Here is a 57081-nt window from a genome sequence, read left to right as displayed (position 1 = left end):
GCCGTCGAGGCGCTGAACCCCGAGCGGGTGCTCATCATGCCCGAGGGCACCGAGGACCACTGGACCGCGGACTACCTCGACCTGATCACCCTGGCCTGATCGCGGTCCATCCCCGTCGAGCGCGGCGGCTCAGTGGTGGGCGTCGAGGAGCTCGTCCTCGATCTCGGAGTCGCTGCGACCGCGCTTCAGGCGGCGCTGCTCCCGCCGCTCCTCCGCCGCGATGACCTCGGGATCGTCGGCGTTGAGCAGCCGGAACTCGTGCCGCACGGCCCAGCCCAGTCCTCCGAAGCCCATCAGCGCGAACAGCACCCACTGGATCGCGTAGCTGATGTGCAGGCCCTCGTCGGCCACCGGCTTCAGCGCCGCGAGAGGAGGAGCGTCGACAGGTGCGGGGGATTCCGAGACCAGCAGGCCGTAGGCGCTCGTGCGCACCGGCTCTCCCAGCTGCGCACGCAGGTCGTCGAGCTGGATGGTCGCGATCTGACCGGCGGGAGCGGAGCGCCCCTCGATGCGGCCCTCGCTCGGCTTGATCCTGGCCGTCACCGTGACCTCTCCCTCCGGAGGGGCGGGCACGGCATCGGGGGAGTCCTGCTCGGATCCGACCGGGACCCAACCGCGGTCCACGATGAACAGGCTGCCGTCCGCGAGTCGGAGCGGTGTGAGCACCTCGAATCCGGGATTGCCGTTGTAGGGCCGGTTGCGGACGAGCGTCTCGTCCTGCGTCTCGTAGACGCCCGTGACCTCGACCGGCCGGAACTCGAGCGCGTCGTCCCACGCGCCGTCCTCGCCGATCAGGTCGTCGAGAGTGACGGGGTCGGCCGTCCAGTTGGCCGTGACGAGCCGGTTCGTCGAGGCGGCCTCGTCCAGGCGCGCCACCTGCCAGCGCGACAACAGCACGCAGGCGACGGCGAAGACCACCGCGAGGGCGAGGTAGCCGAACCAGCGGCGCGAGAGCACGAAGCGCCAGGAGGGACGCGGCGTGGAGTCGGTCAACGCGAGGTCCCCCGGTCGATGGTCTGAAGCGGTCTCACCTCGAGCGGGAACTCCCGTGCGGCGAGGAACTCGCGGAGGAACTCGAGGTGCTCACCGCAGGCGAGCCAGGTCTTGCGCCGGTCCTCCGCGTGGATCCGCGGATTCCGCCACTCTACGGCCCAGGTCGCGATACTCGTGCAGCCCGCTCTCGAGCAGGTGTGCTTCTCGGGCGCGGTGCCGAGCGGGATCACGGTCGATCCGTCGTCGCTCCGCCGCCCTCGGCCCGGTCGTCGGTCGAGGAGCCGGACTCGGGGGCAGGTGCGGGCGGCGGCACGGGGCGGGACAGGACGATCGCACCGGGGCGCTGCACGTTCCCGCTCTCGCCGACTCCGCCGACGTTCGCGAGCACCACGGCGAAGTACGGGAGGACGATGGCGCCGATGGCGAAGAACGCGAGCCACCACCCCTGCGCGAAGATCAGGCAGATCACGCAGATCATGCGGATGCCCATCGCGATGGAGTACTTGATCGCGCGGGAGCGACGCTCCGCGGTCGGCGACGGCGGGAGGGAGGTGAGCGATTCGCGGGGTTTCACAGCTGTACAAGCCTACGTCGCGGGGGAGTCGCGGAGGCTGGGCGGACGGGATCTCCCGATGTGTTGCGCCGCGCGCCCGTAGGATGTACGGGTCGTCCGGCGCCGTCCGCGCGTCGGCAGGAGGGACACCATGACCACGCCCCGCACCGTCCTCGTCACCGGAGGCAACCGAGGCATCGGCTTCGCCATCGCCGAGGAGTTCGTGGCCGCGGGGCACCGGGTCGCGGTCACGGCTCGGTCCGGATCGGGTCCGGCCGGATCGCTCACCGTCGTGGCCGACGTCACCGACTCCGAGTCGATCGATGCCGCCTTCACCCAGGTGGAGGCCGAGCTCGGTCCCGTCGAGGTCGTCGTGGCGAACGCGGGGATCACCCGCGACACCCTCCTCCTGCGCATGACCGAGGACGACTTCACGTCGGTCATCGACACCAACCTGACCGGGGCGTTCCGTGTGGTGAAGCGCGCCTCGAAAGGCATGCTCAAGCAGAAGTTCGGGCGCGTCATCCTGATCTCGAGCGTCGTGGGCCTCTACGGCGGACCGGGTCAGATCAACTACTCGTCGTCGAAGGCCGCCCTCGTCGGCTTCGCCCGCTCGCTCACCCGCGAGCTCGGGGCGCGCAACATCACCGCGAACGTCGTCGCTCCGGGCTTCATCGAGACCGACATGACGGCGGAGCTGCCGGCGGAGCAGCAGGCGGAGTACCGCAAGAGCATCCCGCTCGGCCGGTACGGGACCGCCGCCGAGGTGGCGAAGGTCACCCGCTGGCTCGCCGGCGACGAGGCCGCCTACATCTCGGGTGCGGTGGTCCCGGTCGACGGCGGCCTCGGGATGGGGCACTGATCGCTTCAGCTGTGGGCTTATATCCGCCGGATATCAGCTGTAAGCTTATCGGATGAGGGAAGCGCCGGTCGTCGCCGTTCTGATCGATCTGGTCGGTTCGCGCAGACTCGAGCGCCGCGATGTGGCGCAGCACGAGATCGAGACCGGCTTCGCCTCCGTCGACGGAGTGGCCTCTGCGATCGAGCCGCTGCACCCGACGGTGGGCGACGAGTTCCAGGGCGTCTACCCGTCGCTCCCCGCCGCCCTCACGGCCACCCTGCACGCGCGCCTGTCCCTGCCCGCCGGGGTCGACTGCCGAGTCGGTCTCGGCCGGGGGGAGATCAGGGTGATCGGTTCGGGAGTCGCGGGCGGCCTGCAGGACGGATCGGCGTGGTGGCGCGCCCGCACCGCGATCGACCGCGCCCACGAGCTCGAGGACGGCGCCGTCCCGAGTGCGCGGGCCTGGTTCGTGGGCTCCGACGAGCCGGGGGCCGAGGAGGCCGCGGTGAACGCCTACCTCCTCGCCCGGGACGCGCTGATCGGCCCCTTGAGCGCGCGGGACCGCCGACTCGTGCTCGGGGCGGCGCGGGGAACGGCGCAGAAGACGCTGGCGGAGCAGGAGTCGATCTCGCAGTCCGCGGTGTCGCAGGCGCTGCGTCGCGCGAGCGCGGGCGCGCTCCTCACCGGCGCGAGGCTCTTCGAGGACGCGTGCTGACCGCACTGCTGCTCGGCCTCGTCGGCGCCGCCGACGTGCTGCGCACCCACCTGGGCCTCCGGTCGGCGGCGATCGCGATCCTCGTCCTCGACGTCGTCGTCGCAGTCGCCACCGCCGTGGGGCTCGGCGCACCGGTCATCGGAGTCGTCGTCGTCGTGATCCTCTCGGCACTCTGGCTCCCGGTCACGACGACGGAAGCGGGACGCCGACCGCCGGGAGGACTGCGCGCCGTCGTCGGTCTGGCGGCCGCGGTCCTCGTGCTCACCCTGGTCGACCGGGCGGGCGCCGCATCCGAGGGACCCCTGGTGGACGGGTGGTCGCGACTCGACGGCACCGCCTCGGGCTGGCCGCTGGAGCAGATGCTCCTCGCCGTCGGAGCAGGACTGCTCCTGCTGGAGACCGGCAACGTGATCGTCCGCGCGGCCCTGCACCGGGAGCTCGCGCCGCATCCGGAGCCCCGCCGTTCCCCGTCGCTGCGCGCTCGATTCCTCCGCCCGCCCGCGGAGACCGCGCCGCTGCCGGACCTGCGCGGCGGACGCGCGATCGGCCCGCTGGAGCGCGTGCTGGTCGCGGGGCTCACCCTGACCGGCGCGGTCGGCCTCGCGGGAGCGGTGTTCGCGGCGAAGGGGATCGTGCGCTTCCCCGAGATCTCGCGCGACGGCGACAGCGGGACGAAGGCCGAGTACTTCCTCGTCGGCTCCCTCGTCAGCTGGACGCTCGCCCTCGCCTGCGCAGGGTTGGTCGCGCTCTCGGGGGACTGACCGGGGTCAGCCGCGCAGACCGAGCACCGGGAGGAGCTGGCTGAGATCGATGCCGTCGACGACGAGATCGGCGCGCTCCCGCACGAGGGGCTTCGCGTTGAAGGCGACCGCCAGTGCGGCGACCGCCATCATCTCGAGGTCGTTCGCTCCGTCTCCGATCGCGATCGTGCGCTGCGCGGGGACACCGGCGTCGGCGGCCCACTCGAGGAGCGCCGCGGCCTTCGCGTGCGCGTCGATGACCGGGCCGCTGACCGCGCCGGTCAGCACACCGGAGTGCGAGGCCAGGCGGTTCGCCCGCGCGTAGTCGAGACCCAGCTCGCGCGCGACGGGATCGAGCACTTCGTGGAATCCGCCGGACACCACTCCGATGCGTCCGCCCGCGGCATGCACGCCCGCGATGAGCTCCTGCACGCCGGGAGTGACGCGCAGCCCTGCCCGGACGCTCTCGCAGACGGAGTCGGGGACGCCCGCGAGGGTCGCCACCCGCTCCCGCAGGCTCTCGCCGAAGTCGATCTCGCCGCGCATCGCGCGCTCGGTCACCGCGGCGACGAGGTCCTCGGAGCCCGCGTGGGCCGCGAGGAGCTCGATCACCTCGTCCTGGAGAAGGGTCGAATCGGCGTCCAGGACGACGAGGAAGCGGGCAGGCGTCGCAGGACGCTCACTCATGACGGTCCGATCGGTCGGGCCGCACGCCGGTGACGCCGGACGCGCGGAAGCGCAGTGCTCTCGGCCCGTTGGGGTGCTACGGGCGGACGACGACGCCCTTGCCGACCACGGTGATCCCCGAGTCGGTGACGGTGAACCCGCGCTCGCGGTCGTGATCGTGATCCACGCCGACCCGCGCGCCGGGCTCGACGACGACGTCCTTGTCGAGGATAGCGCGGACGACCAGCGCGTCCGGGCCGATGCGGACCTTGTCGAAGACCACCGAGTCGGTCACGGTCGCGTTCGACTCGATGACGGTCCACGGTCCCACGACGCTGCGCTCGATGTGCGCGCCCGAGATGACGGTGCCGAGCGAGACGACCGAGTCGACGGTCGAGCCCATGTTGCCCTTGCCGTCCCGCACGATCTTCGCGGGGGGCGAGTTGAGCTGCGACGAGAAGATCGGCCACTGCTGGTTGTAGAGGTTGAAGACGGGCAGCGCCGAGATGAGGTCCTGGTGCGCCTCGAAGAAGGAGTCGATGGTGCCGACGTCGCGCCAGTAGTAGCGGTCGCGATCGGTCGATCCGGGGACCTCGTTGAGCTTGAGGTCGTACACGCCCGCCTCGCCGCGCGCGACGAAGTCGGGGATGATGTCGCCGCCCATGTCGTGGTCGGAGGTCGACAGTTCTCCGTCGCGGATGACCGCGTCGATCAGCGCGTCGGCGTCGAAGACGTAGTTGCCCATCGAGGCGAGCACCTCGTGGGGCGAGTCGGCCAGGCCGACCGCGTCCTTGGGCTTCTCGAGGAACTCGGCGATCTTGGTGGGGACGACGCCGTCGCCCGCCTCGTCGCCCGCGAGCTGGATGACTCCGAACTGGTCGGCCAGCTCGATCGGCTGGCGGATCGCCGCGACCGTGGCCTTCGCACCCGACTTGATGTGGGCGTCGATCATCTGCGAGAAGTCCATGCGGTACACGTGATCGGCGCCGACCACGACGACGATGTCGGGCTTCTCGTCGCGGATCAGGTTGAGGCTCTGCAGGATCGCGTCGGCGGAGCCGCTGAACCAGCGCTTGCCCAGACGCTGCTGCGCGGGCACGGAGGCGACGTAGGAGTTGAGCAGACCCGAGAGGCGCCAGGTCTGCGAGACGTGGCGGTCGAGCGAGTGCGACTTGTACTGCGTCAGCACGACGATCTGCGTGAGCCCCGAGTTGATCAGGTTCGACAGCGCGAAGTCGATCAGGCGGTACTGGCCGCCGAACGGGACCGCGGGCTTGGCGCGATCGGCCGTGAGGGGCATGAGCCGCTTGCCCTCGCCGCCGGCGAGGACGATGCCGAAGATCTTCTTTGACTGCATGGCTCAACAGTAGGGGGTGGGGCCCCGCCGAAGACCCCTGCTGTCGCCGGGGAATCGGCTGTACTACGGTTCGGGGTGTGCGAGTCGATCTGCTGACCAAGGAATACCCGCCCGAGGTGTACGGAGGAGCCGGCGTCCATGTCGCCGAGCTCACCAAGGCGCTGCGCCACGACATCGAGGTCGTGGTCCGCTGCTTCGGAGCTCCCCGGGACGAGCCGGGAGCGTTCGCGTACCCGGTCCCCGCCGAACTCGCCCAGGCCAATGGAGCACTCCAGACCCTCGGCGTCGACCTGCAGATCGCGCAGGACGCGGCGGGAGCCGACCTCGTGCACTCGCACACCTGGTACGCGAACGCGGCGGGCCGTCTCGCCCAGCTGCTCCACGGCGTCCCGCACGTGGTCTCGGCGCACAGCCTCGAGCCGCTGCGCCCCTGGAAGGCCGAGCAGCTCGGCGGCGGCTACCGCGTCTCGAGCTGGATCGAGCGCGAGGCGTACGAGACCGCGGACGCCGTGATCGCGGTCTCCGGCGGCATGCGCGCCGACATCCTCCGCTCCTACCCGGCGCTGGACCCGGCGAAGGTGCACGTGGTCTACAACGGCATCGATCTCGACGCGTGGCACCCCGTCGAGGACGAGGCGGTCCTCGAGAGCCTCGGCATCGACCCCTCCCGCCCGTCGGTGGTCTTCGTCGGCCGCATCACGCGGCAGAAGGGGCTCCCGTACCTCCTGCGCGCGGCGGCGACGCTCCCTCCCGAGGTGCAGCTCGTGCTGTGCGCGGGCGCTCCCGACACCCCCGAGATCATGGCGGAGGTCACCGCGCTGGTGCGCGGGCTGCAGGAGGAGCGGACCGGCGTCGTCTGGATCGACCGCCACCTCCCTCGTCACGAGCTCTCCGCGGTGCTGACCGCGGCGACGACGTTCGTCTGCCCGTCGATCTACGAGCCGCTCGGCATCGTGAACCTCGAGGCCATGGCGTGCGGGGCCGCGGTCGTCGGCACGGCCACCGGCGGCATCCCCGAGGTCGTCGTGGACGGAGTGACGGGCCGCCTGGTCCCGATCGAGCAGGTCACCGACGGCACCGGCACCCCGGTCGACCCCGACCGCTACGTCGCGGACCTCGCGGCGGCTCTCGCCGAGGTGGTCGCGGATCCCGAGGCGGCCAAGCGCATGGGAGCGGCGGGCCGCGAGCGGGCGCAGAGCGATTTCAGCTGGACGCAGATCGCGCGGGACACCCGGGCGATCTACGACTCGCTCGTCTGATCCCTCCGCCCTCGCCCTTTAGGATGGGACGCATGCCCAGCGTCGTCTCGTTCTCCGATGTCTCCTTCGTCCGGAACGGCAAGCGGATCCTCGATCACATCGAGTGGGCCGTCGCCGAGGAGGACCGCTGGGTCGTCCTCGGACCCAACGGCGCGGGCAAGACCTCGATCCTGCAGATCGCCGCGGCGCAGAACTACCCCTCGACCGGCACCGCCGGGATCCTCGACGAGACCCTCGGCCGAGTCGACGTCTTCGAGCTGCGCCCGCGCATCGGCTACGCCTCGACCGCGATGGCCCGCCGCCTGCCGGTGGACGAATCGGTCCTGGACGTCGTGATGACCGCCGCCTACTCGGTGACCGGTCGCTGGAACGAGTCGTACGACGCCGTCGACGAGCGCCGCGCCCGCCGCGTGCTCGCCGAGTGGAAGCTCGACCACCTCGCGGACCGCACGTTCGGCACGCTCTCGGACGGCGAGCAGAAGCGGGTGCAGATCGCGCGTGCGATCATGACCGACCCCGAGCTCCTCCTGCTCGACGAGCCGGCCGCGAGCCTCGACCTCGGCGCCCGCGAGGAGCTCGTCGCGCTCCTCAGCGGTTTCGCGAAGGACCCGGCGTCGCCCGCGATCGTGATGGTCACCCACCACGTCGAGGAGATCCCCGACGGCTTCACCCACGCGCTCCTGCTGCGCGACGGGAAGGCCGTCGCCGCCGGGCCGCTGGCCGAGGCCCTGACCGAGCAGACGCTCTCCGAGACGTTCGGACTCGACATCGCCCTCACCCGCGAGGACGGCCGGTACTCGGCTCGCGCCCGCCGCTGATCGACCGGGTCCGCCGCGCCGCGGATCCCCTCCTCGACGGCCGCACGATCTGCTATTCTCGGTATCTGGTTCGGGCCCGTTCGCGTTGCGCCCACCACCCTTCCACCCGTTCCCGTCGACGACAGGTGCGGTTCAGGACCACCAACGACAGGACACGCCATGAAGACCGACATCCACCCCGAGTACGCGCCGATCGTCTTCCGCGACCTCGCCTCCGGTGAGACCTTCCTCACCCGTTCGACGGCGAAGAGCAGCAAGACCATCGAGCTCGACGGCGTCACCTACCCGGTCATCGACGTCGAGATCTCGTCGGCCTCGCACCCGTTCTACACGGGCAAGCAGCGCATCATGGACTCGGCCGGCCGCGTCGAGAAGTTCAACAGCCGCTACAAGAACTTCGGCAAGTAGCCACTCCTCGAAGGGCCCTCGACCTCGCGGTCGGGGGCCCTTCGTCGTGTCCCGGGCGATGCCGGTGCGGTAGCGTCCGGGCATGGTGTCCTTCGCCGACAAGCCGATCCTCCCCGTCGTCACCGCGGAGGAGTGGGAGGCGTACCTGTCGGACTCCCCGGATCCCGGCGGGGTGCGTCTGAAGCTGCGCAAGAAGGCGGCGGTCGATCCCGGTCTGACCTACGCCGAGGCCCTCGACGTGGCGCTCTGCCACGGCTGGATCGACGGGCAGGCCGGCGCGTTCGACGAGCAGTTCACGCTGCAGGCCTTCACCCCGCGTCGCCGGGCCAGTCCGTGGTCGCAGGTGAACCGCGAGCACGTCGCCCGGTTGATCGAAGAGGGCCGGATGCGCCCCGCCGGACTCGCGGAGATCGAGCGCGCCAAGGCGGACGGCCGCTGGGACGCGGCGTACCGGCAGAAGGGCGCGGAGGTGCCTCCGGACCTGCTGGCGGCCCTGGAGGCCGACCCGGAGGCGGCGGCGTTCTTCGCGACCGTGGGCGGGCAGAAGCGCTTCGCGTTCCTCTTCCGCCTGCAGCAGTTGAAGCGGCCGGAGTCGCGCGAGCGCCGGATCCGCGAGTACGTGGGCCTGCTCCGGGAGGGTCGGACGCTCACTTAGGCGGCGTCAGTGGCGCACGGGCCAGGCGCCGTCGGCGACGAAGGCCTCGTCGCGGACGCGGCGCATGTACTCCTGGAACGACTCGGCCTGGTCGCGGCACCAGTCGATCTGCAGCGCGTGCAGGGCGTCGGCGCCCACTCCGAGCTCGTCGGCGAAGGCGCGGCCGAGCGCCTGGGCGACCCTGCCCGCCGCGACGGCGTCGGCTCCGGCGTCGTGGGCGTCGGTGAGGCTCACTCCGTAGTGCTCGGCGGCGAGGGTGAGGGTGCGCTTGCCCTTGCGGTAGCGGTCGACGGCCTTGTCGATGACGAGGGGATCGACGACCGGGCTCGGATCGATCAGGACCGGCACACCCCAGCGTCGCGCCTCGTGGGCGAGCAGCGAGAGATCGTAGGGGGCGTTGTAGACGACGACCGGGATGCCGCGGGCGAGCAGGGAGCGGAGCGCCTCGGACACCTCGGCGACGACCTCGCCCGCCGGGCGGCCGTGCTCGCGCGCGTGCTCGGTGCTGATGCCGTGCACGGCGCTGGCCCCCGCGGGGATCTCGACTCCCGGATCGGCGAGCCACGTGGTGCCCTCGATCGCCTCTCCGTCGGCTCCGATCACTCCGACGTGCGCGGTCACGATGCGGCTCGTGCGGACGTCGATGCCCGTGGTCTCGAGATCGAAGACGGCGAGGAGGTCGAACCAGGGCGCGCCCTCGGCGGGCGCGAGCTCGGCGGGTACCGGAGCGGCGCGAGCCTCGTCGGACGGGAGGGCCTCGAACGCGCCGTCGTCGAACAGGGTCGGCTCGGTCGTTGCGGTGATGCTCACGCGGACAGCCTAAACGGGGCCTCCGACATCGGTCGGAGGCCCCGCGGCGTGCTCACGAGTGGTTCATCGGTCGTGGTCCGCTTTCGCGACGTGCAGCCAGAAGAAGCCCTGCGTGCCGAGGGTCATCGTGAGGGTGCCGTCCGCCGAGAAGCCGGGGAAGCGTCCGCCGCCGAACAGGTCGCTCAGCGCGGAGCCGGGGTTCTCGGGGTCGGTGATGGTCACCGACACCGGGTTGTGGTTGAAGCTGAAGACGCACAGCACCTCCTCGGGCTGGTCGCCCATGGCGGAGCCGGACCCGGCGTAGTCGCGCACGAAGGCGAGCACCGACTCGTGGTCCGTCTCGAGCACCCGCATCGAGCCGAGGCCGAAGGCCGGGTGGCCGCGGCGCACGTGCAGCACGTTCCGCATCCAGTGCAGGAGCGAGCGGGACTGCGCGAGCTGAGCCTCCACATTCACCTGGTTGTAGTGGTAGACGAGCGACTGCACGATGGGCTGCACGAGCTTGCCGGGGTCGGCGGCCGAGAAGCCGGCGTTGCGGTCGGGTGTCCACTGCATCGGCGTGCGGGAGGCGTCGCGGTCGTTGAGCCAGATGTTGTCGCCCATCCCGATCTCGTCGCCGTAGTAGAGGAACGGGCTGCCCGCGAGCGAGAAGAGGAGGGCGTTGATCAGCTCGAGCTCGGCGCGGGAGTTGTCGAGCAGCGGTGCGAGGCGACGCCGGATGCCGATGTTGGAGCGCATCCGCGGGTCGTAGGCGTACCAGCCGTACATCGCCTGGCGGTACTCCTCCGAGACCATCTCGAGCGTGAGCTCGTCGTGGTTGCGCAGGAACACGCCCCACGCGGCTCCGGTGGGGATGTCGAAGGTCTCGGAGAGGACCTTCTTCAGCTCGTTCGCCGTCTGCGCGCGAAGGGAGTAGAAGATGCGCGGCATGACCGGGAAGTCGAAGGCCATGTGGCACTCCGGCTCCTCCTCGGTGCCGAAGAACGCGGCGACCTCGCGCGGCCACTGGTTCGCCTCCGCGATCAGGATGCGGCCCGGGTAGTCCCGGTCGACCATCTGGCGGAGGTTCTTGATGAAGTCGTGGGTGGGCGGCTCGCCCTCGCCGTTGCCCTCGTCGGACTCGTAGAGGTAGGGGATCGCGTCCAGCCGGATGCCGTCGACGCCGAGGTCGAGCCAGAACTTCACCACGTCGTGGATCGCCTCGCGGACGGCCGGGTTCTCGAAGTTGAGGTCAGGCTGGTGCGAGAAGAAGCGGTGGAAGTAGAACTGCCGGCGCTCGGAGTCGAACGCCCAGTTCGAGTCCTCGGTGTCGACGAAGATGATGCGGATGTCGGGGTAGCGGTCGTCGGTGTCGTTCCAGACGTAGAAGTCGCCGTACGGGCCCTCGGGGTCCGACCGCGACTGCTGGAACCACTCGTGCTGGTCGCTCGTGTGGTTGAGCGGGAAGTCCATGACGATGCGCATGTTGCGCTCGTGCGCCTTGCGGACCAGGTCGCGGAAGTCCTCCATCGTGCCGAACTCGGGGAGGATCGCCTTGAAGTCCGAGACGTCGTAGCCGCCGTCGCGCAGCGGCGACATGTAGAAGGGCGGCAGCCAGAGCGCGTCGATGCCGAGCCACTGCAGGTAGTCGAGCTTGGAGGCCAGTCCGTTGATGTCCCCGGCGCCGTCCCCGTTCGAGTCGTAGTACGACCGGATCATGACCTCGTAGAACACCGCACGGCGGTACCACTGGGGATCGAGGGCGAGTCCGGGGAGTTGGATCGGCGACGTGAAGCTCACGGTGCTCCTTCTGCTGCTGCCTGAGCGGATGACCGTCACGGAGGACGGGGCGATGCGTCGCGAAGCGAGCGCGTCCTCATGCTCCCGGCTCGGATCGCGGCCACGCAAGGCGTTGCGGCGAGAAGTTCGGGCGGTCTTGCCTACGATGGGGACCGAGATGACCGTCGCTTCGCCCTACGCCGCCGACCTCGGACGACTCCCGATCCGGGAGGCCGCCGCGGCCGTCCCGGGGGCGTCCACCGCCTACTGGAGCTACGGCTCGGACGACGCGGCGACGGTGATCGTGCTCGTGCACGGCTTCCGCGGCGAGCACCACGGTCTGGAGCCGGTGATCGCCCGTCTGCTCGGGGGAGGGGCGGACGTCCGCGTCATCGCTCCGGACCTGCCGGGATTCGGCGCGTCCCCGCCCATGACGGCGCACGCGCACGACGTGGAGGGCTACGCGGCCTGGCTGGGTGAGTTCCTGGACGTGCTCGGGCTCCGCGGCGAGGCCGTGGTGCTCGGTCACTCCTTCGGCTCGATCGTGGCCGCGGCGGCCGTCGCGTCGGGGCTGCCGACTCCGCTGCTCGTGCTCGTCAATCCGATCGCGGCTCCGGCCCTCGCCGGCCCTCGGGGAGTGCTGACGCGGCTCGCGGTGCTCTACTACCGGCTCGGAGCGGTGCTGCCGCGGACTCTCGGGTACCGGCTGCTGCGCGATCCGCGGATCGTGCGCGTGATGAGCCTGTCGATGGTGAAGACGAAGGACGCCGGTCTTCGGCGCTTCGTGCACGACCAGCACGACCGCTACTTCAGCGCCTTCGCGTCGCGCGACACGGTCCTGGAGGCGTTCCGCGCCTCGGTCTCGCACGACGTGAGCGAGTACGCCCAGCGCCTGGCGGTGCCGACGCTGCTGATCGCGGCGGCGCAGGACGACATCACGCCGCTCGCCGCGCAGCACCGCCTGCTCGCGGCGCTCCCGCACGCCCGGCTGCACGTGATCGACGGGGTCGGCCACCTCATCCACTACGAGACGCCGGACGAGGCCGCCGCGGTGCTCCGCCGCGCCCTCGAGGAGGGGATCGACCGATGAGGATCGTCGTCGACTGCCGCTACACCCGGCTCGAGCGCCACGACGGCATCAGCCGCTACACCTCCGAGCTCGTCCGCGAGCTCTCGGCTCTGCACGACGTGACGATGCTGATCAGCGACCGCCGCCAGCTCGCGCTGCTGCCCGACCTGCCGTGGGAGAAGGTGACGTCGCCGACCGGTCCGTTCGAGCCGTTCGTGGCGCTCCTCGTGAACCGGCTGAAGCCGGACGTGGTCTTCTCGCCGATGCAGACCATGGGGTCGCTCGGACGCCGCTACCGCCTGGTGCTGACCGTGCACGACCTCATCTACTACCGCCACCGCACGCCCCCGCGCGATCTGCCGCTGCCCGTCCGCGGGCTGTGGCGCCTCTACCACCTGTCCTGGTGGCCGCAGCGCCGACTGCTGCAGCGGGCCGACGCCGTGGTGACGGTGTCGGAGACCACCCGCGAGCTGATCCGGGAGCACCGCCTGACGACCCGTCCGGTCGTGGTGGTGCCGAATGCGGCGGGCGACCCCGACGAGGCGAGCGCCGCGCTGGCCGCGTCGCTGCCCGACCGCTCCGACGCCCGCTCGCTCGTGTACATGGGCTCCTACATGCCCTACAAGAACGTCGAGACGCTGGCCCGCGCGATGCGGCTCCTGCCCGACTACGAGCTCCACCTGATGAGCCGGGCGAGCGACGAGACGGTCGAGACGCTGCGCTCGCTCGCCCCGACGGCGAAGCTGGTGTTCCACCAGGGCGCGGACGACGCCACGTACCGGTCGGTGCTCGCGCGCGCGACCGCCCTCGTCAGCGCGAGCCGCGACGAGGGCTTCGGGATCCCGCTGGTCGAGGCGATGGCGCTCGGCACCCCCGTCGTCGTCAGCGACATCCCGATCTTCCGCGAGATCGGCGGGGACGCCGCGGTCCTGGTGGATCCGGGCAGTGCGAAGGACGTGGCGCGCGGAGTCCGCTCGCTCGAGGATGCGGCGGTATGGACGGAGCGTTCGGAGCGGTCGCGCGAGCGCGCGGCGGCGTACTCGTGGCGCGACTCCGCCCGGGTGCTCTACGAGCTGCTGACCTCGCTCGACAGGCCCTAGGGAGCGGCGGGGCTGAGGACGTCGTCGAGATCGGCGTCCACGACCACCACGTCACCGGAGTCGTCGAAGGCGACGATCCGCAGGGCGCCGTCGACGATCGCGAAGTCGTGCCGCGACCCGTTGCCGACGGTGATCCCCTGCGGCGGCAGCGCGTCCTCGCTGAGCGAGCGGAGGAGGCTGCCGATGACGGCGCCGTGCGTCGCCACGATCACCCGCTGGTCGGGGAAGCGCTCCGCGACCTCGAGCAGCGCCTCCGTCGCCCGTGCGACCACCTCGGCGCGGGTCTCGCAGCCGGGGATGCGCTCACCCTCGATGCCGCCGGGGAAGAGGGCGCGGAGGTCGTCCCCGGTCATGCCCTCGGCCTCGCCGTAGGCGCGCTCGGCCAGCCCGGGCACGACGAGCGGCTCGTCGAGGCCCAGACCCCGGGCGATGACGGCACCCGTCTGGTAGGCGCGCTGCAGCGGACTCGCGACGACCGCGTCCCACTCCCGCTCGCCGAGGATCCGCGCGGCCGCCCGCGCCTGCGAACGGCCGGTGTCGTTCAGCGGGATGTCGCTCGCTCCCTGGATGCGGCGCGCCGCGTTCCAGTCGGTCTGGCCGTGGCGGACGAGGGTGAGCTGGGTCACGGGAGCCTCTCGAGGTGCGGGGAGGGGAGGATGCCCGGGTCAGCGGGCGGGGAGGCGGTCGGCGAGGATCCGCAGGACCTCGCTCGTGCCGCCGTCGATCTTGATCGCGGCGCGGCCGTCGCCCTTGGTCGTGCCGCGGTTGACGATGACGATCGGCATCTTGCCGCGGCGGGCGATCTCGAGGAAGCGGATGCCGGAGTTGACGACGAGGGAGGAGCCGGCCACGAGGAGGGCGTCGGCGCCGGCGACGATGGCGCGCGCCTCCTGGAACCGCTCGGTGGGGATGAACTCGCCGAAGAACACGATGTCGGGCTTGAGGATCCCGCCGCAGACGGTGCAGTCGGGCACGGTCATCGCCGAGACGTCGTGCACCTCGGCGTCTCCGTCGGGGTTGAGGGAGGAGACGTCCGGGTCGTCGAGCCAGGGGTTCGCCTCGGCGATCCGGTCGGCCACGGCGTCGCGGGCGAAGTACTGCCCGCAGGTCATGCAGCGGACGCGGTCGGCGGAGCCGTGCAGGTCGACGACTCGGCGGGATCCGGCGCGGACGTGCAGCCCGTCGACGTTCTGGGTGACGACTCCGGTCAGGACGCCCCGCTCCTCGAGTCGGGCCAGGGCGCGGTGCCCGTCGTTGGGGAGCGTGCTCGTGAAGCGCCGCCAGCCGATCTGGCTGCCGGCCCAGTACCGCTTGCGGTAGTCGGGGTCGGCGACGAACTGCGAGTAGGTCATCGGGGTGCGCACCGGCGCGCCGGCTCCGCGGTAGTCCGGGATGCCGGAGTCGGTGCTGACGCCCGCGCCGGTGACGGCGGCGATGCGCCGCCCGGTGAGGAGTTCGACGGCCTGCTCGATCGCGTCGGCACGGGTGCCGTCCTCGACCGGTGTCGGACTCGACTCCATCCGCGCCTCCCGTCGGTGATCCCTCCGCGTGCGCGGCGGGCCCGTCTCGAAGTCTAGAGCGCCGCGGTGCCCGAGGGCTGTGAAGAGGGGATCGCCGTCGCGTGCGCGGCATCCCGTTCGACAGGCCCTAGGGTGCCGGGATGCCGATCGTGCACATCGCGGACCTCGACCACCCCCTCCTCGCCGACTACCACCGGCTGACGGACGTCGCCCTGCGGCGGGTGCTGGAGCCGGAGGGCGGGCTCTACATCGCGGAGTCGGCCAAGGTGATCGGCCGGGCCCTGGACGCCGGGCACCGCCCGCGCTCGGTCCTGGTGCAGGAGAAGCGGCTCGGGGACGCGGCGGACGTGCTCGAGCGCTTCCCCGAGGTCCCGGTGTTCGTGGCGCCCGACGAGACCATCGAGGAGCTGACCGGGTTCCACCTGCACCGCGGGGCGCTGGCCTCGATGCACCGGCCCGTGCTGCCCACCGTGACGGAGCTGCTCGCGGACGCCCGCCTCGTCGTGATCCTCGAGGACCTCGTCGACCACACGAACGTCGGCGCGGTGTTCCGCGCGGCCGCCGGGATGGGGGCGGACGCCGTCCTCGTGACGCCGCGGTGCGCGGATCCGCTCTACCGCCGCAGCGTGCGGGTCAGCATGGGCACGGTGCTGCAGGTGCCGTGGACCAGGACGCCGGAGTGGGGGCCGGCGCGGGACGAGCTGCTCGCCTCCGGGTTCTCGATCGCGGCACTCGCTCTGGCGCCGGACGCGGTGCCGCTGGACGTCTACGCCGCCCGGCGCCCCGAGCGCGTGGCGATCGTGCTCGGAGCAGAAGGGGACGGGTTGAGCCGGGCCGCTCTCGACGCGGCGGACACCGTGGTCACGATCCCGATGCTGCACGGGGTCGACTCGCTGAACGTGGCGTCCGCCGGAGCGGTGGCGCTCTGGGCGCTGACGCGCGCGGCCGCACCCTCCGAGGATCGGGCGGACACCGCGCCTACGATGACGGGGTGAGCTCCCCGACGCGACCCGACGACTCGCCGATCGACGTGCTCGGAGCGGTCCTGCCGGAGCAGCCTGCCGGCCCTCCGCCCCGTCGGCGCCGCGTCGGTGCGATCATCGGGGGCGCGCTCGCCGTCGTCCTGGTCGGCGCGGGCGGCGCCTACTCCGCGACCGCGGCGAGCGCCGAGCTGCCCGTCGCGACCGCCCTCGTGGCGCAGACGCCCGGGGCGACGACGGAGGCTCCGGTGCTCGCCTGGCCGGCGTACGGCTCCGGGGCGATCGGAGCAGTCGGATTCGACGACGCCGAGCAGGACGGCGTGCTCGCGAGCTACGGCTCGACCGAGCCCGTGCCCACCGGGAGCATCGCGAAGGTCGTGACGGCGCTGGTGATCCTCGCCGCGCGGCCGATCGCCGACGGGACCGACGGCGCGGACATCACCTTCACCAGTGCCGACGTCGGCCACTACACCGACTCGCTGGCCGAGAACGGCTCCGTCGCGCCCGTCTCCGCGGGCCTCGAGCTGACGCAGCGCGAGGCGCTGACGGTGCTGATGCTGCCGTCCGCGAACAACTACTCGAAGTCCCTCGCGATCTGGGCCTTCGGCTCGGAGGAGGCGTACCTCGCCGCCGCGCGCACCTGGCTCGACCAGCAGGGGCTGACGCGCACGGTCGTCACCGACACGAGCGGGCTCTCGCCCGACACCGTGAGCACCACCTCCGACATGGTGCGCCTGGGCGAGCTGCTCGTCGCTGATCCGGTGCTGGCGCCGATCGTCGCCCTGCCCCGCGCGGACGTCCCCGGGGTGGGCGTGGTGCAGAACACCAACACGCTCCTCGGGCGCGGGGGAGTGGACGGGATCAAGACGGGGACGACGGACGAGGCGGGATCGTGCCTCCTGTTCTCGGTGGACACCGTCGTCGAGGGCGAGCCGGTGACGCTCGTCGGCGTCGTCGTGGGCGCGCGGACGCATCCGCAGCTCGCCTCGGACATCCTGACCCTGCTGCCGAGCGTCGAGGCGGGGTTCCGCACGGTACCGCTGACGACCGAGGGGCAGGACTTCGGCTCGTACACGAGCCTCTGGGGCGAGTCGGCCGTGGCCGAGACCCCCGAGGCGCGGTCGGTGCTGACCTGGGGAGCGGTCACGACCTCGACGACGGTCGAGCTCGATCCGCTCGAGACGGTGGCCGACGGAGCGGGCGTCGGGACCGCGACCGTGAGCGTCAACGGCACGCCCTACGAGCTGCCCCTCGTCGCGGACGGATCGATCGAGGATCCGGGGTTCGGCTGGCGCGCCTCGCACCCGGCGGAGCTGCTCGGCTAGTCGGAGCCGGTGGGCTAGCGCTCAGTCGCCCTCGACGACGATGCGGACGCCGGCCGTCGCGATGTCGGCGGCGACCTCCTCGGGCGTCGCGTTGCCCGGCGCCGCGGTGCCCGGTGCGGAGGGGGCGGGCTGCGCGCGCTCGGCGTCGGCACGGTAGGGCTCCGCGGACGGGCGCTTGGCCGTGATGAAGTCGCCCGAGGACTGGTGGCGCACGCGCCGCAGCACCCACGGCACGAGGTACTCGCGCGCCCACTTCACGTCCTCGGTGCGCGCCGCGCGCCAGGTCGGCGTGGGCAGCGGCTCCGGAGCGAGCGGCCGGAGCGAGTTCTCGACGGCGAGCGCCTCGAGAACCATGCGGGCGACCTCGTGGTGCCCGTGCGGGTTGAGGTGCAGGCGGTCGGGCGCCCACATCCGCACGTCCTGGATCTCCTGCAGCGACCACTGGTCGGCGACGATGCAGTCGTAGCGCTTGGCGAGCGCGCGCAGGTTCTCGTTGTAGATCGCGACCTTGCCGCGGATGCGCCCGAAGACGGGGGAGAAGCCGACGTCGACGCCGGTGAAGAGCACGACCGTCGCGTCGTCCGCGCGCAGCCGCTCCAGGCCCGACTCGAAGCGCGCGGCGATGTCGTCCGGGTCGGTGCCCGGGCGGATCACGTCGTTGCCGCCCGCGGAGATCGTGATGAGGTCCGGGCGCAGCTCCAGCGCCGGCTCGACCTGCTCGTCGAGGATCTGCTGGAGCAGCTTCCCGCGGACGGCCAGGTTCGCGTAGGCGAAGTCGTCGACCTGGCTGCCCAGCACCTCGGCGACGCGGTCGGCCCATCCGCGGTGACCGCCGGGGCTGGCGGGCTCGGGATCGCCGATCCCCTCGGTGAACGAATCGCCCAGGGCGACGTAGCGGGACCACGGATGACGCTGCTCGACCATCCCTCCATTCTGCTCCGCGACGCGGTGAGCCGGATCCGTCGCGCGGACGATCGCGACACGCCCAGGCCACGCCCGGTGCGGCGCCCGATCGCGCGGACCCGGCCCCCGCGTCGGTGGCGTCGGCTACCGTTGGCGCACGTGAACAGTCCCTCGAGCTTCGGTCATCAGGTCGGCACCTCCGCTGCGGAGCACCTGTCCCCGTCGTTCCCGGGCCGAGCTCCGTGGGGCACGGCGAACAAGCTGCGGGCCTGGCAGGCGGAGGCGCTCGAGGCGTACTTCCAGACCGAGCCGCGCGACTTCCTCGCCGCTGCGACCCCCGGCGCGGGCAAGACGACCTTCGCCCTCCGGCTCGCGGCCGAGCTGCTGCACAACCGCACCGTCGACCGCATCACCGTGGTCGCTCCGACCGAGCACCTCAAGCGCCAGTGGGCCGAGGCCGCGCACCGCGTCGGCATCCGCCTGGACCCCACCTTCACGAACCGGATGGGGCGCCACGCCCGGCACTACCACGGCGTCGCCGTCACCTACGCGCAGATCGCGGTGCGCCCGGAGCTCCACCGCGAGCTCACCCTCTCGGGGCGCTCGCTCGTGATCCTCGACGAGGTGCACCACGGCGGCGACGCGCTCAGCTGGGGCGACGCGATCCGCGAGGCGTTCGAGCCCGCCGTGCGGCGCCTGTCGCTGACCGGGACGCCGTTCCGCTCGGACACGGCGCCGATCCCGTTCGTCAGCTACCTGCCCGACGAGGAGGGCATCCGCACCTCGCTGACCGATTACGCCTACGGGTACGGCCGCGCCCTGGCCGACGGCGTCGTCCGCCCGGTGCTCTTCATGGTGTACGCGGGTCAGATGCGCTGGAAGTCGAAGGCCGGCGACGAGATGGAGGCGCGGCTCGGCGAGGGCAACACGAAGGACATCACCTCTCAGGCGTGGCGCACGGCGCTGGACCCCAAGGGCGACTGGATCCCGTCGGTGCTGCGCGCCGCCAACACGCGCCTCAGCGAGGTGCGCCGCGCGATCCCCGACGCCGGCGGGCTGGTGATCGCGACCGACCACTACGCCGCCCGCGCCTATGCCGCGATGCTGCGCGAGATCAGCGGTGAGCCCGTCACCGTCGTCCTCTCGGACGAGAAGGAGGCGAGCGACCGGATCGAGGAGTTCTCGAAGGACACCAGCCGGTGGATGGTCGCCGTGCGGATGGTGTCGGAGGGCGTGGACGTGCCGCGGCTGGCCGTGGGCGTCTACGCGACGTCGGCGTCGACTCCGCTGTTCTTCGCGCAGGCGATCGGCCGCTTCGTGCGGGCCCGGCGCCGCGGCGAGACCGCGTCGATCTTCCTCCCGAACGTGCCGGGGCTGCTCGCGCTCGCGAGCTCGATGGAGCAGCAGCGCGACCACGCGCTCGACCGGAAGAGCTCGGACGACGAGGAGTACCCCGAGGCCGACCTGATGGCCGACGCCGAGCGGCAGGAGAAGGCGTCCTCCGATCTGCTCGAGGAGGGGCGGTTCGAGTCGCTCGGCTCCGCCGCGACCTTCGACCGGGTCGTCTACGAGGGCGCCGAGTTCGGCATGGAGGTCGAGGTCGAGAGCGAGGAGGAGCTCGACTTCATCGGCCTCCCCGGGCTCCTCGAGCCCGACCAGGTGCGCGAGCTCCTGCAGCACCGGCAGCAGCGGCAGGCGAAGCGCGCCGGCACCCGCCCGGGCGCCGCGGCAGCTCCGGAGGCGAAGGAGAGCGAGATCCCCGCGCCGCTCTACCGCACCCTCAAGGAGCAGCGGAGCCTCCTGAACTCGCTCGTCGGGCTGTGGGCGCGCAACACGGGGGAGACCCACGGCCAGGTGCACACCGAGCTGCGGCGGCTCTGCGGCGGGCCGGCCGTCGCCCAGGCCAGCGTCACCCAGCTGCAGGCGCGCATCGACCTGCTGCGGCGGAGGATCGGCTCGCACTGAGCGCGACGGGGCGATAGCCGATCGGCCCGGCGCGGCGCCAGCCCCTCCGGCGGGATCGGCGCCGCCCGTACTGTTCGAGACGTGACCTCGCCGCTCCTCCCGCTCGTCGCGATGCGCCCGCTCGTTGCACTCGAGGACGGCGCCCGGTGACCCCCGCCGACGAGCGGCTCCCGGGTGAGCGGGAGGAGCCCCTCGCTAAGGTGGGCAGTCGGTCCGTCGCGAAGGTGATGGACCATCACCCCCGACGTCGGGCATCCGCGGACCGAACGACGGCCTCATCCGGATCGCCCGAGACCACACCCCAGAGGAGTCTCGTGGAGACCTGGCCCGGAACCGCCTACCCCTTGGGCGCCACTTTCGACGGAAGCGGCACGAACTTCGCTCTCTTCAGCGAGGTCGCCGAGCGCGTCGAGCTCTGCCTGTTCGACGACGACGGCACCGAGACGCGCGTCGACGTGCTCGAATCGGACGCCTACGTCTGGCACTGCTACCTGCCGCAGGTGCAGCCCGGCCAGAAGTACGGCTACCGCATCCACGGCCCGTACGACCCGGCCGCAGGGCAGCGCTGCAACCCGAACAAGCTGCTGCTCGACCCCTACGCGAAGGCCGTCTCGGGCGAGATCGACTGGGACCAGTCGCTCTTCTCGTACACCTTCGGCGACCCGGACTCGACGAACGACGAGGACTCGGCGCCGCACATGATGATGGGCGTCGTCATCAACCCGTTCTTCGACTGGGCGGGGGACCGCCGTCCGCGCATCTCCTACGACCGCACGGTCATCTACGAGGCGCACGTGAAGGGGCTCACGAAGAGCCACCCCGACATCCCGGAGGAGCTGCGCGGCACGTACGCGGGCGTCGCGCACCCCGCGGTCATCGCGCACCTCAAGCACCTGGGCATCACGGCGATCGAGCTGATGCCGGTGCACCAGTTCGTCAACGACTCGACCCTGATCGAGAAGGGCCTCTCGAACTACTGGGGCTACAACACGATCGGCTTCTTCGCACCGCAGAACACCTACTCGTCCACGGGTGACCAGGGCCAGCAGGTCCAGGAGTTCAAGAGCATGGTGCGCGCGCTGCACGCGGCCGGCATCGAGGTCATCCTCGACGTGGTCTACAACCACACCGCCGAAGGGAACCACCTCGGCCCGTCGCTCTCGTTCCGCGGCATCGACAACGAGGCGTACTACCGGCTCGTCGACGACGACAAGCGCTACTACATGGACTACACCGGGACCGGGAACACCCTCAACGTCCGGCACCCCCACTCGCTGCAGCTGATCATGGACTCGCTGCGCTACTGGGTGACCGAGATGCGCGTCGACGGCTTCCGCTTCGACCTCGCCTCGGCGCTCGCCCGCGAGTTCTACGACGTCGACCGGCTCTCGACCTTCTTCGAGCTCGTGCAGCAGGATCCGGTGGTCTCGCAGGTCAAGCTCATCGCCGAGCCGTGGGATGTCGGACCCGGCGGCTACCAGGTCGGCAACTTCCCGCCGCAGTGGACGGAGTGGAACGGCAAGTACCGCGACACGGTCCGCGACTTCTGGCGCGGCGAGCCGTCGACGCTGGGCGAGTTCGCCTCACGGCTGACCGGATCGGCCGACCTGTACGCGCGCTCCGGTCGCCGCCCGGTCGCCTCGATCAACTTCGTGACGGCCCACGACGGGTTCACCCTGCGCGACCTCGTCTCGTACAACGAGAAGCACAACGACGCCAACGGCGAGGACAACAACGACGGGGAGTCGCACAACCGCTCCTGGAACCACGGAGTCGAGGGGCCGACGGACGACCCGAAGGTCCTGGGCCTCCGCGCCCGGCAGCAGCGCAACTTCCTGGCGACCATGCTCATCTCGCAGGGCGTGCCGATGATCCTGCACGGCGACGAGCTGGGCCGCTCGCAGAACGGCAACAACAACACCTACGCCCAGGACAGCGAGCTGACCTGGATCGACTGGTCGACCGCGGATCGCCCGCTGCTGGAGTTCACGGCCGCGCTGATCCGCCTGCGCGCCGAGCATCCCACGTTCCGCCGCGGCCGCTTCTTCGACGGCCGGCCCGTCGTCCGCGGCTCGGAGGAGCCCCTGCCCGACATCGTCTGGTTCAAGGCCGACGGCACGGAGATGTCGCCGGAGGACTGGGACTCGGGCCTGGGCCGCTCGGTCGGCATCTACCTCAACGGCAACGGGATCCGCGAGCGCGACGAGCGCGGACTGCCCGTGACGGACGACAGCTTCCTCCTCTACTTCAACGCCGACGACGTCGACGTGGAGTTCTCGGTGCCCAGCGACGAGTACGCCGCGCTGTGGAGCGTGCTCGTGGACACCGCGGGCGCCGAGGCGGACTCGATCCCGCGTCCGGCCGGCGCGATGCTGACGGTGCAGGCCAAGTCGCTCGTGATCCTCCAGGAGCACAGCGCCCCGGAGCCGGAGGTGGACCACTCGGTGGCCGCCTCGCTGGCCTCGCTGGCCGCGACCTCCGCGATCCCGATCATCGCCTCCACCAGCCCCCACTCGGAGTCGACCGACTCCGCGACCGCCTCTTCGACAGGAGCCTGACGTGCGACTGCCCGCTTCGACCTACCGACTCCAGATCCGCTCCGGCTTCGATCTCGACGAGGCGGCGCAGGTCGCCGATTACGTGCGCTCCCTGGGCGCCGACTGGCTCTACTTCTCGCCGTTGCTGACGGCGGAGCCGGGCTCCGACCACGGCTACGACGTCGTCGACCACTCGCAGGTCGACCCGGCCCGCGGCGGCGGCGAGGGACTGGCCCACGCCTCCGCTGCGGCGAAGGCCGAGGGCTTGGGCGTGCTCATCGACATCGTGCCGAACCACATGGGCGTCGCGACGCCGAGTGAGAACTCGTGGTGGTGGGACCTCCTGAAGAACGGGACGTCCTCGCGCTACGCGTCCGCGTTCGACGTCGACTGGGAGGCGGGCGGCGGGAAGCTGCGCGTGCCGATCCTGGGCGACGGCGCGAGCGAGGGCGACAGCGACAGCGAGCTCGACGCGCTCGAGGTCGTCGGCGACGAGTTGCACTACTACGAGAACCGCCTGCCGATCGCTCCGGGGACGGCGCATCCCGGCGACTCCGGACGCACGGTGCACGCGCGGCAGAGCTACGAGCTCGTCAACTGGCGGCGCGCGGACGCCGAGCTGAACTACCGCCGCTTCTTCGCGGTGAACACCCTCGCCGCCATCACGGTCGAGCGTCCCGAGGTGTTCGACGCCTCGCACGCCGAGATCGTGCGCTGGTTCACCGAGGGGCTCGCGGACGGCCTCCGGGTGGACCACCCCGACGGACTCGCCGACCCGGGCGGGTACCTCGACGACCTCGCCCGCGCCATCGGCGGGGCACCGGTCTGGGTCGAGAAGATCCTCGAGGGCGACGAGGCGCTGCCCGCGCACTGGGCGACCGTCGGGACCACCGGCTACGACGCCCTCGCGGACATCGACCGGATCCTCGTGGACCCGGAGGCGCGGAGCGTGCTCGAAGGACTGGACGCCGAGCTCGGCCACGGCGGACCGCCGGTCGTCTGGGCCGACCTCATCCACGACACGAAGCGCGGCATCGCCGACGGGATCCTGCGCTCCGAGGTGCTCCGCCTCGCGCGGCTGATCCCCTCGGTGGACGGGGCGGACGACGCTCTCGCCGAGCTGCTCGCGACCTTCCCGGTCTATCGCAGCTACCTGCCCTACGGCGCCGAGCACCTGGAGCACGCCCGCCTCGACGCGGTGCGGCGCCGACCCGAGATCGCCGACACGATCGACCGGGTCGCCGCGCTGCTCGGCGAGACCGGCACCGCCGTCTCCGTCCGGTTCCAGCAGACCTCCGGCATGGTGATGGCGAAGGGCGTCGAGGACACGGCGTTCTACCGCTACAGCCGGCTCACGTCGCTCAACGAGGTCGGGGCCGACCCGGACGAGTTCGCGATCGACCTCGAGGAGTTCCACCGCCGGCAGGGCGTGCGGCAGTCCTCGTTCCCCGCCTCGCTCACGACCCTCTCGACGCACGACACGAAGCGCGGGGAGGACACCCGCGCCAGGATCACCGCGCTGGCGGAGGAGCCCGAGGTCTGGGCCGAGACTCTGCGCTCGCTGCACTCGCTCGTCGGCTTCGGCGACGGTCCCGTCGAGCACCTCCTCTGGGAGGCGATCGTCGGATCCTGGCCCGCGTCGCGGGAGCGGCTGCACGCGTACGCCGAGAAGGCGTCGCGCGAAGCCGGCAGCTCGACGACGTGGACCGCGCCCGACGAGGCGTTCGAGGAGCGGATGCACGCCGCCGTGGACGCCGCCTTCGACGACTCCCGCGTGCGGAGCCTGATCGAGGGGACCGTCGCCCGGGTGAAGGGGATCGGCTGGTCGAACAGCCTCTCGGCGAAGCTCGTGCAGCTGACCGCCCCCGGGACCCCCGACGTCTACCAGGGGAGCGAGCTGTGGGAGACCTCGCTCGTGGACCCCGACAACCGCCGCCCGGTCGACTTCGCCGAGCGCCGCGCGCTGCTCGAGCGGATCGACGGCGGCTGGCTGCCGCCGATCGACGAGGAGGGGGCCGCCAAGCTGCTCGTCACCTCGCGCGCGCTGCGGCTGCGCCGCGACCGGCCGGAGCTGTTCACCCGCTACGCGCCGGTCTCGGCGATCGGCGAGGCGGCCGAGCACGCCGTCGCCTTCGACCGGGGCGGCGCCCTGACGGTCGCGACGCGGCTCCCGCACCGGCTGGTCGAGGCCGGCGGCTGGGGCGGCACCGTCGTCGTGCTGCCGGGCCACCCGGTCGAGGATCTGCTCACCGGACGGACCTTCGCCGGTGGGGTCACCCCCGTCGCGGAGATCCTCGGCGGCGGCCTCCCCGTCGCCCTGCTCGTCCCGGTCGTCTGACCGTCCGGCCGGGCCCCCGCGGCCCGGCCGGCTCCGTTCCCGCTCGCACGACACCGTCAGGAGATCTCCGTGATCAGCACGACTCCCTACCGCTACGCCCTCGCCACCGCCGGACCCGACCGCTTCGACGTCTGGGCGCCCACCGCCTCCGCCGTCGAGCTGGTGCTCGGCGGCGGGGACTCCGTCCCGATGACGCCCACCGGGTCGGAGGGGTGGTGGCGGGTCTCCGGCTCCGTCCCGTCGGGCGACGTCGACTACGGCTACCGCGTCGACGGCTCCGGGCCCTTCCCGGACCCGCGCTCGCGCCGTCAGCCCGAGGGTGTGCACGAGCTGTCGCGCACCTTCGATCCGAGCGCGTACGCCTGGCAGGACGTGGCCTGGACCGGGCGCCAGCTGGCCGGAGCGGTCATCTACGAGCTGCACATCGGCACCTTCACCCCGGAGGGCACGCTGGACGCCGCGGCCGGGAAGCTCGACCATCTGCGCTCGCTGGGGGTCGACTTCATCGAGATCCTGCCGGTGAACGCGGTGAACGGCACGCACAACTGGGGCTACGACGGAGTGCTGTGGTACGCCGTGCACGAGCCGTACGGCGGACCGGAGGCGTACCAGCGCTTCGTGGACGCCGCGCACCGCGCCGGCATGGGGATCGTGCAGGACGTGGTCTACAACCACCTCGGCCCGAGCGGGAACTACCTGCCGGAGTTCGGCCCGTACCTCAAGAACGAGAAGGCCAACACCTGGGGCAGCTCGGTGAACCTCGACGGCGAGGGCTCGGACGTCGTCCGCGGCTACATCATCGACAACGCCCTGATGTGGCTGCGCGACTACCACGTCGACGCGCTGCGCCTGGACGCGGTCCACGCCCTCTCGGACGAGCGCGCGGTGCACGTGCTCGAGGAACTGGCGTCGGAGGTCGCGGTGCTCTCGGCTCACGTCGGCCGACCGCTGACCCTCATCGCCGAGTCCGACCTCAACGACCCGACGCTGATCACCCCGCGCGAGGCGGGCGGCTACGGTCTCGACGCGCAGTGGAGCGACGACTTCCACCACGCGGTCCACGTCGCACTGACCGGGGAGACCACCGGGTACTACGAGGACTTCGCTCCGCTCGGCGCTCTCGAGAAGGTGCTCACGCGCGGGTTCTTCCACGACGGCACGCTCTCGACGTTCCGGGGACGTCACCACGGTCGTCCGATCGAGACCGAGCGGATGCCCGCCTGGCGTCTCGTGGTCTGCAGCCAGAACCACGATCAGATCGGCAACCGCGCCATCGGCGACCGCCTGACGGCCACTCTCGACGAGGGGCGGCTGGCGATCGCTGCGGCGCTGACCCTGCTCGGCCCGTTCACTCCCATGCTCTTCATGGGCGAGGAGTGGGCCGCGTCCACCCCGTGGCAGTTCTTCACCTCGCACCCCGAGAAGGACCTGGGCGAGGCGACGGCGAAGGGCCGGATCGAGGAGTTCGCGAAGATGGGCTGGGACCCCGAGGTCGTGCCCGACCCGCAGGACCCCGAGACCTTCAGTCGCTCGCGCCTGGACTGGTCCGAGGCGGAGGAGGGGCGCCACGCCCGGATCCTCGGCGTGTACCGGGAGCTCGCGGCGCTGCGCCGCCGCTTCCCCGAGCTGACCGATCCGCGCTTCGGCTCCCTCGTCGTCGAGTTCGACGAGGAGCAGCGCTGGCTGACGCTCGGACGCGGTCGGGTGACCATCGCGATCAACGTGGGCGAGGCGGCGGCCCGGGTGCCCCTGCCCGAGGTGGCGGAGTCGCTGCTCGGCGTCGGCGAGTACGCCGTGCAGCCCGGTGACACCGAGGTCGATCTCGGCGCCTCGTCGCTGCTGATCACGCTCACGACCACGGACTGACCCCGATCGCTCGGAGAGGGACGGCTCGCCTCGGCGGGTCGTCCCTCCGTCGTTCCCCCGGTGGTTCCCGACGGGTGCTCCCCGGTCAGCGGATCGAGGCCGTGTACTCGGCCTCGGCGACGACGCGCACGCCCTCGTCGTGCACCAGCAGCAGCGCGCGCAGGGGGATCGCCCGCCGGTGGCACGCCGCGGCGAGGTAGCGGGCGAGCACCCGGTCGGTCTCGCCGAGGAAGGCCCGGCCGGGACGCTCGAGCGCGAAGGCGAGGGAGCCGACCTCGTGGTGGGCGACGGCCTTGGCGAGCGTCGCGACGATCCGCTCGGTGCGCTCCTCGTCGGGATGCACGGGCAGCCCGTCGACGGGGTAGAGGATCGGCAGCTGGAATCCGGCCCGGTCGAGCAGGATCGGCCAGAGCGCGCGCCGGTAGGCCGGGCCGATGAGGGAGGTGACGCGATCGCGCAGATCGCGGTCGTCGAGCAGCGGCGCGTCCAGGTGCGGGAGCGGACCGGCGGAGTGGGTGGTCGTCATGGGATCGCTTTCTCGTGGAGCGTGCGATCGCGGGAGCGGTCGTCGCCGGGTGGCCGTGGTCATCGGAAGTTGCGGGAGGTCGTGCGGGCGCCGACCGAGAGGGGTTCGAAGCGGTCGGCGAGGAGGTTGGTGACGCCCTCCTCGGAGCGCTCGAGGATGCCCCGCACGAGGAGGGCGGGCGCCTCGCGGGCGATCCGCCGGTAGCGGTTCCATACTCCGACGGAGCAGATCACGTTGAGGATCCCGTGCTCGTCCTCGAGGTTCATGAAGGTCACTCCGCCGGCTGTGGAGGGACGCTGGCGGTGGATCACCACGCCGGCCACCTCGATCCGGGTGCCGGAGGAGGTGCCCGGCAGGTCGGCCGTGGACCGCGCGCCGCGCGCTCGGAGATCGGCGCGGAGGTGCCGGAGCGGATGGTCGTCGGGGGAGATCCCGGTGGCCCAGAAGTCGAAGACGACGCGCTCCTGCGCCGAGAGCATCGGCAGCAGCGGAGGCTGCACGGCGACGACGGATCCGGGCAGGAACTCCTCGCGGTCGGCGGCGGCGGTGCCCGCCTCCCACAGCGCCTGGCGGCGGTCGAGCCCGAGGGTATCGAAGGCCCCCGCGGCTCCGAGCGCTTCGAGCTGGGTCGCGTTCAGCCCGACCCGTCGCGAGAGGTCGGACATGCTCGCGTAGGCGCCGCCGCGCTCGCGCTCGGCCACGATGTGCTGGGCGAGCGCGTCGCCGATCCCCTTCACCCCCGAGAGCCCGAGGCGGATCACGAAGCCCGCGTCGCGGCGGTGGTCGTCGGTGTGGAAGGGCTCCGTGCGGTCGAAGAGACCGGTCGGCGGTTGGTGGACGGCCAGGCACTCCTCGCTCCCGTAGCCGGCCCCGCCCCGACGCCGGGGAGGCGCGTCCTGTGCGGCCTCGAGGCCGGGGTGGGGCAGCGAGCGGTTGACGTCGGGGGACTCGACGCGCACCCCGTGCCGGCGCGCATCGGCCACGAGGGTGTGCGGGGCGTAGAAGCCCATGGGCTGGGCGCGGAGCAGCGCCGCGGTGAACGCCGCCGGGTAGTGCAGCCGCAGCCAGGCACTCGCGTAGACGAGCAGGGCGAAGCTGATCGCATGGCTCTCGGCGAAGCCGAAGTTGGCGAAGGCCTGGATCCGCGTGTAGATGTCGTCCGCGACCTCGCCCGTGATGCCGTTGCGCGCCATGCCCTGGTAGAGCCGCTCGCGCAGCGTCTCGATCTTCTCCGTCCCCCTCTTGGAGCCCATCGCGCGCCGGAGGAGATCGGCATCCTCGGCGTTGCAGTCGCCGACCGCGACCGCGACCTGCATCAGCTGCTCCTGGAACAGCGGGACGCCCAGGGTCCGCTTGAGCGGGGTGACGAGCAGGGGGTGCTGGTAGGTGACCGGCTCCTCGCCGAGCTTGCGGCGGATGTAGGGGTGCACCGCGCCTCCCTGGATGGGGCCCGGCCGGATCAGCGCGACCTCGATCACCAGGTCGTAGAAGCGGCGCGGCTGCAGGCGCGGCAGGGTGCCCATCTGGGCGCGGCTCTCGACCTGGAACACGCCGATGGAGTCGGCCCGGCAGAGCTGGTCGTAAACGCCCTTCTCCTCTCGGGGGATCGTGGAGAGGTCCCACTGCTCGCCGACGTGCTCGGCGACGAGGTCGAAGGTGTACTGCAGGGCGGCGAGCATCCCGAGCCCGAGCAGGTCGAACTTCACCAGGCCCATCCAGGCGCAGTCGTCCTTGTCCCACTGCAGGACGGTCCGCTTCTCCATCCGTGCCGGCTCGATCGGGCAGACCTCGCCGACGGGGCGGTCGGTGAGGACCATGCCGCCGGAGTGGATGCCGAGGTGCCGGGGTGCGCCGAGGACGCGGGTGGCGAGGGCCACGACGTCGTCGGGGATGTCGTGGTCGGTGCTCTCGGTGATGGCCCCCCACGCCTCGACCTGCTTCGACCAGCCGTCCTGCTGCCCGGGGCTGTAGCCGAGGGCCTTCGCCATGTCCCGGACCGCGAACTTGGGCCGGTAGGTGATCACGTTGGCCACCTGCGCGGCGTTCAGGCGCCCGTACTTCTCGTAGACGTGCTGGATGACCTCCTCGCGCCGCTCCGAGTCGAAGTCGACGTCGATGTCGGGCTCCTCGTCGCGGATGCTCGAGAGGAACCGCTCGAACGGGAGGTCGTAGAAGATCGAGTCGACCGCGGTGATGCCCAGGACGTAGCAGACCGCCGAGTTGGCGGCGGATCCCCGGCCCTGGCAGAGGATCCCCTGCCCCTTCGCGAAGTGCACGATGTCGTGCACGATCAGGAAGTAGCCGGGGAAGTCCTTCGCCTCGATGACCGCGAGCTCCTTCTCGAGCCGCTCGAGCACGTCGGAGTCGGCTCCCGGGTACTTCTGCGGGACGGCCCGGTGCACGAGCTCGCGGAGCCAGCTCATGGGGGTGTGCCCCTCCGGGACGTCCTGGCGGGGGAGACGGGGGCGGACCTTCCCGAGTTCGAAGGCGATCTCGTCCGCGACGCGGACGGTGTTCTCGACGGAGCCGGGGTAGCGCGCGAACCTCTCGGCCATCTCGGCGCCGGAGCGCAGGTGGGCGCCCGCCGCCGCGGGGAGCCAGCCGTCCATCTCCTCGAGGCTGCGCCGGGCGCGGACGGCGGACAGCGCGGTCTGCAGGGGACGGTCCTCGGGTCGGGCGTAGTGCACGTTCCCGGTGGCCACCACCCGCAGCCGCAGCCGCTCGGCGATGACCGCCAGGGCGTCGTTGTGCAGGGAGGCGAGCGGATCGCCGTGGTCGTAGAGCTCGACGAGCACGTTCGCCGCCCCGAAGAGGCGCACGAGCTCGCGCACCTCGGCCTCGGCCGCCGCCTCGCCCTCGGCGACCAGCGCCTGGCGCACCGCGCCCTTGCGGCAGCCGGTGAGCACGATCCAGTGCCCGTCCGCCGCGCGGGCGAGCTCCTCGAGGTCGTAGCTCGGTTTGCCCTTCTCGGCTCCCGCGAGCTGGGCGGTGGTCAGGGCGCGGGCCAGTCGGTGGTAGCCCTCCTCGCGGCGGGCGAGGACGAGCAGGTGCGAGCCCTCGGGATCGGCGATGCCGTTCTGCGGGGTGCGGAGCCCGAGCGAGAGCTCGGCCCCGAAGGCGGTCCGGACGGGGTGGCCCTGCGCCGCCTCGGCCATCCTGACGATCCCGTAGAGGCCGTCGTGGTCGGTCAGCGCGAGGGTGTCGATGCCCAGGCGCACCGCCTCCTCGACCATCTGCTCGGGGCGGTTGGCGCCGTCGAGGAAGCTGAAGTTGGAGTGCGCGTGCAGCTCGGCGTAGGGCACCTTCAGGTCGGGGGAGCGCACGTCGTCGCCCGCGGAGTAGGCCGGCCGCTTGTGCGACCAGGCCGGGCTGTCCCCTCCGTCGCCCCGGACCACCGTGCCGTCGGCCCGGCGGCCGGTGGAAAGGCGCCGTTCGAACTCCGACCAGGGGATCGGCGGGTTGTTCCAGCCCATGCGGGGCTCCTTCGTGATCGTGATCGTGGTGCGGGAGGGAGGTGCGGGAGGGAGGCGCGGAGGTCAGTCGTACCGGGCCTCGGCGGCCCACTCCCCGTCGCGGCAGACCAGGAGCCAGGCGGTCCCGGCCGCGTCGACCACCTGGAAGCGGTCGTAGCGGGTGGCGGTCCGCGCGTCCCACCAGCGCTCGTCGACGGGCCACGGTCCCGCCCAGCCGGCCACCGGTTCGAGCCGGGCCTGCGAGGTGCCGGGAGTGAAGTAGGCGGGGACCGAGACGAGGGACCCGCGGTCGTCCACCGACACGGGCTCCCCGCGCGGACCCCGCACGAGTGCCGCCACCGGCTCGGTGAACACCGTGGGCGGGTGGGGCGGCGGGAGCGATCCCGGCCACGGCAGTCCTTTGGGCCGGGCATCGCCCGGCTCGCGGTCGCCCCAGGGGACGAGGTGATGCCGATCGCGGAGCGCCCGGCCGCCGCCGATCGACGCCGTCACGACCGCTTCGTGCCCGAGCATGCTCTGCACGCGGCTGAGACCGTGGTGGACCCGTTCCTCGGGGGCGGTGCCCCAGAGGCCCTGCTCGTGGTTCCCGATCGCGTCCACCGCCTCCGGCTCCACGGCGATGCGCGCGATCGGGGAGCCCAGGCCCGTGTCGATCGCCCCGCTGCCCTGCAGCTGCCAGCGCACGCGGTCGAGCACGTCGCCCGGGGTGAACCAGCGCGGATGCAGCCAGCTGCGCGAGGAGAGCTCGCCCCGGTCGCTGGTGACGTCGATGCGGATCGCGGTGGCCACCAGCTGCGCCCGGGTGAGCCCCGCGACGAACTCCTCCGCGGGGATCCGGAAGGCGAAGGCGGCCTGGTCGATGCGGTCGAGCGGGGGCTCGAACTCGAGCGACCGGTCGAGCCGCTCGGGAGGCAGGCGCGGCACGACCGCCTCGGTCTCGGCCCCGCGGGCCAGGAGATGGGACCGGGCCCCGTCCGGTCCGAACCGGGCGGCGACGTCCTCGGCCGGCAGCGCGGCGAAGGCGCCCAGCGTCCGCACGCCCAGCCGGCGCAGGAGGGTCACCAGGTCCTCGCCGCGGACCGGCTTCGAGCGCGTCGCGGCGGCTCCGACCGCCTCGGTGCCGAGCGCCTCGAGGGGGAGCGGCGCGAGGAACGCCGCGGTCGTCCCCGCGGGCACGATCGCGACGTCCTCGGCCGAGTGCTTGGCGGCGAGCTCGGAGGCGAAGAGCCCGTCGGCGATGCCGATGCGGGCCCGGTCGACCCCGAGCTCGGCCAGTCGCCGCAGCACCGCCTCTGCCGCCGACCGCTCGCTCCCGTAGTAGCGGCGGGGGCCTCTGGCGCGGATCGCGCAGAGACCCGGCCGGATCAGCTGCACACCCGGGGTGATCTCCTCCAGCGCCTGCACGAGCGGCTCGAACGCCCGGTGGTCGAGCACCGGGTCGTAGGGCAGCACGGTGAGCCCGGTGCAGCGCGACTGCGCCTCGCGGATCCGCATGCCCCGTCGCACCCCCTCGGCGCGCGCGGTCGGGGAGCAGGCGAAGACGCGGCTCTTCTCGGTGAGCGCCAGCGGCGCCTCCGCGGGCAGGCCGGCGTCGCCCGCCGCGGCGAGCAGCGGCCAGTCCGGGCACCACACGAGGATCGTGCGGCGCAGCTCGGGTGCGGTCGCCACCTCACACCGCCCGTTCGCGCAGGCGCGAGTGCTCGTGGTGCACTCCGAAGGCCTGGTCGGCGCCGGGCATGCTCATCCGCACGGTCCGCACGCGGGTCCCCGCGCGACCGACGACGTCGACGAGGGCCTCGCGGGAGCGCAGATAGCCGTGACCGGCCCCCAGCCCCTCCCAGCGGCTGCTGCGGATGCTGAGCCGCGCCTCGGCCTGCGGCCACTCGCCGAGCACGACGAGTGCCGCTCCGCGCTGGCGGAGCCGGGCGCCGAGCCGGGAGACGTCGGCCGAGGAGACGGAGGCGGGCGGCCGGGTCAGCACGACGGTGAGAACGTCGACGAGCGCGGCGGTGACGGTGAGCCAGTGCTCCGCCGGAGCGGGCACGAGCACCAGCCGCTCGAGGTCGATCCCGATGCCGGCCGCCGCCTCGGCGCCGAACTCGGGCACGCCGACGACCCCGCACCACGCCCCCTCGGAGGACGGGCCCGCGAGCAGCCCCATCGCGAGGCTCAGGGACCCCTCGACCGAGTAGGCGGCGCCCTGCTTCAGCGCGCCTCCCGGCAGCACCGAGGTGAACGCCGGCAGCGTCGCCAGGCTCTTCGTCTCGAGCGTGGTGGCCTGCATGTCGCGGATCCGCGACTGCAGCTCCTTCACCGACGCGAGCTGGCGCAGCAGCGGCTCCGCAGCCTCGGCCGTCCCCTCGGAGAGGGTGGGGGAGGAGGCTGTCATCTGCCCATATTCGAACATGTGTTCGAGTATGTCAATCGCCACCGACATCCCCGATGCGGTCCTCGGAGACTACGCCGCAGCACCGTCATCGCAGCCATGGGGAGGAGTCTCCACCCCTCCCGAGCGGCTACTCCGCCGTGCCGATCCGCAGTCCGTGACCGAAGCGGAACAGCGGATCCACGGTGTCGAACGGCACATCGGGCCGCCGCGCCGCGGCCGCCGCCATCGAGCGCGGCAGGTCCATCGGCAGCCTCCCCCGGGGAGCCGATCCGCCGACCAGCACGTCCAGCACCGCCTCGTCCGACGCCCCGAACTCGGCGAGCAGCGCCGCGGTCGATCCCACGAACCGAGTCAGGACGGCCGGCCGGTCCAGGAACACGACCACGATCGTCGGCACCCGCCCCGCGACGTCCAGCACGTGCGCGACCACCTCGTCCGGGAACTCCAGCGACCCCGCGTGGAAGAAGCCCTCGAACGCCGTCGTCCGCTGCTCGAAGGGCGCCTGCAGGCGGATCACGGCGAGTTCCGCCTCCCCCGGCGACTCCACCACCTCGCCGTACCCGGCGGCCGCCTCGGGGGAGACCCCCTCGACGTACAGCCGCGCGCCGCGCCGCACCGGCAGGACGTCGTCGTGCGCGAGCACCGTGACGGCCGCGCGCTGGGCGTCCTCGCCCGCGGCGCGGAACTCCGTCGACCCGACCACCTCCTCCGCCCGGAGCGGGTCGACCGAGCGCGCGTCGAACAGCCCCAGCACGAACTTCTCCCGCAGCAGCCGCCGCACCGAGACGTCCAGGCGCTCCTCCTCGACCACCCCGTCGCGCACCAGCTGGACGAGCACCTCCGGGATCGCCTCGCCGCCGAACTGGTCGACGCCCGCGTCGAGCGCCTTCGCCATCCGCTCCGGCACGGTGAGGTGCTCGACGCCCCAGGCGCGGGCCGGGTGCCGGTCGCCGAGGATGTCGGCGTCCGTGAGCAGCCCCCAGTCGGTGCACACGACGCCGTCGAACCCGAACCGCTCCCGCAGCAGCCCCGTGATCACCGAGCGGTTGAAGCCGAAGCCGACCTCCTCGTGCTCCGTGCCGACCGGCATCCCGTAATAGGGCATGATCTGGCTCGTCCCGGCCTCGAAGGCCTTCTCGAACGGCCGCAGGTGGTACTCGGCGTTGCCGCCCGGGAAGTGCTTGGTCATCGTCGCGACGGACTCCGGGCCGAGCGCGGCGCCCTGGAACCCGCGGATGTAGGCCGCGCCCAGTCGCCCCGTGAGGTCGGCGTCCTCGCCGAACGTGCCGACCTGCCGTGCCCAGCGCGACTCCGTCGCCAGGTCGATCTGCGGATGCAGCGCCACCCGCAGCCCGACCGCGAGGTACTCCCGCCGCGCGATGTCGCCGAAGCGCTCGACGAGGGCCTCGTCCCCGATCGCTCCCAGTCCGAGCGGCTCCGGCCACTGCGAGAACGCCGCGGCGGACGATCCCGTGCCGGGGTTGTCGGTGAAGGAGTGGCGCGGATCGGTGGACAGGGTCACGGGAATGCCGAGGCGGGTCGAGGCGGCGAGCTCCTGCAGCCGGTTGTGCCACTCCGCGATCTCGCGCGCAGACGCCTGCGCCCCGCCCAGGAGGTTGAAGTGGGTCATCCTCCGCTCGAGCACCATCTCGGAGGTGGAGGGGAGTCCGAAGCCGCCGTCCGCTCCGGCGAGCGCCCCGCCCTCGCCCAGCACGATCATCGTCTGGAAGAGCAGGCCCGCCTTCTCCTCGAGGGTCATCTGCCCGAGCAGGATCCGCACCCGCTCCTCGACGGGCCGGAGCGGATCGAGGTAGCGGCGGTCCACGGGCGAGCCGGTGGGCGAGGAGGTCGACGACGCTGTCATGGGAGGTCCTTCCGAGGGGGAGCCCTCGTCGGCTCCACCGGGCACGCTACCCGATTACCGACCACCGCTCGGTAATCGGGGAGGGAGTGCTCAGCTCTACCATGGGGGCCATGCCCGACGCACTGCCCGACTCCGCCGCCGCTCCCTCCTCCGACGAGGCGGTCGCACCGCGCAGGCGCACCCTCGTGGTCAAGATGGGCTCGAGCTCCGTCACCAAGCAGTCCGGACCCGACCCCGTGCTCCTGGCCAGTGCCCTCGAGAGCGCCTTCACGGCCCGCGGTCTCGGCTGGGACGTGGTCCTCGTCTCCTCCGGCGCCGTCTCCTCCGGCCGCGCCCTCTTCGCCCGCTCGCAGGACGAGCCGATCAGCTCGAGGCTCGCCGCCGCGGTGGGCCAGACCGTGCTCATGGGCTTCTACCGCTCGGTCGCCGAGCTGTCCGGGTCGCTCGTCGCCCAGATCCTGATCGGCGAGTCCGACCTGGCCTCCCCTCGGCAGATGTCGCACGTGGCCGAGGCGATCCGCCACGCGCTCGACGCCGGAGTGGTGCCGATCGTCAACGGCAACGACACCATCGACTCGGCGGGCTCCGACAACGACGGGGTCGCCGGCGGCCTCGCGATGCTCCTGGGCGCCGATCTCCTCCTGCTGCTCACCGACGTGCCCGGCGTCTTCGCCGGCAGCATCGCCGAGGGCGTGCACCTCGACGAGCTCGGCATCGCCGAGCTGCGCGGCATCGGCGTGCAGAAGGGCGGCACCGGACGCGGAGGGATCCGCTCGAAGCTCAAGGCGGCCGAGCTCGCCGCGCACAACGGCGTCTCGACGAGGATCGCCGGCGCGCGGACCCCCGAGGTCATCCTGCGCGCCCTCGAGAGCCCCGGCCCCGGCACGCTCGTCCGCGCGGTGCACGCGCACCCCGCAGTGGAGCAGCGCTGGATCTCGGGCGTCGCCACGGCGCGCGGGCGGGTCGAGATCAACCTCGAGGCCGAGCGGAGCGTCCACTCCGGGTCGAGCCTCTTCGCCTCCGGGATCAAGCGGGTGTCGGGGGACTTCACGGGCGGCGACGTCATCGAGGTGCGCGCCCTGAGCGGCGAGCTCCTGGCCCGCGGAGTGACGCGCGTCTCCTCCCGCCTGCTCACGCTCGTGCGGGCCCTGCGCGTCGACGAGATCGCCCGCGTGTTCGTGGCCGTCCTGGCGCACGCCGCGGCGAGCGGAGCGGACGCCCGGCCGGCCGACGGCGAGCGCCCCCAGCTCGCCCGCGCCCTCGAGTACGCCCGCGCGCTGTCGTTCGAGCACGCCCGGGCGGTCGCGATGGAGATCGTCGGACTGTTCCCCGCCGAGAGCATCTCGGCCCTGCTGGGCCAGGGCGCCGAGGAGGGGGAGCTCGTCGAGCGCTACACCCGCCTCGTCCGCACCCTCGCGATCGTCGAGAACCAGCACCTGTCGGTCTTCCGCGACTGATCCGGAGGCGACGCTTCGCGCCACGCCCGACCTTGATTCCGCGCCACCGCGTCATGGAAGGGCCTCTCCCGTGTCTCCCTGGTGACGGCGCCGATTCCGGGCGCCCCGAAGGATCGGACCACCATGAGCGCGACCACCTCGCCCTTCCCCACCGCCCCCGACGAGCGGATCACCGCCGAGGGCTTCCAATCCGACCGTCTCGCACGGCGCCTCGAGCTGCTCGAGCAGTCGATCGCCGACGGCGAGCGCGCCCTCCGCGGATCGACCGACCCGGTCTCGGGGCGCGTCGTGCCGCCGGCCCGGGGCGGCTACCGCGAGCAGATCCTCAGCAACCTCTCGGTCGAGCGCGCCCTCGCCGACACGATCCGGAGGTCGCTCGAGTCGCGCGGGTGACGCGGCAGCACGCCGGAGGGCGGCGGAGGGGCGCGGCGGAGGCGGATGGGGCACCATGAGGGCATGGTCACCCTCACCGTCGCCGGCACCGCGCAGCACTTCCACCCCGCCGAGCGGGGGACCGTCCGCCTCGAGATCCGCCGCGAGTCGCGGTCCCGCTCGGCGGTGCTCGCCGAGGTCTCGTCACTGCACGCCACCGTGCGCGATCAGGCCCGCGCCGAGCAGCAGTCCGGAGCGGCCACGTGGTGGTCGGCCGACCAGGTGTCGGTCTCGACCGTCCGCCGATTCCTCAAGGACTCGGACGTGGCCGAGGTCTTCCACATCGCCGCGGCGAGCGTGCGGGTCAAGTACCGGGATTTCGACGCACTCGGCCGATGGGTGTCGTCGGTGTCCGGACTGCCGGGCGTCGTGGTCTCGGGAGTCGACTGGGATCTGACCGCCGCCCGACGGGCGAGCGTGGAGCGCGAGGTCCGCGTGGCGGCCGTCCGCGACGCGCAGGAGCGCGCCGCCGCGTACGCCTCCGCCCTCGGGCTCGGCCAGCCCCGCGTGCTCACCCTGTTCGAGCCCGGTCTGCGGCCGCACACCTCGGGCGGAGGAGGCGGCTACGGCACGATGAGCCGCGCCGCCGCCTTCGCCTCCCACGAGGAGCCGCTCGCCCTGAAGCCCGAGGACATCGAGATCGCCGCGTCGATCTCGGCCGACTTCGACGCGCTCTGAGATCCGGCCCGGGAATACCGAGCCGTCCGCGGGTGCTGAAGCAGGCATGGTCTCGCGCATCGGCTTCCTCTCCTTCGGCCACTACCAGTCGGTGCCGGGGTCGATGACCCACACCGCAGGCGATGTGCTCCTCCAGACCATCGAGCTCGCCGAGGCCGCGGAGGAGATCGGGCTCGACGGCGCCTACGTGCGCGTGCACCACTTCGCGACGCAGCTCGCCTCGCCCTTCCCGCTGCTGGCAGCGATCGCCGCTCGCACCCGCCGCATCGAGATCGGCACGGGCGTGATCGACATGCGCTACGAGAACCCCCTCTACATGGCCGAGGAGGCGGCGGCGACCGACCTCATCTCGGGCGGCAGGCTCGAGCTCGGCGTGAGCCGGGGATCGCCCGAGACCGCTCTGCGCGGCTCCGAGGCGTTCGGCTTCGTGCCCCCGGAAGGAATGACCGACGCCGACCTCGCCCGGCACAAGGTGCAGCTCTTCCGCGAGGCGCTCTCCGGTGCTCCCGTGGCGCAGTCCGACCCGGCGATGACGCGTCAGTCGCTCCCGCTCCCGATCGAACCGCGCTCGCCCGGACTCGAGGACCGCATCTGGTGGGGCGCCGGCAGCTTCGCCACGGCGCGCTGGGCCGCCGAGCAGGGCATGAACCTGCAGTCCTCGACCCTCCTGCTCGAGGAGGAGGGCATCCCCTTCGACGAGCTCCAGGCCCGGCAGATCCGCGAGTACCGCTCGGCCTGGGCCGAGGCCGGCTGGCAGCGGGAGCCGCGCGTCTCGGTCTCGCGCAGCGTCCTCCCGATCACGAGCGAGCTCGACCGCCTCTACTTCGGCGGCCGCGGGGGAGCGGACCAGGTCGCGTCCCTCGAGGGCGTGCCGGCGCGCTTCGGCCGCAGCTACACCGGTGAGCCCGACCTCATCGCCTCGGAGCTCGCCGCCGACGCCGCCGTGCAGGAGGCGGACACCCTCCTGCTCACCGTGCCGAACCAGTTGGGCGTCGAGTACAACGCGCGGCTCCTGCAGACCGTCGCCGAGTCGATCGCGCCCGCCCTGGGCTGGACGTCCGCGCGCGCGGCCGCCGTCTGAGCCCGGTGCCGGGGGAGCGCGCCGCCGCGACCGTCGTCGTCGCGGCAGGGGCGGTCGGAGCCGTGGTCGCCGCGGTCGGGGTGCTGCTCGCCCGCCGTGTCGTGCTCGGCGGTCGGCCGAGGTTCGTGCGTCTCCGTTCGGCGTCGGCCGAGTCCGTCGTCCTCGACGCCGACGACGCGACGACCCGTCCCGGGTCCTTCGGGATCTGGTCCCCGTCGCGCGACGGGCACGTGCGCGTCGGCGCCGTCCTCGGCACCCGCGACTCGGGACGCCTGGTCGAGCGCGAAGTCCTCGGCTCCTGGGGCGCCGCGATCAGCCCGGGTCCCGTCCGGTGGACCGGTCACGTGTTCGCCGCGCCGCAGCAGCTCGGGGTCGAGGTCGGCTCCGTCGACCTCGTCGTCCCCGGAGGAACGGCCCCCGCCTGGGTCTTCCCGGGCGCGGGTCCCGAGGCTGATGTGTGGACCGTGCACATCCACGGCATCCGCACCACGCGCATCACGTCGCTGCGCTCCGTCCCCGTCGCTCGGCAGCTCGGCTTCACCTCGATCGTCCCCTCCTTCCGCGGCGACGGCGACGGCCCCGGCACTCCGCGGGGCGCGTCGATGCTCGGACAGGCCGAGTGGGCCGACGTGGAGGCTGCCCTGGATCACGCCGTCGCGCAGGGCGCCCGGTCGATCGTCCTCGTCGGCTGGTCGCTCGGCGCGCAGATCGCGCTCCTGCTCCACGAGCGTTCGGCGCATCGCGCCCTCATCGCCGGCCTCGTCCTCGTCTGCCCCGCGACCACCTGGCGCGGAGCCATCCGTCACGGTGCGGCTCGCGCCGGTCTTCCCAGCGGGGCGGGGCGGCTCGCGGAGTGGGCCCTCGGCGATCCGGTCCTCAGCAGGATCGTCGGGCTCCCCGCTCCGATCGACCTCGACGCCCTCGACTGGGGCGCCGGTCCGCTGGTGTCCGTGCCGACCCTCGTCGTGCACTCCGTCGGCGATCCGGAGGTCCCCTTCGCGCTGACGGAGCGCTTCGCCGCGGCGAACGCGCGGTTCGTCGAGGTGGCCGCGTTCCCCGACACGGTGCACGGAGGGGAGTACAACCTGGACCCGGAGCGGTTCGACCGCGTGATCCGCGAGTGGGCTGCCCGCACGATACCCCCGGCGTGATTCGAGCCCGCCCGCCGGCCCGATCCCGACAAAGCCGAGCGTCCGAACCGAGCGGAGCACCTCCGGAAACACGAGAACCCCCGCTCCTCCGAAGAGGAACAGGGGTTCCGATGCGTCGTTCTCGATCTGTGTCCGAGGGGGGACTTGAACCCCCACGCCCTATACGGGCACTAGCACCTCAAGCTAGCGCGTCTGCCATTTCCGCCACCCGGACGAGTGTTGTTTCCGGCCTGCGTTTCCGCGGCCGAAGAAGACATTAGCACGGTTTCGGAGCGGTCCATGACCGCGGCCCGCCGGTAGCGTGGGGGCATGACCAGCGCCTCCTCCTCCTCCGTTCCCGACCAGGAGCTCGACGAGACCGCGCTGATCGCGCGCGACCTCATCCGCTTCGACACGAGCAACTACGGCGAGGGCAGGGCGGAGCCCGAGCGGGAGGCCGCCGAGTACGTCGCGTCGTACCTGCGCGACCTCGGCCTCGAGCCGGAACTCGTCGACTCCGACCCGGGCCGCACGAGCGTCGTCGCCCGGGTCGCGGGGGAGGACCGCGAGCGCGGCGCCCTCGTCGTGCACGGGCACCTCGACGTGGTCCCGGCGATCGCCGAGGACTGGAGCGTGGACCCCTTCGGCGGAGTCATCAAGGACGGCATGCTCTGGGGCCGCGGCGCCGTCGACATGAAGAACATGGACGCGATGATCCTGGCGTCGCTCGGCGACGTCCTCCGCTCCGGCCGTCGACCCTCCCGTGATCTCGTCGTCGCGTTCTTCGCCGACGAGGAGGCGGGCGGCGTGCGCGGCTCCGGGCACCTCGTGAAGACCCGTCCCGAGCTGTTCGACGGGGCGACCGAGGCGATCAGCGAGGTCGGCGGCTACTCCATCGACCTCGACGGCACGCGCGCCTACCTCGTGCAGACCGGCGAGAAGGCGCTGCTCTGGTTGAAGCTCCGCGCTCGCGGCACCGCCGGCCACGGGTCGCAGATCAACCGCGAGAACGCGGTCACGCGCCTCGCCGAGGCGATCGCGCGCATCGGCAGCGAGGAGTGGCCCACCCGCCTCACCGACACCACGCGCGAGCTCCTCGGCGAGGTCGCCCGCATCCTCGGCCGCGACCCCCAGCGCAGCACTCCGGAGGAGCTCGCCATCGCCACGGGCACCGCCTCGCGCTTCATCGCGGCCACGCTGCGCACCACAGCGAACCCCTCGATGCTCTCCGCCGGCTACAAGGCCAACGTCATCCCCGAGTTCGCCGAGGCCGTCGTCGACGTCCGCGTGCTCCCCGGCGAGGAGGACGCGGTGCTCGAGCGCATCCGCGAGCTCGCCGGCGAGCACATCGAGATCGAGGTCCAGCACCGCGACATCGGCCTCGAGGTCCCGTTCGCAGGCCCCCTGGTCGACAGCATGGCGGCGTCGCTCCGGCGGTTCGACCCCGAGGTCGAGGTGCTGCCCTACCTGCTCTCCGGAGGGACCGACAACAAGGCCCTCTCGACCCTCGGCATCACGGGCTACGGCTTCGCGCCGCTGCAGCTGCCGGGGTCCCTCGACTTCCCCGCGCTGTTCCACGGGGTCGATGAGCGGGTTCCGCTCGACGCACTAGTGTTTGGCAGGAAGGTCCTGACCGATCTGCTCCTGCGATCCTGAGGCCGGCCTTCCGACCGCCACCGACCGCCTGCTGGCCGACGACGCCCCAGCCCTCCTCGAAAGTGACGCATGGGCCTGCTCGAAGCGCTGATCCTGGGACTCGTCCAGGGTCTGACCGAATTCCTCCCCATCTCCTCCAGCGCCCACCTCCGCATCGTCAGCGAGCTGCTGCCGGGCCTGGGCGGCCGCGACACGGGTGCGGCGTTCACCGCGATCACGCAGCTGGGCACCGAGACCGCGGTGATCATCTACTTCTGGCGCGACATCGTGAAGATCGTCGGCAACTGGTGCCGGTCGCTCGTGGGCCGCGTGCCCCGCTCCGACCCGAACGCCCGGATGGGCTGGCTGATCATCATCGGCAGCCTTCCGATCATCGTCCTCGGCCTGATCTTCCAGGACGCTATCGAGACGACGCTCCGCTCGCTCTGGGTGGTCGCCACGACGCTCATCCTCTTCGGCATCCTGCTCGGCATCGCCGACCATGTCGGAGCGAAGAAGCGCCGTCTGCGCGATCTGAACGGCCGCGACGGACTCATCTACGGCGGCGCGCAGGCGCTGGCCCTCATCCCGGGCGTCTCGCGCTCGGGCGGCACCATCACCGCCGGTCTCTTCATGGGCTACGAGCGCGCCGCGGCGGCCCGCTACTCGTTCCTCCTGGCCATCCCCGCCGTGTTCGGCAGCGGGCTCTACCAGCTCTACAAGAGCCTCACCGATCCCGAGGTCCTGCCGAACCAGATCCAGGTCGGCGGAGTCGAGACGCTCGTGGCGACGGTGGTCGCGTTCGTCGTCGGCTTCGTCGTGATCGCGTTCTTCATGGGCTACATCTCGCGCCGCAGCTTCCTCCCGTTCGTGATCTACCGGATCCTGCTCGGCGGTGTCCTGATGGTCGCGCTCAGCACCGGGCTCATCGCCGCCTAGATGCGCGCCTGGACCTCCCCGGACCTCCCCGCTCTGCCGGGAGCCGGACCCGTGCCCCGGATCCACGACACCTCGACCGGCGGGCTCGTCGAGCTCGCGGCTCCGGAGGGGACCGCCCGCCTCTACGTCTGCGGCATCACGCCGTACGACGCCACCCATCTCGGTCACGCGTCGACCTATCTCGCTTTCGACACCGTGCAGCGGCTCTGGCGCGACGCGGGTCTCGAGGTCGACTACGCGCAGAACATCACCGACGTCGACGACCCGCTGCTCGAGCGCGCGACGGCGACCGGCGTCGACTGGCGGGACCTCGCCGAGGAGCAGGTGGAGCTGTTCCGCGGGGACATGGCCGCGCTGCGCATCCTGCCGCCGGCGCACTACATCGGCGTCACCGAGAGCGTCGAGCCGATCGCCGACGCGGTCGCCCGTCTCGAGCGCGACGGAGTGGCCTACCGCGTCCCCGCGCCCGACGCTGAGACCGAGGGCGCCGCGGACCTCTACTACGACGTCGCCGCGGCGGAGAGCGCCGTCTGGCACCTCGGCAGCGAGAGCCGACTCGACTCCGCCGCCATGGCCGAGCTGTTCGCACTCCGCGGCGGCGATCCGGAGCGGGCCGGCAAGCGGCACCCGCTCGACCCGCTGCTCTGGCGCGCCGAGCGCCCGGGGGAGCCCGCCTGGGACTCCGCCGTCGGTCGAGGCCGCCCCGGCTGGCACATCGAGTGCTCGGTCATCGCGCTCGATCGGCTCGGCCCCGACTTCACGCTGCAGGGCGGCGGGAGCGACCTCGTCTTCCCGCACCACGAGTTCAGCGCCGGTCACGCCGCCTCGCTGTCCGGCCGTCCGCTCGCCCGCGCCTACGCGCACGCCGGCATGGTCGGCTACGAGGGCGAGAAGATGAGCAAGTCGCTCGGCAACCTCGTCCTGGTGTCGCGACTGCGCGCCCAGGGAGCGGATCCGCGGGCGATCCGCCTCGCGCTCCTCGCGCACCACTACCGCTCCGACTGGGAGTGGCTGCCGGAGGATCTGCCCGCCGCCGTCGAGCGCCTCGGCCGCTGGGAGGCGTCGCTCGCGGCGACCGGCACCGCCTCGGCTCTCGAGGTGCTCGAGCGGCTCCGTGTCGTCCTCCGCGAGGACATGGACACTCCGGGCGCGATCGCACTGGTGGACGCCGTCGCGACGACCGGGGTCGACGACCCCGCGCTGCTGCGCGACACCGTCGACGCCCTGCTCGGGATCCGCCTGGGCTGATCCTCGGCAGGAGCCGCGGCGACGCGCGGCTCAGCAGGTCACGCCCGCCACGGCTCCTCGCCCGAGCGGCCGTCGCCACGGCGACGGAGGTAGCGCTCGAACTCCTGCGCGATGGCCTCGCCGCTCGCCTCGGGCGAGTCGACCGTGTCGCGCGCCTGCTCGAGCTGGGCGATGTAGGCGGCCATCTCCTCGTCGTCGGCCGCGAGCGCGTCGATCCCGCGCTCCCACTCCTCGGCCTCCTCGACGAGGTCGCCGCGGGGGATGCCCAGGCCGACGACCTCCTCGAGCTTCTCGAGCAGCGCCAGCATCGCCTTGGGCGAGGGCGCGTTGTGCACGTAGTGGGGGACCGAGGCCCAGATCGAGACGGCGGGGATCCCGACCTTCTGCGCCGCGTCGCCGATCACGCTGAGGATGCCGACGGGGCCCTCGTAGCTCGAGCGCTCGAGCTCGAGCTCGGAGCGCAGCTCGGCGTTCTCGCTCGAGGCGAAGATCGAGATCGGCCGGGTGTGCGGGACGTCGGCGAGCATCGCGCCGAGGAACACGACGGCCGAGATGTCGATGGCGAGCATCGCGTCGACGACCTCCGCGGCGAAGCTCTTCCAGCTGCGCGACGGCTCGGTGCCGATCATCACGTAGAGCGCGCTCTCGGCGTGGACGGAGGTGTCGGCCGGTCCGAAGATCTGGGTGCCGGGCCACGCGAGCGTGCGCCGGCCGTCCTCGCCGATCGAGAGCATCGGACGGGTGTACTGGAAGTCGTAGTACTGCTCGGCGTCGACCGCGAACAGGGGCACGTAGTCGCCGTCGTCCTTGACGAGGCGGACCGCCCCGCTCGCGGCGTCCCCTGCGTCGTTCCAGCCTTCGAAGGCCACGACGAGGACGTTTCCCTTGATCACGTTCATAGGCACGATCTCCGCGTTCGGCTCGAGGTCCGGGCCTGCGCGGTCCGCGGGCACCCGTTGCACAAGGATAGGACCCGCCCCGCCCGCGCCCGCGCGACGCCGGTGCTTTCCGCTGTCCGCGTACGGACGGCTCCTGCAGGGCTGCCGGTACGATGGTCGCTCGTGACTTCCGACTCCTCCGCCGCGCGCCCGACCCTCGACGCCCCGGCCGCGGTCCTCTGGGACATGGACGGCACGCTCGTCGACACCGAGCCTTACTGGATGGCCTCCGAGCACGCGCTCGTCGCGTCCTACGGCGGTGTCTGGACCCACGAGGACGCGATGAGCCTCGTCGGATCGGGGCTGCCGGCCTCCGCCCGCATCCTGCAGGGCAAGGGCGTCGACCTCAGCGTCGAGCAGATCATCGACCGGATGACCGACGAGGTCGTCGCGCAGCTGGCCGTCGAGATCCCCTGGCGGCCCGGGGCGCTCGAGCTCCTCGCCGCGGTGCGAGACGCGGGCGTGCCCCAGGCCCTGGTGACGATGTCCATCGGACGGATGGCGCACGCCGTCGTCGACCGCCTGCCCTTCCCGGCGTTCGACGCCGTCGTCAGCGGCGACATGGTGGAGCGGAGCAAGCCCGACCCCGAGGCGTACCTGCTCGCCGCGCGGACCCTCGGCGTGCCCGTCGGCGCGTGCGTGGCGATCGAGGACTCGCACGCGGGCCTCGCCGCCGCAGTCGCCTCCGGCGCCGCCGCGATCGGCGTGCCCCACCAGCTCGAGCTCGACTCCGACGCCCCCTACTCCCTCTGGCCCACCCTCGCGGGCCGCACCCTCGCGGACCTCGCGCTGGTGTCCTCCGAGCACCGCGGCGACCGACCGCTCACGACCGAGACGGAGGCCCTCCGATGACCGGTGAGGCACTGCAGCATTCCGGACCCTTCCGCGCGGGCGACCGCGTCCAGCTGACCGGGCCGAAGGGGCGGATGAACACCATCACGCTCATCCCGGGCAAGGTCTTCCACACGCACCGCGGAGGGATCGAGCACGACACGATCATCGGCCTGCCCGACGGCTCCGTGGTCGTCAACACCGTCGGAGTGGAGCACCTGGCCCTCCGACCGCTCCTGGCCGACTTCGTGATGTCGATGCCGCGCGGAGCGGCGATCGTCTACCCCAAGGACGCCGCCCAGATCCTCGCGCTCGCGGACGTGTTCCCCGGCGCGCGCGTCGTCGAGGCGGGCGTGGGCTCCGGCGCCCTCTCGCTGTGGCTCCTGCGCGCGGTCGGCCCGACCGGCCGACTGGCGTCCTTCGAGCGCCGCGACGAGTTCGCCGACGTCGCCCGCGCCAACGTCGAGACGTTCCTCGGGTACACGCCCGACAACTGGAGCGTCACGGTCGGCGACCTCGTCGACGAGCTGCCCGGAGCCGTGCCCTCCGGCGAGGCCGACCGCGTCGTCCTCGACATGCTCGCGCCGTGGGAGTGCCTCGACGTCGCCGCCGAGGCCCTCACCCCCGGCGGAGTGCTGCTCTGCTACGTCGCGACCGTGACGCAGCTCTCGCGGACGGCCGAGGCGATCCGCGCGTCCGGCCTGTTCACCAACCCGTCCTCCAACGAGACGATGGTGCGCGGCTGGCACGTGGAGGGCCTGGCCGTGCGCCCGGACCACCGCATGATCGGGCACACCGGCTTCCTGATCACCGCGCGCCGGCTCGCTCCGGACACCGTGCTCCCCGAGCTCAAGCGCCGCCCGTCCAAGACCGACTTCAGCGACGAGGACGTCGAGGCCTGGACACCCGGCGCACTCGGCGAGCGGGCGGTCAGCCCCAAGAGCCTCCGCAAGCGGGTCCGCGAATCGGCGACCAGCGCCGAGCTGTCGCGGGCGCGCGGCTTCGGCGCCGAGGAGCCCTCGGACGGCTCCGAGGGCGACGAGGGCATCGTCTAAGCTGATTCCGGCCTCCGGGCCGCCGTCCCGATGGCCCCGCACCCGGGCCCCCGCTCCACCCGTCGAATAGAGGACCCGTGCGCCGCACCACCGCGCTCATCGCCAGCATCGGCATCGTCGCCGCTCTCGCGGGATGCTCCGCGTCCTCGCCGACGGCCGACTGCGACGCCCCCTTCTCCTCCGGCGACTCGTCGTCGGCGGTCGAGGCGAGCGGCGACTTCGGCTCGCAGCCCGACGTGACGGTGCCGAGCCCGCTGAAGGTCTCGACCTCGCAGGTCAGCACCCTGATCGAGGGCTCGGGCGACCCGCTCGAGAAGGGCCAGCTGGTCACGATCGACTACACGCTCGTCAACGGCGCCGACGGCAGCGTGCTCGAGGCCTCCCCGTACGACGGCGAGAGCACCGCGCGCTTCGCCGTGGGCGGCTCCGGCCTGGTGGGCCTGAACGACGGCCTGCTCTGCACGCAGGTCGGCTCTCGCGTCGCGATCGCGATCGCCCCGGAGGACGGCTTCGGCGAGTCCTCGGCCCAGCTCGGCATCTCGCCCGAGGACACCCTCGTCCTGGTCGCCGACGTGCAGAGCGCCTCGCTCGCCCGCGCGAACGGCGAGCAGCAGCCCGCTCCCAGCGGCTTCCCGACCGTGACTCTCGACGAGAACGGTCAGCCGGGGCTGGCGAAGCCCTCGGGCGACGCTCCGACCGAGCTCGAGATCGCGCAGCTGAAGAAGGGTGACGGCGAGGTCGTCGAGGAGGGCGACCAGGTCGTCGTCGCCTACACCGGCTGGCTCTGGAGCACGGGCGAGACCTTCGACTCCAGCTGGGAGAAGGGCGCGCCGGTCGTCTTCACCGCGGCCGACGGCTCCACGACCCAGGGCGGAGTGATCCCCGGCTTCGCCGAGGCCCTCATCGACCAGCCCGTCGGCTCGCAGGTCATCGCGATCATCCCGCCCGACCAGGGCTACGGCGACACCGAACAGGGAGCCATCCCCGCCGGATCTACGCTGATCTTCGTCGCGGACATCCTCGGCACCGTCTGAGTCCCCGGCGCCGCCCGGGCCGCGCCCTAGACTGGAAGGCGTGCCCGCCGACGCTTCTCCCTCGAGCCGCATCCCGGCCGAGGAGCGTCTGTTCAACCTCGTGCTTGCCCTCGTCGCCGCCGAGAACGGACTGACCAAGGCGGACGTCCTCTCGACCGTGCAGGGCTACCGCCAGCGGTCCGACCGCGGCGATCGCGCCTCGCTCGAGCGGCAGTTCGAGCGCGACAAGGACGATCTGCGCGAGCTCGGCATCCCGATCGAGACGGTCGACGCCCCGGGGGACCCGGGCAACACGCAGACCGTGCGCTACCGCATCGCGAAGCGCAGCTACGATCTCCCCGCCGACATCTCCTTCGATCCGGAGGAGGTCGCCCTGCTCCGCCTCGCCGGCGCGGTGTGGCGGGAGGGCACTCTCTCGGCCGAGTCCCGCCGGGCGCTGATCAAGCTCCGCTCGATCGGCGTGGAGTCGGTCGACCCCGTGATCGGGATCAGCCCGTCCATCCGGGTCCGCGAAGCCTCCTTCGAGCCGCTGAGCACCGCGCTCGACCGCGGTCAGGTCGTCCGCTTCCCCTACCTCAAGCCCGGCGCCGCCGAGCCGCGTGTCCGCGTCGTCCGGCCGCGGGCCCTCGTCAACCACCAGGGCCGCTGGCATCTGCACGCCTGGGACGAGGGTGCGGAGGGGACGCGCACCTTCCTCCTCTCCCGCATCGTCGGGCCGGTCGCGTCGACGGGCCGCACGTTCGCTCCGGAGGAGGGGGACCACGCGGTCGCGGCGCTCGCCCAGCTCGACGACGTGCTGCGCCGCAACACCGCTCTCCTGCGGGTGGCGCCCGACTCCGACGCGGCGCTGCGCCTCGGCCGCCGTGCCGAGACGGCGGGGGAGGGCGAGCACCTGCTCCGCCTCCACTTCACGGACGCCGACATCCTGGCCGACGAGCTCGCGGGCTACGGCCCCGAGGTCGTCGTCCTCGAGCCGCTCGAGTTGCGCGACGCGGTGGTCCGCCGCCTGCGCCGCTCCCTGTCCGACCACCGCCTGCAGTCCGACCCCGGAGGGAGTCACGATGGCTAGGCCCCGCACGCTCCAGGCCCGCGACCGCCTCGCGGTCCTGCTCTCCCTCGTCCCGTACCTGCTCGACCGCGGCCGGGTCAGCGTCGGCGAGGTCGCCGAGCACTTCGACATCGCCCCGGAGGAGGTGCGGCGCGCCGTCCGCCTCATCGCCGTGTCGGGCATCCCGGGAGAGACGGCCCAGTACCAGGCGAACGACCTGTTCGACATCAGCTGGGACGACTTCGAGGAGAACGACCACGTCGTCCTGACCCAGCAGGTCGCCATCGACGACTCGCCCCGCTTCTCGGCGCGGGAGGCGGCCGCGCTGATCGCCGGCATGCAGTACCTCGCCGCCCTGCCCGAGAACCAGGGCAACGACCGCATCGCCGCCCTGATGGGCAAGCTGTCGCGCGGAGCCTCCTCGGCGCCGAGCGCGGTGGCCGTCGCGCGCGGCACCGGGGCCGATGCCGGGCTCGAGGTGATCCGGACCGCTCTGGCCTCGGGGACCCAGCTCGCCTTCGACTACCGCAACGCCCGCGGCGAGACGGAGTCGCGACTGGTCGACCCCTTCCTCCTCGAGTCCGTCGACCGCGACTGGTACCTCCGCGGCTGGTGCCACCTCCGCGAGGGCGTCCGCACGTTCCGCGTCGATCGGATGCGCGGTCTCGCCGACACCGGATCGCCGATCGTTCGGCGCCGCAACGAGGTCACGCTGCCGGATCGCCTCTTCGAGGCGTCCGACTCCGATCTGCTCGTCGATCTCCGCGTCGCGCCGAGCTCCGTCCCGCTCCTCGGCGACTACGCCGTGGACGCCGAGTTCCCGCCGGTTCCCGCCGATGAGGCGGAGCAGGGAGTGCTCGTCCGGATCCGCGTCGCGCACCTGGAGGGCCTCACCCGCCTGGTCGCCTCCCTGCCCGGCCTCGTGACCGTCGTCGCTCCGCCCGCCGCTCGCGACGCCGTGGCCCAGTGGACTCTCGCCGCTCTGCGGGCCAACGGGGAGGAGGAGTCGTGACCTGGTGGTCGTGGATCCTGATCTGGGCGGTGCTCGCGATCGCCGCGCTGGCGGTGCTCGCGCTCTTCCTGGTGTCGTACTGGCGCAAGGGTCGCGCTCTGCTCGGGCAGCTCGACGAGCTCACCGCGAAGCTCGACGCGATCCAGCCCGAGGGCGGCGATCCGGTCGTCGCCCGGCCCCCGTCGTCGCTCTTCGCCGATCGCGACGCGGTGCGACGGGCCCACGAGTCGCGTCGCGACTCCCGCCGTGACAGGACCGAGGATCGCCGGTCGGCGCGAGTCGAACGGGGTAAGCTCCTGGTACACCGCAACCGACAAGCAAAGTGAGTCTGCAATGTTCGCTGGCCTCCAGGGGTGGCACCTCCTCATCATCCTCGCCGTGATCCTCCTGCTCTTCGGTGCGCCCAAGCTCCCGCAGCTCGCGCGCAGCGTCGGCCAGTCGATGCGCATCTTCAAGAGCGAGGTCAAGACCATGAAGGAGGAGGACGGCTCCGAGCGCTCCACCGAGGGTCCCGCGTCGTCCACCGGTACCACCACCGGCTCGACCACCGGCACCGGCACGACCACGCCGCCCGAGTCACCGCTCAAGTAATGACGTCCGTGGCAGCGAAGAAGCCACGGACGAAGCGATCGGGGAAGGATCCCGAGGGGCGCATGTCCCTCGGCGCTCACCTGATCGAACTCCGCAACCGGCTCTTCAAGTCGGCGATCGCGATCGTTCTCGGTTGCATCGCCGGATGGTTCGTCTCGGAGTGGGTCTTCGAGTCGCTCAAGGCGCCCATCCTCGAGGTGGCGTCGACCCAGGGCAAAGAGGCGATCCTCAACTTCCCGACGATCGCGGGCGCCTTCGATCTGCGCCTCCAGATCGCCATGACGGTCGGCATCGTGATCGCGAGCCCGGTGTGGCTCTACCAGATCTGGGCGTTCCTCGTCCCCGGTCTCACCAAGAAGGAGATGCGGTACGGGCTCGGGTTCATCCTGACGGCCATCCCGCTGTTCTTCGCGGGCTGCGCGGCGGGCTGGTTCGTCTTCCCGCACATCGTCGAGCTGCTCACCGGCTTCACCGGGGACAACGCGGCGAGCTTCATCGATGCGAAGTACTACTACGACTTCGTGCTCAAGCTCGTCCTGATGGTCGGCATCGCGTTCGTGCTGCCGGTGTTCCTGGTGCTGCTGAACTTCCTCGGGATCCTGCCCGGCATGCTGATCCTGAAGTCGTGGCGCATCGCGATCATGGTGATCGTCTTCTTCACCGCGATCGCGACTCCCGCGGCGGACCCGATCTCGATGTTCCTGCTCGCGATCCCGATCATCGTCCTGTTCTTCCTCGCTTGCGGCATCGCGATCCTCCACGACCGTCGCGTCGCGAAGCGCCAGCCGGTGTTCGACGGCACCGCCTCCGACCTGCCCGCGTGAGCGATCAGTCCCCGTCGGAGCGGTTCGCCGCGTTCCGCACCCGCCAGGGCCACGCGAGGGTCGAGTCGTTCCGCTCGACCCTCGCGTTCGACCTCGATCCGTTCCAGTACGAGGCGTGCAGCGCTCTCGACGACGGTCGGAGCGTCCTGGTCGCGGCCCCCACGGGTGCGGGGAAGACCGCCGTCGCCGAGTTCGCGATCCACCTCGCCATGCAGGACCCGACCGCCAAGGTCTTCTACACGACGCCGATGAAGGCGCTCAGCAACCAGAAGTTCCAGGAGTTCGTCGAGGACTACGGCGCGTCCGAGGTGGGTCTCCTCACCGGCGACTCGAACGTCAACGCCCGGGCCCGCATCGTCGTCATGACGACCGAGGTCCTGCGGAACATGCTCTACGCCGACTCCGATCTGCTGCGCGATCTCGCGTACGTGGTCATGGACGAGGTGCACTACCTCGCCGATCGATTCCGCGGGGCGGTGTGGGAGGAGGTCATCATCCACCTGCCGCAGCGTGTCCGCCTCGTCTCGCTCAGCGCGACGGTGTCCAACGCCGAGGAGTTCGGCGACTGGCTGCAGACCGTCCGGGGCGAGACCGAGGTCATCGTGTCGGAGGAGCGCCCGGTGCCGCTGGATCAGCACGTGCTCGTCGGCGGCAAGCTGCTCGACCTGTTCGACTCCTCGGGCCGGGCCGCGACGAACCGGGTCAACCCCGAGCTGGCGCGTCTCGCTCAGGGCGGGACGCGCGTCGAGCGCGGCGGCAGGGGAGGCCCGCGCGGCCGGGGCCGTGGTCGGTTCCAGGACACCCGTCCGGCCGATGACCTCGTCCAGCGCTCGGAGGTCGTGGAGATCCTCGAGGGCAAGAACCTCCTCCCCGCGATCTTCTTCGTCTTCAGTCGAGCAGGCTGCGACCAGGCGGTGCGCCAGGTGCTGCGCTCGGGGGTCCGGCTCACCGAGCGGCACGAGCGCGACGAGATCCGCGCCATCGTGGAGGAGCGCTGCCGCACCATCCGCGACGAGGACCTCGCCGTCCTGGGCTACTGGGAGTGGCTCGACGGACTGCAGCGCGGGGTCGCCGCCCACCACGCGGGCATGCTCCCCGCCTTCAAGGAGGTCGTCGAGGAGCTGTTCCTGCGCAAGCTCGTGCGCGTCGTCTTCGCCACCGAGACCCTCGCGCTCGGCATCAACATGCCCGCCCGCACGGTCGTGCTCGAGAAGCTCGAGAAGTTCAACGGCGAGGCCCGCGTCCCCATCACTCCGGGGGAGTACACCCAGCTGACCGGTCGCGCGGGCCGGCGCGGCATCGACGTCGAGGGCCACTCCGTCATCCAGTGGCGCGGCGGGATGAACCCGCAGGCGGTGGCATCGCTCGCCTCGCGCCGCACGTACCCCCTGAACTCGAGCTTCCGGCCGAGCTACAACATGGCCTGCAACCTCATCGAGCAGTTCGGCCGGATGCGCACGCGCGAGATCCTCGAGTCCTCGTTCGCCCAGTTCCAGGCCGACCGCTCCGTCGTCGACCTCGCACGACGGGTTCGCCAGCAGGAGGAGTCGCTCGACGGCTACGTCGCGGCGATGCAGTGCCACCTGGGCGACTTCGAGCAGTACGCCGCCATCCGGCGCGAGATCAGCGAGCTCGAGCGCCGCGGCGCCGTCCGGGGGGAGTCCGCCTCGCACGCCGAGCGCGAGAAGAGGCAGGGGCAGCTGACCTCGCTCCGTCGCCGGATGAAGGCGCACCCCTGCCACGCCTGCACCGATCGGGAGCAGCACGCGCGCTGGGCCGAGCGGTGGTGGAAGCTCCGCCGGGAGACCGACGAGATCGAGCGCCAGATCCGCTCGCGCACCGGAGCGGTGGCCAAGGTCTTCGACCGCATCACCGAGGTCCTCCTCGAGCTGGGCTACTTCCGGCGCGACGACGCGGGCGAGCTCTCGCTCACGCCGAACGGGCGGACCCTGCGCCGCATCTACGGGGAGCGCGATCTGCTCGTCGCGGAGTGCCTCCGCAAGCAGGCCTGGACGGAGCTCGATCCCGCCGGCCTCGCGGCGATGGCGTGCTGCCTCGTCTTCGAGCCGCGGCGCGAGGAGGGGACCCTGAACGAGAAGTTCCTCCCGCGCGGCGGATTCCCCGAAGCGCTCGAGAAGACGCAGCTGCTCTGGGCGCGACTCGACGACGTCGAGCGCGACCACCGGCTGCCGGGCAGCAACCCGATCTCGACGAGCCTCGCGCTCGCGATGAACATGTGGGCCCGCGGGATGCCCTTGGACGCCGTCCTGCGCGAGGCCGACATGGCGGCCGGAGACTTCGTCCGGTGGGCGAAGCAGACCATCGACCTCCTCGATCAGCTCTCGGTGGTCGCCGACGGCAAGGTCGGCCGCGCCGCCCGCACGGCACTCGACCTCGTGCGCCGGGGCATCGTCGCCTACTCCGCGGTCGCATGACCGGAGCGACTCCCGCGCCTCCGGGGCGCACGGCACCGCTGTGGCTCGCGCTGATCCTCGCCGCGCTCGGGGGAGCGGTCCTGGACCGCGGGTTCCCGGACACCGACGTCTGGCCGCTCGCGATCGTCGGCGCCGCGGCGATCCTGTTCGCGCTCGCCGGTCGCGGCTTCTGGAGCGGTGCGCTGGTGGGCCTCGTCGGCGGCGGCGTGTTCTGGGGCGTCCACATCGAGTGGCTGACGCTGTACCTCGGGCCCGTCCCGTGGGCGGCCCTGGCGGGACTCCAGGCGATCTTCTTCGCCCTCTCCGCCGGTCTGATGGCGCTCGTGTCCACCCGCGGCCACCTCGTCTGGACCGGACCGCTCGGGCGCATGGTCGGCATCCCGGCCCTGCTCGCCGCACTCTGGGCGGGCCGCGAGACGATCACGAGCGTCTGGCCGTACGGCGGCTTCGCCTGGGGGAGGCTCGCGCTCTCGCAGTCGACGGGCCCGCTGGCCGATCTCGCCGCCTGGATCGGATTCACCGGACTGAGCTTCGTGGTGGCGTTCCTCGCGGCGCTCCTGGCGCAGGCCGTCCGCGAGGTCTCGGTCCCCGGCACCGCCCGAGTCGCGACGGTCGCCGGCTTCGCGATCGTCGCCCTGGTGTTCCCCGCGTGGCCGGCGCCGACCGACGGGACGACCCGTATCGCGGCGATCCAGGGCGACTCCGACGCGGGCCTCTTCTCGGAGAGCTACCGCGGGCAGATCCTCGAGGACCACACTTCCGCGACTCTTCCCGTGCTCGACGAGGACGTCGACATGGTCGTCTGGCCCGAGAACGGCGTCGACATCGATCCGACGCGCAACGCCCAGTCGGCCGCGGTGCTCGACTACCTCAGCCGCACCATGGACGCTCCGTTCATCGTCGGCACGATCACGAACCCCGAGGAGGACGTCTTCTACAACAGCTCGCTGCTGTGGAAGGCGGGGGAGGGCGCGACGCAGATCTACGACAAGGTGCATCCGGTGCCGTTCGCCGAATACATGCCGGATCGGGCGTTCTGGCGGATGTTCGCGCCCGACCTCGTCGATCTGGTGAGCCGGGACTACTCGATCGGCACCCGGCCGAACGTGTTCGACATCGACGGCGTGCTGGCGGGCATCGCGATCTGCTTCGACATCTCGGACGACGCCCTGACGAACGCGATGATCGACGGCGACGCCGAGATCATCCTCGCCCAGACGAACAACGCCGACTTCGGTCGCACGGACGAGAGCGTCCAGCAGCTCGCGATCGCGCGGTTGAGGGCGATCGAGACCGGCCGGAGCGTGGTGAACATCTCGACGGTCGGCACGAGCGCGATCATCGCGCCCGACGGCTCGACGCTCGACTCCCTGACATGGTTCGAGCCGGGTGCCATGGTGGACGAGGTCCCCCTCGCCTCCACCACGACCCCGGCTCTGGTGTGGTCCCGGAACCTCGGCTGGTACGTCCTCGCCGCAGGTCTCACGGGCCTGGTCTCGTTCGTCCTGCGGACGCGCGCTCCCCGGCCCCGGGACGCAGACCGGCGCTAAGCGCCGATCTTGTGCTCGCCTCGACGGGCGCGCAGGTAGGCGAGCCGCTCCTCAAGCAGCTCCTCCAGCTCCGCGCGGGTGCGGCGCTCGAGCAGCATGTCCCAGTGGGTACGGGGCGCCTTCTGCTCACCGCGGTCGACGACGACGGGCTTCGAGTCCACCAGGAGGGTGGCCTCGTGACCGCACGCGCGGCACTCCCAGGTCTCCGGCGCCTCGGCGTCGGCCGAGAACACCATGTCGGTGTCGTGGCCGCAGTTCGTGCAGTGGTAGGTGTGCGTCGAACGCGGTGAGAAGACGACACCCTCCTCGCTCTGCAGGCTCTGAGAACCCAGTCTCATTCCTCGCAAGCTTCGATCTGCCATTGTGTGGTCTCCTCTCGCTGTGCTCCGACAAGTGTCGACCGCGTACCTGGAGGTGGTCTTGCGGTCGTCTCCTTTGCCAGAGAACCCTCAGGTGAGAGGGGATTTCCGATCATCGACGGCGCGGCGCGCGAGGTCCGTCCGGTCGGTGACGAGTCCGTCGACGTCCAGGGCGAGCAGCCGGGTCATCCGCTGCGCGTCGTTGATGGTCCACAGATGGATCTCGGCCCCGGTGACCCGCAGGCGCGCAAGGATCGGGGGAGTGGTGACGCGCAGGCCGAGCGCCGACTCCGGGACCTGGAGCGCGTCCATCCCGTGCAGCGCGAGGCGCACCAGTGCGGGAAGCCGGAGGTGCGCTCCGAGCAATGCCGCTAGGAAGCGGGGGGCGGACGCGGATGTGGCCACTCCGGGGAGCAGTCGCACGGTCGAGGCGCGGCGGGACTCCGAGAAGGAGGTGATCAGCACGCGGTCGCCCGCACCCTGCCGGTCGACGGCACGTGCAGTGGGGACCACCGCGGCGCGGGCCTTCACGTCGATGTTCAGGAGGGCGTCGGGCAGCAGCCGCAGTGCGTCCTCGAGGCTCAGCAGCGCCTCTCCGCCGGGGAGGACGAGACGCGCGAGATCCTCCCAGCGCTCGGCGCCGATCCGGTGGGGCCGACCGCCGGCATCGCGGACGACCTCGTCGTGGACGAGGACGGCGACTCCGTCGAGAGAGGCTCGGACGTCGGTCTCGAGCAGGTCCGCGCCGGCTTCCAGTGCCCGCTCGAACGCACCCAGGGTGTTGCCGATCCGGCCCGGCCCGAAGCCGCGGTGGGCGATGACGCGCGGCCGCCGTCCCCGGAGGAACGGCGGCCGCCTGTCGCTCACGGTGCGCGGACCCTAGAAGCGCGGTGCCGGGGGAGTGACTGCGGTGTCCTGCGGACGCTCGGGGTCCTGGCCCTTCGGGCCGAACGCGGCACCGATGCCCTTCAGCGCCTCGGTCAGCTCGCTCGGCACGATCCAGAGCTTGTTGGCGCTGCCGTCGGCGAGCTTGGGAAGCGTCTGCAGGTACTGGTACGCGAGCAGCTCCTTGTCCGGACGGCCCTGGTGGATCGCCTCGAACACCGTCGTGATGGCCTTCGCCTCGCCTTCGGCGCGCAGGATAGCGGCCTTCGCGTCTCCCTCCGCAGCGAGGATGGCCGCCTGGCGGTGCCCCTCCGCGTTCAGGATCTGCGACTGCTTGGTGCCCTCGGCAGTGAGGATGACGGCGCGGCGGTCTCGCTCGGCGCGCATCTGCTTCTCCATCGAGTCCTGGATGGAGGCGGGTGGGTCGATCGCCTTGAGCTCGACGCGGCCGACACGGATGCCCCACTTGGTGGTGGCTTCGTCGAGGACGA

At 72.0% G+C, this 57081-nt stretch carries 53 protein-coding genes and 1 tRNA gene (2 of these 54 only partly in view); 34 read left to right on the top strand and 20 right to left on the bottom strand.

Going from position 1 to position 57081, the window contains the following annotated elements; translation table 11 throughout:
- Window positions 1–99, top strand: partial view of a ribosomal protection-like ABC-F family protein gene (abc-f, locus tag C1I63_RS14495; RefSeq protein WP_055792009.1) — the 3' portion only. The gene continues 1500 nt to the left of window position 1, outside the view; only the last 99 of its 1599 coding nucleotides appear in the window; its start codon lies beyond the left edge, outside the window; the stop codon is at window positions 97–99.
- Between the two features lie 30 nt (window positions 100–129).
- Here abc-f and C1I63_RS14490 read toward each other — a convergent pair whose 3' ends face one another.
- The 3 genes from C1I63_RS14490 to C1I63_RS14480 are packed head-to-tail and all read right to left on the bottom strand — an operon-like array spanning window position 130 to window position 1567.
- Window positions 130–993, bottom strand: a complete 864-nt coding sequence (locus C1I63_RS14490; protein WP_107575235.1) for an SURF1 family cytochrome oxidase biogenesis protein — start codon at window positions 991–993, stop codon at window positions 130–132.
- On the bottom strand, window positions 990–1223 hold the full coding sequence (locus C1I63_RS14485) for a hypothetical protein (RefSeq protein WP_055792014.1): 234 nt from the start codon (window positions 1221–1223) through the stop codon (window positions 990–992). The genes C1I63_RS14490 and C1I63_RS14485 overlap by 4 nt, the downstream gene beginning before the upstream one ends.
- Entirely contained in the window at window positions 1220–1567 is a 348-nt protein-coding gene (locus C1I63_RS14480) for a DUF3099 domain-containing protein (protein WP_107575234.1), read from the bottom strand. Before C1I63_RS14480 ends, C1I63_RS14485 begins: the two co-directional genes overlap by 4 nt.
- A 130-nt stretch (window positions 1568–1697) precedes the next feature.
- Here C1I63_RS14480 and C1I63_RS14475 point away from each other — a divergent pair, with 130 nt between their 5' ends.
- Genes C1I63_RS14475 through C1I63_RS14465 form a run of 3 tightly spaced genes read left to right on the top strand, consistent with a single transcriptional unit; the run spans window position 1698 to window position 3863 of the window.
- On the top strand, window positions 1698–2408 hold the full coding sequence (locus C1I63_RS14475) for a beta-ketoacyl-ACP reductase (protein ID WP_107575233.1): 711 nt from the start codon (window positions 1698–1700) through the stop codon (window positions 2406–2408).
- Window positions 2409–2460: 52 nt separating this feature from the next.
- Entirely contained in the window at window positions 2461–3102 is a 642-nt protein-coding gene (locus C1I63_RS14470) for a SatD family protein (RefSeq protein WP_107575232.1), read from the top strand.
- Window positions 3096–3863, top strand: coding sequence for a hypothetical protein (locus tag C1I63_RS14465; RefSeq protein WP_107575231.1), 768 nt, complete (start codon window positions 3096–3098; stop codon window positions 3861–3863). Before C1I63_RS14470 ends, C1I63_RS14465 begins: the two co-directional genes overlap by 7 nt.
- Window positions 3864–3869: 6 nt before the next feature.
- On the opposite strand, the gene serB is transcribed toward C1I63_RS14465, so the two are convergent.
- The gene (serB, locus tag C1I63_RS14460) at window positions 3870–4529 is read right to left on the bottom strand and encodes a phosphoserine phosphatase SerB (RefSeq protein WP_107575230.1); all 660 of its coding nucleotides are present in this window, start codon (window positions 4527–4529) and stop codon (window positions 3870–3872) included.
- 76 nt (window positions 4530–4605) lie between these two features.
- A complete protein-coding gene (locus C1I63_RS14455) occupies window positions 4606–5865 on the bottom strand; it encodes a glucose-1-phosphate adenylyltransferase (protein WP_055792030.1) in 1260 nt (419 codons plus the stop codon).
- 77 nt (window positions 5866–5942) lie between these two features.
- Between C1I63_RS14455 and glgA the strand changes: the two genes are divergently transcribed.
- From glgA to C1I63_RS14435, 4 genes are all read left to right on the top strand, one after another.
- The gene (gene glgA, locus C1I63_RS14450; RefSeq protein WP_055792033.1) at window positions 5943–7124 is read left to right on the top strand and encodes a glycogen synthase; all 1182 of its coding nucleotides are present in this window, start codon (window positions 5943–5945) and stop codon (window positions 7122–7124) included.
- A 32-nt stretch (window positions 7125–7156) separates the two neighbouring features.
- A complete protein-coding gene (locus tag C1I63_RS14445; RefSeq protein WP_055792036.1) occupies window positions 7157–7942 on the top strand; it encodes an ABC transporter ATP-binding protein in 786 nt (261 codons plus the stop codon).
- Between the two features lie 159 nt (window positions 7943–8101).
- Window positions 8102–8350, top strand: a complete 249-nt coding sequence (locus C1I63_RS14440) for a type B 50S ribosomal protein L31 (protein ID WP_055792039.1) — start codon at window positions 8102–8104, stop codon at window positions 8348–8350.
- An 82-nt stretch (window positions 8351–8432) separates the two neighbouring features.
- Window positions 8433–9005, top strand: a complete 573-nt coding sequence (locus C1I63_RS14435) for a YdeI/OmpD-associated family protein (RefSeq protein WP_107575229.1) — start codon at window positions 8433–8435, stop codon at window positions 9003–9005.
- Window positions 9006–9011: 6 nt separating this feature from the next.
- Here the strand turns inward: C1I63_RS14435 and C1I63_RS14430 are convergent, their stop codons facing one another.
- A complete protein-coding gene (locus C1I63_RS14430) occupies window positions 9012–9815 on the bottom strand; it encodes a 3'-5' exonuclease (protein ID WP_280523127.1) in 804 nt (267 codons plus the stop codon).
- 63 nt (window positions 9816–9878) lie between these two features.
- The gene (treS, locus tag C1I63_RS14425; protein WP_055792044.1) at window positions 9879–11594 is read right to left on the bottom strand and encodes a maltose alpha-D-glucosyltransferase; all 1716 of its coding nucleotides are present in this window, start codon (window positions 11592–11594) and stop codon (window positions 9879–9881) included.
- Window positions 11595–11751: 157 nt separating this feature from the next.
- Between treS and C1I63_RS14420 the strand changes: the two genes are divergently transcribed.
- Window positions 11752–12663 (top strand): alpha/beta fold hydrolase, encoded by a 912-nt coding sequence (locus tag C1I63_RS14420; protein WP_107575228.1) that lies wholly within the window; start codon window positions 11752–11754, stop codon window positions 12661–12663.
- Entirely contained in the window at window positions 12660–13742 is a 1083-nt protein-coding gene (locus C1I63_RS14415) for a glycosyltransferase family 4 protein (protein ID WP_107575227.1), read from the top strand. Before C1I63_RS14420 ends, C1I63_RS14415 begins: the two co-directional genes overlap by 4 nt.
- Here the strand turns inward: C1I63_RS14415 and C1I63_RS14410 are convergent.
- Both C1I63_RS14410 and C1I63_RS14405 read right to left on the bottom strand, forming a co-directional pair.
- Window positions 13739–14368: a histidine phosphatase family protein gene (locus tag C1I63_RS14410; protein WP_107575226.1), complete on the bottom strand. Its 630-nt coding sequence runs from the start codon at window positions 14366–14368 to the stop codon at window positions 13739–13741. The two genes, C1I63_RS14415 and C1I63_RS14410, sit on opposite strands and share 4 nt — an antisense overlap.
- A 39-nt stretch (window positions 14369–14407) precedes the next feature.
- Complete coding sequence (locus tag C1I63_RS14405; protein WP_107575225.1) at window positions 14408–15262, bottom strand: Sir2 family NAD-dependent protein deacetylase; 855 nt, start codon at window positions 15260–15262, stop codon at window positions 14408–14410.
- 140 nt (window positions 15263–15402) lie between these two features.
- Here C1I63_RS14405 and C1I63_RS14400 point away from each other — a divergent pair, with 140 nt between their 5' ends.
- Together C1I63_RS14400 and C1I63_RS14395 are read left to right on the top strand one after the other, a co-directional pair.
- Window positions 15403–16257 carry a TrmH family RNA methyltransferase gene (locus C1I63_RS14400; protein ID WP_107575224.1) on the top strand — a complete coding sequence of 285 codons (855 nt, stop codon included), beginning with the start codon at window positions 15403–15405 and terminating at the stop codon, window positions 16255–16257.
- A complete protein-coding gene (locus C1I63_RS14395) occupies window positions 16254–17567 on the top strand; it encodes a D-alanyl-D-alanine carboxypeptidase family protein (RefSeq protein WP_170116394.1) in 1314 nt (437 codons plus the stop codon). Before C1I63_RS14400 ends, C1I63_RS14395 begins: the two co-directional genes overlap by 4 nt.
- Window positions 17568–17588: 21 nt before the next feature.
- Here C1I63_RS14395 and C1I63_RS14390 read toward each other — a convergent pair whose 3' ends face one another.
- Window positions 17589–18491 (bottom strand): SGNH/GDSL hydrolase family protein, encoded by a 903-nt coding sequence (locus tag C1I63_RS14390; RefSeq protein ID WP_107575222.1) that lies wholly within the window; start codon window positions 18489–18491, stop codon window positions 17589–17591.
- 138 nt (window positions 18492–18629) lie between these two features.
- Between C1I63_RS14390 and C1I63_RS14385 the strand changes: the two genes are divergently transcribed.
- The 4 genes from C1I63_RS14385 (at window position 18630) to treZ (ending at window position 27176) form a co-directional block, all read left to right on the top strand.
- Window positions 18630–20435 (top strand): DEAD/DEAH box helicase, encoded by a 1806-nt coding sequence (locus tag C1I63_RS14385; protein ID WP_230670567.1) that lies wholly within the window; start codon window positions 18630–18632, stop codon window positions 20433–20435.
- Window positions 20436–20749: 314 nt separating this feature from the next.
- Window positions 20750–22993: a glycogen debranching protein GlgX gene (gene glgX, locus C1I63_RS14380; protein WP_055792061.1), complete on the top strand. Its 2244-nt coding sequence runs from the start codon at window positions 20750–20752 to the stop codon at window positions 22991–22993.
- Window position 22994: 1 nt separating this feature from the next.
- Window positions 22995–25310 carry a malto-oligosyltrehalose synthase gene (treY, locus tag C1I63_RS14375; RefSeq protein WP_107575220.1) on the top strand — a complete coding sequence of 772 codons (2316 nt, stop codon included), beginning with the start codon at window positions 22995–22997 and terminating at the stop codon, window positions 25308–25310.
- A 69-nt stretch (window positions 25311–25379) separates the two neighbouring features.
- The gene (treZ, locus tag C1I63_RS14370; RefSeq protein ID WP_244907095.1) at window positions 25380–27176 is read left to right on the top strand and encodes a malto-oligosyltrehalose trehalohydrolase; all 1797 of its coding nucleotides are present in this window, start codon (window positions 25380–25382) and stop codon (window positions 27174–27176) included.
- An 85-nt stretch (window positions 27177–27261) separates the two neighbouring features.
- Here treZ and C1I63_RS14365 read toward each other — a convergent pair whose 3' ends face one another.
- From C1I63_RS14365 to C1I63_RS14345, 5 genes are all read right to left on the bottom strand, one after another.
- On the bottom strand, window positions 27262–27702 hold the full coding sequence (locus C1I63_RS14365) for a hypothetical protein (protein WP_055792067.1): 441 nt from the start codon (window positions 27700–27702) through the stop codon (window positions 27262–27264).
- A gap of 59 nt (window positions 27703–27761) precedes the next feature.
- Window positions 27762–31175 carry an error-prone DNA polymerase gene (locus C1I63_RS14360; RefSeq protein WP_107575219.1) on the bottom strand — a complete coding sequence of 1138 codons (3414 nt, stop codon included), beginning with the start codon at window positions 31173–31175 and terminating at the stop codon, window positions 27762–27764.
- A 63-nt stretch (window positions 31176–31238) separates the two neighbouring features.
- Entirely contained in the window at window positions 31239–32843 is a 1605-nt protein-coding gene (locus tag C1I63_RS14355; RefSeq protein WP_211315628.1) for a DNA polymerase Y family protein, read from the bottom strand.
- A gap of 1 nt (window position 32844) precedes the next feature.
- Window positions 32845–33564 (bottom strand): hypothetical protein, encoded by a 720-nt coding sequence (locus C1I63_RS14350; protein WP_107575218.1) that lies wholly within the window; start codon window positions 33562–33564, stop codon window positions 32845–32847.
- A gap of 127 nt (window positions 33565–33691) precedes the next feature.
- On the bottom strand, window positions 33692–35428 hold the full coding sequence (locus C1I63_RS14345) for a glycoside hydrolase family 3 protein (protein ID WP_107575217.1): 1737 nt from the start codon (window positions 35426–35428) through the stop codon (window positions 33692–33694).
- 110 nt (window positions 35429–35538) lie between these two features.
- On the opposite strand from C1I63_RS14345, the gene proB reads away from it, so the two are divergent.
- From proB to C1I63_RS14320, 5 genes are all read left to right on the top strand, one after another.
- Window positions 35539–36885 carry a glutamate 5-kinase gene (gene proB / locus C1I63_RS14340; RefSeq protein WP_170116393.1) on the top strand — a complete coding sequence of 449 codons (1347 nt, stop codon included), beginning with the start codon at window positions 35539–35541 and terminating at the stop codon, window positions 36883–36885.
- Between the two features lie 123 nt (window positions 36886–37008).
- Entirely contained in the window at window positions 37009–37278 is a 270-nt protein-coding gene (locus C1I63_RS14335) for a hypothetical protein (RefSeq protein WP_107575215.1), read from the top strand.
- Between the two features lie 63 nt (window positions 37279–37341).
- Window positions 37342–37995, top strand: a complete 654-nt coding sequence (locus C1I63_RS14330) for an SIMPL domain-containing protein (protein ID WP_170116392.1) — start codon at window positions 37342–37344, stop codon at window positions 37993–37995.
- Window positions 37996–38041: 46 nt separating this feature from the next.
- Window positions 38042–39076 carry an LLM class flavin-dependent oxidoreductase gene (locus C1I63_RS14325; protein WP_107575213.1) on the top strand — a complete coding sequence of 345 codons (1035 nt, stop codon included), beginning with the start codon at window positions 38042–38044 and terminating at the stop codon, window positions 39074–39076.
- Window positions 39077–39081: 5 nt separating this feature from the next.
- Entirely contained in the window at window positions 39082–40227 is a 1146-nt protein-coding gene (locus C1I63_RS14320; protein WP_107575212.1) for an alpha/beta hydrolase family protein, read from the top strand.
- Window positions 40228–40356: 129 nt separating this feature from the next.
- On the opposite strand, the gene C1I63_RS14315 is transcribed toward C1I63_RS14320, so the two are convergent.
- Window positions 40357–40441 (bottom strand) — tRNA-Leu (locus C1I63_RS14315).
- A 95-nt stretch (window positions 40442–40536) separates the two neighbouring features.
- Between C1I63_RS14315 and C1I63_RS14310 the strand changes: the two genes are divergently transcribed.
- From C1I63_RS14310 to mshC, 3 genes are all read left to right on the top strand, one after another.
- Window positions 40537–41862 (top strand): M20/M25/M40 family metallo-hydrolase, encoded by a 1326-nt coding sequence (locus C1I63_RS14310; protein WP_107575211.1) that lies wholly within the window; start codon window positions 40537–40539, stop codon window positions 41860–41862.
- A 69-nt stretch (window positions 41863–41931) separates the two neighbouring features.
- On the top strand, window positions 41932–42780 hold the full coding sequence (locus C1I63_RS14305; RefSeq protein ID WP_055792095.1) for an undecaprenyl-diphosphate phosphatase: 849 nt from the start codon (window positions 41932–41934) through the stop codon (window positions 42778–42780).
- Window positions 42781–44028, top strand: a complete 1248-nt coding sequence (gene mshC / locus C1I63_RS14300; RefSeq protein ID WP_107575210.1) for a cysteine--1-D-myo-inosityl 2-amino-2-deoxy-alpha-D-glucopyranoside ligase — start codon at window positions 42781–42783, stop codon at window positions 44026–44028. It begins immediately after the preceding gene.
- 38 nt (window positions 44029–44066) lie between these two features.
- Here mshC and C1I63_RS14295 read toward each other — a convergent pair whose 3' ends face one another.
- Window positions 44067–44927: a proteasome assembly chaperone family protein gene (locus C1I63_RS14295; RefSeq protein ID WP_055792100.1), complete on the bottom strand. Its 861-nt coding sequence runs from the start codon at window positions 44925–44927 to the stop codon at window positions 44067–44069.
- Between the two features lie 162 nt (window positions 44928–45089).
- On the opposite strand from C1I63_RS14295, the gene C1I63_RS14290 reads away from it, so the two are divergent.
- The 10 genes from C1I63_RS14290 to lnt all read left to right on the top strand — a co-directional run bounded on the left by C1I63_RS14290 (window position 45090) and on the right by lnt (window position 55346).
- Window positions 45090–45818 carry an HAD family hydrolase gene (locus C1I63_RS14290; protein WP_268788515.1) on the top strand — a complete coding sequence of 243 codons (729 nt, stop codon included), beginning with the start codon at window positions 45090–45092 and terminating at the stop codon, window positions 45816–45818.
- On the top strand, window positions 45815–46852 hold the full coding sequence (locus C1I63_RS14285; RefSeq protein ID WP_107575209.1) for a tRNA (adenine-N1)-methyltransferase: 1038 nt from the start codon (window positions 45815–45817) through the stop codon (window positions 46850–46852). Before C1I63_RS14290 ends, C1I63_RS14285 begins: the two co-directional genes overlap by 4 nt.
- Before the next feature lie 77 nt (window positions 46853–46929).
- Window positions 46930–47886 carry an FKBP-type peptidyl-prolyl cis-trans isomerase gene (locus tag C1I63_RS14280; protein WP_107575208.1) on the top strand — a complete coding sequence of 319 codons (957 nt, stop codon included), beginning with the start codon at window positions 46930–46932 and terminating at the stop codon, window positions 47884–47886.
- Window positions 47887–47926: 40 nt separating this feature from the next.
- A complete protein-coding gene (locus tag C1I63_RS14275) occupies window positions 47927–48955 on the top strand; it encodes a helix-turn-helix transcriptional regulator (RefSeq protein WP_107575207.1) in 1029 nt (342 codons plus the stop codon).
- Entirely contained in the window at window positions 48948–49946 is a 999-nt protein-coding gene (locus tag C1I63_RS14270) for a helix-turn-helix transcriptional regulator (RefSeq protein ID WP_107575206.1), read from the top strand. Before C1I63_RS14275 ends, C1I63_RS14270 begins: the two co-directional genes overlap by 8 nt.
- On the top strand, window positions 49943–50272 hold the full coding sequence (locus C1I63_RS14265; protein ID WP_107575205.1) for a hypothetical protein: 330 nt from the start codon (window positions 49943–49945) through the stop codon (window positions 50270–50272). The genes C1I63_RS14270 and C1I63_RS14265 overlap by 4 nt, the downstream gene beginning before the upstream one ends.
- A gap of 7 nt (window positions 50273–50279) precedes the next feature.
- Window positions 50280–50537, top strand: a complete 258-nt coding sequence (gene tatA / locus C1I63_RS14260) for a Sec-independent protein translocase subunit TatA (RefSeq protein WP_055792117.1) — start codon at window positions 50280–50282, stop codon at window positions 50535–50537.
- Window positions 50538–50599: 62 nt separating this feature from the next.
- On the top strand, window positions 50600–51361 hold the full coding sequence (gene tatC, locus C1I63_RS14255) for a twin-arginine translocase subunit TatC (protein ID WP_055792125.1): 762 nt from the start codon (window positions 50600–50602) through the stop codon (window positions 51359–51361).
- On the top strand, window positions 51358–53796 hold the full coding sequence (locus tag C1I63_RS14250) for a DEAD/DEAH box helicase (RefSeq protein WP_107575204.1): 2439 nt from the start codon (window positions 51358–51360) through the stop codon (window positions 53794–53796). Before tatC ends, C1I63_RS14250 begins: the two co-directional genes overlap by 4 nt.
- Window positions 53793–55346, top strand: a complete 1554-nt coding sequence (lnt, locus tag C1I63_RS14245) for an apolipoprotein N-acyltransferase (protein WP_107575203.1) — start codon at window positions 53793–53795, stop codon at window positions 55344–55346. Before C1I63_RS14250 ends, lnt begins: the two co-directional genes overlap by 4 nt.
- Here lnt and C1I63_RS14240 read toward each other — a convergent pair.
- The 3 genes from C1I63_RS14240 to C1I63_RS14230 form a co-directional block, all read right to left on the bottom strand.
- Complete coding sequence (locus C1I63_RS14240; RefSeq protein ID WP_055792134.1) at window positions 55343–55708, bottom strand: RNA polymerase-binding protein RbpA; 366 nt, start codon at window positions 55706–55708, stop codon at window positions 55343–55345. The genes lnt and C1I63_RS14240 overlap by 4 nt on opposite strands.
- Window positions 55709–55795: 87 nt before the next feature.
- Complete coding sequence (locus tag C1I63_RS14235; protein ID WP_107575202.1) at window positions 55796–56572, bottom strand: glycerophosphodiester phosphodiesterase family protein; 777 nt, start codon at window positions 56570–56572, stop codon at window positions 55796–55798.
- Between the two features lie 12 nt (window positions 56573–56584).
- A protein-coding gene (locus tag C1I63_RS14230) for an SPFH domain-containing protein (protein WP_055792140.1) crosses the window boundary here: on the bottom strand, window positions 56585–57081 show its 3' portion. It continues 442 nt past the right edge of the window; 497 of the gene's 939 nt are visible here — the last part of the coding sequence; its start codon lies beyond the right edge, outside the window; its stop codon occupies window positions 56585–56587.

This window comes from Rathayibacter caricis DSM 15933 (genome assembly GCF_003044275.1).
GTDB classification, from domain to species: domain Bacteria; phylum Actinomycetota; class Actinomycetes; order Actinomycetales; family Microbacteriaceae; genus Rathayibacter; species Rathayibacter caricis.
The sequence above is the reverse complement of the archived record's forward strand: the minus strand, read 5'-3'. Positions and strand labels throughout refer to the sequence as shown.

Excerpts from the sequence above, each read along its gene's own strand:
- C1I63_RS14365 (WP_055792067.1), bottom strand. The coding sequence starts at position 27,702 with ATGACGACCACCCACTCCGCCGGTCCGCTCCCGCACCTGGACGCGCCG.
- C1I63_RS14240 (WP_055792134.1), bottom strand. The coding sequence starts at position 55,708 with ATGGCAGATCGAAGCTTGCGAGGAATGAGACTGGGTTCTCAGAGCCTG.
- tatA (WP_055792117.1), top strand. The coding sequence starts at position 50,280 with ATGTTCGCTGGCCTCCAGGGGTGGCACCTCCTCATCATCCTCGCCGTG.
- C1I63_RS14330 (WP_170116392.1), top strand. The coding sequence starts at position 37,342 with ATGGTCACCCTCACCGTCGCCGGCACCGCGCAGCACTTCCACCCCGCC.
- C1I63_RS14310 (WP_107575211.1), top strand. The coding sequence starts at position 40,537 with ATGACCAGCGCCTCCTCCTCCTCCGTTCCCGACCAGGAGCTCGACGAG.
- C1I63_RS14285 (WP_107575209.1), top strand. The coding sequence starts at position 45,815 with ATGACCGGTGAGGCACTGCAGCATTCCGGACCCTTCCGCGCGGGCGAC.
- C1I63_RS14415 (WP_107575227.1), top strand. The coding sequence starts at position 12,660 with ATGAGGATCGTCGTCGACTGCCGCTACACCCGGCTCGAGCGCCACGAC.
- C1I63_RS14435 (WP_107575229.1), top strand. The coding sequence starts at position 8,433 with ATGGTGTCCTTCGCCGACAAGCCGATCCTCCCCGTCGTCACCGCGGAG.
- C1I63_RS14405 (WP_107575225.1), bottom strand. The coding sequence starts at position 15,262 with ATGGAGTCGAGTCCGACACCGGTCGAGGACGGCACCCGTGCCGACGCG.
- proB (WP_170116393.1), top strand. The coding sequence starts at position 35,539 with ATGCCCGACGCACTGCCCGACTCCGCCGCCGCTCCCTCCTCCGACGAG.
- C1I63_RS14420 (WP_107575228.1), top strand. The coding sequence starts at position 11,752 with ATGACCGTCGCTTCGCCCTACGCCGCCGACCTCGGACGACTCCCGATC.
- C1I63_RS14400 (WP_107575224.1), top strand. The coding sequence starts at position 15,403 with ATGCCGATCGTGCACATCGCGGACCTCGACCACCCCCTCCTCGCCGAC.
- C1I63_RS14305 (WP_055792095.1), top strand. The coding sequence starts at position 41,932 with ATGGGCCTGCTCGAAGCGCTGATCCTGGGACTCGTCCAGGGTCTGACC.
- C1I63_RS14335 (WP_107575215.1), top strand. The coding sequence starts at position 37,009 with ATGAGCGCGACCACCTCGCCCTTCCCCACCGCCCCCGACGAGCGGATC.
- C1I63_RS14440 (WP_055792039.1), top strand. The coding sequence starts at position 8,102 with ATGAAGACCGACATCCACCCCGAGTACGCGCCGATCGTCTTCCGCGAC.
- tatC (WP_055792125.1), top strand. The coding sequence starts at position 50,600 with ATGTCCCTCGGCGCTCACCTGATCGAACTCCGCAACCGGCTCTTCAAG.
- C1I63_RS14475 (WP_107575233.1), top strand. The coding sequence starts at position 1,698 with ATGACCACGCCCCGCACCGTCCTCGTCACCGGAGGCAACCGAGGCATC.
- serB (WP_107575230.1), bottom strand. The coding sequence starts at position 4,529 with ATGAGTGAGCGTCCTGCGACGCCTGCCCGCTTCCTCGTCGTCCTGGAC.
- C1I63_RS14270 (WP_107575206.1), top strand. The coding sequence starts at position 48,948 with ATGGCTAGGCCCCGCACGCTCCAGGCCCGCGACCGCCTCGCGGTCCTG.
- C1I63_RS14390 (WP_107575222.1), bottom strand. The coding sequence starts at position 18,491 with ATGGTCGAGCAGCGTCATCCGTGGTCCCGCTACGTCGCCCTGGGCGAT.
- C1I63_RS14295 (WP_055792100.1), bottom strand. The coding sequence starts at position 44,927 with ATGAACGTGATCAAGGGAAACGTCCTCGTCGTGGCCTTCGAAGGCTGG.
- C1I63_RS14470 (WP_107575232.1), top strand. The coding sequence starts at position 2,461 with ATGAGGGAAGCGCCGGTCGTCGCCGTTCTGATCGATCTGGTCGGTTCG.
- C1I63_RS14345 (WP_107575217.1), bottom strand. The coding sequence starts at position 35,428 with ATGACAGCGTCGTCGACCTCCTCGCCCACCGGCTCGCCCGTGGACCGC.
- lnt (WP_107575203.1), top strand. The coding sequence starts at position 53,793 with ATGACCGGAGCGACTCCCGCGCCTCCGGGGCGCACGGCACCGCTGTGG.
- C1I63_RS14445 (WP_055792036.1), top strand. The coding sequence starts at position 7,157 with ATGCCCAGCGTCGTCTCGTTCTCCGATGTCTCCTTCGTCCGGAACGGC.
- C1I63_RS14325 (WP_107575213.1), top strand. The coding sequence starts at position 38,042 with ATGGTCTCGCGCATCGGCTTCCTCTCCTTCGGCCACTACCAGTCGGTG.
- C1I63_RS14350 (WP_107575218.1), bottom strand. The coding sequence starts at position 33,564 with ATGACAGCCTCCTCCCCCACCCTCTCCGAGGGGACGGCCGAGGCTGCG.
- mshC (WP_107575210.1), top strand. The coding sequence starts at position 42,781 with ATGCGCGCCTGGACCTCCCCGGACCTCCCCGCTCTGCCGGGAGCCGGA.
- C1I63_RS14360 (WP_107575219.1), bottom strand. The coding sequence starts at position 31,175 with ATGGGCTGGAACAACCCGCCGATCCCCTGGTCGGAGTTCGAACGGCGC.
- C1I63_RS14455 (WP_055792030.1), bottom strand. The coding sequence starts at position 5,865 with ATGCAGTCAAAGAAGATCTTCGGCATCGTCCTCGCCGGCGGCGAGGGC.